The 48685-nt window shown below is 44.2% G+C and carries 45 protein-coding genes and 5 pseudogenes; 16 read left to right on the top strand and 34 right to left on the bottom strand.

The window, feature by feature from the left end; all coding sequences use genetic code 11:
- The coding region (locus tag GCWU000325_RS00250; protein WP_040598690.1) for a DUF4372 domain-containing protein at positions 1–132 on the bottom strand (132 nt) is incomplete at its 3' end.
- Between the two features lie 171 nt (positions 133–303).
- Here GCWU000325_RS00250 and GCWU000325_RS12540 point away from each other — a divergent pair.
- A pseudogene (locus tag GCWU000325_RS12540) lies at positions 304–892 on the top strand (hypothetical protein).
- Positions 893–1060: 168 nt separating this feature from the next.
- Here GCWU000325_RS12540 and GCWU000325_RS00235 read toward each other — a convergent pair.
- From GCWU000325_RS00235 to GCWU000325_RS00225, 3 genes and pseudogenes are all read right to left on the bottom strand, one after another.
- Positions 1061–1579: pseudogene (locus tag GCWU000325_RS00235) on the bottom strand (S-adenosylmethionine synthetase N-terminal domain-containing protein); the annotation flags it as partial.
- Between the two features lie 4 nt (positions 1580–1583).
- Positions 1584–2645 carry a Gfo/Idh/MocA family protein gene (locus GCWU000325_RS00230; RefSeq protein ID WP_006253829.1) on the bottom strand — a complete coding sequence of 354 codons (1062 nt, stop codon included), beginning with the start codon at positions 2643–2645 and terminating at the stop codon, positions 1584–1586.
- A gap of 5 nt (positions 2646–2650) precedes the next feature.
- A complete protein-coding gene (locus GCWU000325_RS00225; protein ID WP_083787942.1) occupies positions 2651–3712 on the bottom strand; it encodes a radical SAM protein in 1062 nt (353 codons plus the stop codon).
- A gap of 350 nt (positions 3713–4062) precedes the next feature.
- Between GCWU000325_RS00225 and GCWU000325_RS12595 the strand changes: the two are divergent.
- Both GCWU000325_RS12595 and GCWU000325_RS00215 read left to right on the top strand, forming a co-directional pair.
- Positions 4063–4392, top strand: a pseudogene (locus tag GCWU000325_RS12595) (IS1380 family transposase); the annotation flags it as partial.
- Between the two features lie 421 nt (positions 4393–4813).
- Complete coding sequence (locus GCWU000325_RS00215; RefSeq protein ID WP_006253826.1) at positions 4814–5266, top strand: HU family DNA-binding protein; 453 nt, start codon at positions 4814–4816, stop codon at positions 5264–5266.
- 109 nt (positions 5267–5375) lie between these two features.
- On the opposite strand, the gene GCWU000325_RS00210 is transcribed toward GCWU000325_RS00215, so the two are convergent.
- A complete protein-coding gene (locus GCWU000325_RS00210; RefSeq protein WP_006253825.1) occupies positions 5376–6389 on the bottom strand; it encodes a hypothetical protein in 1014 nt (337 codons plus the stop codon).
- A gap of 3 nt (positions 6390–6392) precedes the next feature.
- Complete coding sequence (locus GCWU000325_RS00205) at positions 6393–8270, bottom strand: hypothetical protein (protein WP_006253824.1); 1878 nt, start codon at positions 8268–8270, stop codon at positions 6393–6395.
- Positions 8271–8888: 618 nt separating this feature from the next.
- Here GCWU000325_RS00205 and GCWU000325_RS00200 point away from each other — a divergent pair.
- The 3 genes from GCWU000325_RS00200 to GCWU000325_RS00190 all read left to right on the top strand — a co-directional run bounded on the left by GCWU000325_RS00200 (position 8889) and on the right by GCWU000325_RS00190 (position 12634).
- Positions 8889–10979 carry a T9SS type A sorting domain-containing protein gene (locus tag GCWU000325_RS00200; RefSeq protein WP_006253822.1) on the top strand — a complete coding sequence of 697 codons (2091 nt, stop codon included), beginning with the start codon at positions 8889–8891 and terminating at the stop codon, positions 10977–10979.
- 9 nt (positions 10980–10988) lie between these two features.
- Entirely contained in the window at positions 10989–11387 is a 399-nt protein-coding gene (locus GCWU000325_RS00195) for a YbbN family protein (protein WP_006253821.1), read from the top strand.
- Positions 11388–11485: 98 nt separating this feature from the next.
- Entirely contained in the window at positions 11486–12634 is a 1149-nt protein-coding gene (locus tag GCWU000325_RS00190; protein WP_154646541.1) for a T9SS type A sorting domain-containing protein, read from the top strand.
- A 249-nt stretch (positions 12635–12883) separates the two neighbouring features.
- Here GCWU000325_RS00190 and GCWU000325_RS00185 read toward each other — a convergent pair whose 3' ends face one another.
- Positions 12884–13744, bottom strand: a complete 861-nt coding sequence (locus tag GCWU000325_RS00185) for a hypothetical protein (protein ID WP_006253819.1) — start codon at positions 13742–13744, stop codon at positions 12884–12886.
- Between the two features lie 37 nt (positions 13745–13781).
- The gene (locus GCWU000325_RS00180) at positions 13782–14804 is read right to left on the bottom strand and encodes a branched-chain amino acid aminotransferase (RefSeq protein WP_006253818.1); all 1023 of its coding nucleotides are present in this window, start codon (positions 14802–14804) and stop codon (positions 13782–13784) included.
- Between the two features lie 1228 nt (positions 14805–16032).
- Between GCWU000325_RS00180 and GCWU000325_RS00170 the strand changes: the two genes are divergently transcribed.
- From GCWU000325_RS00170 to GCWU000325_RS00150, 5 genes are all read left to right on the top strand, one after another.
- Positions 16033–16902, top strand: a complete 870-nt coding sequence (locus GCWU000325_RS00170; protein WP_006253815.1) for a MotA/TolQ/ExbB proton channel family protein — start codon at positions 16033–16035, stop codon at positions 16900–16902.
- 84 nt (positions 16903–16986) lie between these two features.
- Positions 16987–17604 carry an ExbD/TolR family protein gene (locus tag GCWU000325_RS00165; protein ID WP_006253814.1) on the top strand — a complete coding sequence of 206 codons (618 nt, stop codon included), beginning with the start codon at positions 16987–16989 and terminating at the stop codon, positions 17602–17604.
- Positions 17605–17616: 12 nt separating this feature from the next.
- Complete coding sequence (locus GCWU000325_RS00160; protein ID WP_006253813.1) at positions 17617–18234, top strand: ExbD/TolR family protein; 618 nt, start codon at positions 17617–17619, stop codon at positions 18232–18234.
- A 21-nt stretch (positions 18235–18255) separates the two neighbouring features.
- Positions 18256–19116, top strand: a complete 861-nt coding sequence (locus GCWU000325_RS00155; protein ID WP_006253812.1) for an energy transducer TonB — start codon at positions 18256–18258, stop codon at positions 19114–19116.
- A 108-nt stretch (positions 19117–19224) separates the two neighbouring features.
- Positions 19225–20172, top strand: coding sequence for a PstS family phosphate ABC transporter substrate-binding protein (locus tag GCWU000325_RS00150; RefSeq protein WP_006253811.1), 948 nt, complete (start codon positions 19225–19227; stop codon positions 20170–20172).
- Positions 20173–20711: 539 nt separating this feature from the next.
- Here the strand turns inward: GCWU000325_RS00150 and GCWU000325_RS12105 are convergent.
- A complete protein-coding gene (locus GCWU000325_RS12105) occupies positions 20712–20873 on the bottom strand; it encodes a hypothetical protein (RefSeq protein WP_169303803.1) in 162 nt (53 codons plus the stop codon).
- Positions 20874–21079: 206 nt separating this feature from the next.
- Between GCWU000325_RS12105 and GCWU000325_RS00145 the strand changes: the two genes are divergently transcribed.
- A complete protein-coding gene (locus GCWU000325_RS00145) occupies positions 21080–22564 on the top strand; it encodes a tetratricopeptide repeat protein (protein WP_006253807.1) in 1485 nt (494 codons plus the stop codon).
- A 260-nt stretch (positions 22565–22824) separates the two neighbouring features.
- On the opposite strand, the gene GCWU000325_RS10840 is transcribed toward GCWU000325_RS00145, so the two are convergent.
- The 20 genes from GCWU000325_RS10840 to GCWU000325_RS00055 form a co-directional block, all read right to left on the bottom strand.
- On the bottom strand, positions 22825–23874 hold the full coding sequence (locus tag GCWU000325_RS10840; RefSeq protein WP_006253805.1) for a GNAT family N-acetyltransferase: 1050 nt from the start codon (positions 23872–23874) through the stop codon (positions 22825–22827).
- Positions 23874–24815 (bottom strand): DUF2156 domain-containing protein, encoded by a 942-nt coding sequence (locus GCWU000325_RS00140; protein WP_006253804.1) that lies wholly within the window; start codon positions 24813–24815, stop codon positions 23874–23876. The genes GCWU000325_RS10840 and GCWU000325_RS00140 overlap by 1 nt, the downstream gene beginning before the upstream one ends.
- Positions 24816–24847: 32 nt before the next feature.
- A complete protein-coding gene (locus GCWU000325_RS00135) occupies positions 24848–25480 on the bottom strand; it encodes a NigD1/NigD2 family lipoprotein (protein ID WP_006253803.1) in 633 nt (210 codons plus the stop codon).
- 11 nt (positions 25481–25491) lie between these two features.
- The gene (locus GCWU000325_RS00130) at positions 25492–26640 is read right to left on the bottom strand and encodes a 1-acyl-sn-glycerol-3-phosphate acyltransferase (RefSeq protein ID WP_006253802.1); all 1149 of its coding nucleotides are present in this window, start codon (positions 26638–26640) and stop codon (positions 25492–25494) included.
- A gap of 35 nt (positions 26641–26675) precedes the next feature.
- Positions 26676–27674 (bottom strand): D-alanine--D-alanine ligase, encoded by a 999-nt coding sequence (locus GCWU000325_RS00125; RefSeq protein WP_040599021.1) that lies wholly within the window; start codon positions 27672–27674, stop codon positions 26676–26678.
- A 16-nt stretch (positions 27675–27690) separates the two neighbouring features.
- The gene (locus tag GCWU000325_RS00120) at positions 27691–28773 is read right to left on the bottom strand and encodes an RluA family pseudouridine synthase (RefSeq protein WP_006253800.1); all 1083 of its coding nucleotides are present in this window, start codon (positions 28771–28773) and stop codon (positions 27691–27693) included.
- Between the two features lie 2 nt (positions 28774–28775).
- A complete protein-coding gene (locus tag GCWU000325_RS00115; RefSeq protein ID WP_006253799.1) occupies positions 28776–29426 on the bottom strand; it encodes a PASTA domain-containing protein in 651 nt (216 codons plus the stop codon).
- Positions 29427–29477: 51 nt separating this feature from the next.
- Entirely contained in the window at positions 29478–29639 is a 162-nt protein-coding gene (locus tag GCWU000325_RS11760; protein ID WP_006253798.1) for a hypothetical protein, read from the bottom strand.
- 8 nt (positions 29640–29647) lie between these two features.
- A complete protein-coding gene (gene rpmH / locus GCWU000325_RS00110) occupies positions 29648–29806 on the bottom strand; it encodes a 50S ribosomal protein L34 (RefSeq protein ID WP_040598681.1) in 159 nt (52 codons plus the stop codon).
- Positions 29807–29971: 165 nt separating this feature from the next.
- Positions 29972–31063: a tryptophan--tRNA ligase gene (trpS, locus tag GCWU000325_RS00105; RefSeq protein ID WP_006253796.1), complete on the bottom strand. Its 1092-nt coding sequence runs from the start codon at positions 31061–31063 to the stop codon at positions 29972–29974.
- A 433-nt stretch (positions 31064–31496) separates the two neighbouring features.
- Positions 31497–32972, bottom strand: a complete 1476-nt coding sequence (locus GCWU000325_RS00100) for an NADH-quinone oxidoreductase subunit N (RefSeq protein ID WP_006253794.1) — start codon at positions 32970–32972, stop codon at positions 31497–31499.
- Between the two features lie 18 nt (positions 32973–32990).
- The gene (locus GCWU000325_RS00095; RefSeq protein ID WP_006253793.1) at positions 32991–34487 is read right to left on the bottom strand and encodes a complex I subunit 4 family protein; all 1497 of its coding nucleotides are present in this window, start codon (positions 34485–34487) and stop codon (positions 32991–32993) included.
- A 13-nt stretch (positions 34488–34500) separates the two neighbouring features.
- Complete coding sequence (gene nuoL, locus GCWU000325_RS00090; protein ID WP_006253792.1) at positions 34501–36435, bottom strand: NADH-quinone oxidoreductase subunit L; 1935 nt, start codon at positions 36433–36435, stop codon at positions 34501–34503.
- Positions 36436–36494: 59 nt separating this feature from the next.
- Positions 36495–36803 (bottom strand): NADH-quinone oxidoreductase subunit NuoK, encoded by a 309-nt coding sequence (gene nuoK, locus GCWU000325_RS00085; protein ID WP_006253791.1) that lies wholly within the window; start codon positions 36801–36803, stop codon positions 36495–36497.
- A gap of 13 nt (positions 36804–36816) precedes the next feature.
- Entirely contained in the window at positions 36817–37287 is a 471-nt protein-coding gene (locus GCWU000325_RS00080; RefSeq protein ID WP_377924579.1) for an NADH-quinone oxidoreductase subunit J family protein, read from the bottom strand.
- 49 nt (positions 37288–37336) lie between these two features.
- Complete coding sequence (locus tag GCWU000325_RS00075) at positions 37337–37921, bottom strand: NuoI/complex I 23 kDa subunit family protein (RefSeq protein ID WP_006253789.1); 585 nt, start codon at positions 37919–37921, stop codon at positions 37337–37339.
- 7 nt (positions 37922–37928) lie between these two features.
- Positions 37929–38969, bottom strand: coding sequence for an NADH-quinone oxidoreductase subunit NuoH (nuoH, locus tag GCWU000325_RS00070; protein WP_244832879.1), 1041 nt, complete (start codon positions 38967–38969; stop codon positions 37929–37931).
- Between the two features lie 77 nt (positions 38970–39046).
- Positions 39047–40723: an NADH-quinone oxidoreductase subunit D gene (locus tag GCWU000325_RS00065; RefSeq protein WP_006253787.1), complete on the bottom strand. Its 1677-nt coding sequence runs from the start codon at positions 40721–40723 to the stop codon at positions 39047–39049.
- 38 nt (positions 40724–40761) lie between these two features.
- A complete protein-coding gene (locus GCWU000325_RS00060) occupies positions 40762–41406 on the bottom strand; it encodes an NADH-quinone oxidoreductase subunit B (RefSeq protein WP_006253786.1) in 645 nt (214 codons plus the stop codon).
- Complete coding sequence (locus GCWU000325_RS00055) at positions 41397–41747, bottom strand: NADH-quinone oxidoreductase subunit A (protein WP_006253785.1); 351 nt, start codon at positions 41745–41747, stop codon at positions 41397–41399. Before GCWU000325_RS00055 ends, GCWU000325_RS00060 begins: the two co-directional genes overlap by 10 nt.
- Before the next feature lie 535 nt (positions 41748–42282).
- Between GCWU000325_RS00055 and GCWU000325_RS00050 the strand changes: the two genes are divergently transcribed.
- On the top strand, positions 42283–42867 hold the full coding sequence (locus GCWU000325_RS00050; protein ID WP_040598676.1) for a LuxR C-terminal-related transcriptional regulator: 585 nt from the start codon (positions 42283–42285) through the stop codon (positions 42865–42867).
- A 719-nt stretch (positions 42868–43586) separates the two neighbouring features.
- Here the strand turns inward: GCWU000325_RS00050 and GCWU000325_RS00040 are convergent.
- The 5 genes and pseudogenes from GCWU000325_RS00040 to GCWU000325_RS00020 form a co-directional block, all read right to left on the bottom strand.
- Positions 43587–44357, bottom strand: a complete 771-nt coding sequence (locus tag GCWU000325_RS00040; RefSeq protein ID WP_006253778.1) for a UDP-2,3-diacylglucosamine diphosphatase — start codon at positions 44355–44357, stop codon at positions 43587–43589.
- 106 nt (positions 44358–44463) lie between these two features.
- Positions 44464–44784 carry an iron-sulfur cluster assembly protein gene (locus tag GCWU000325_RS00035; protein ID WP_006253777.1) on the bottom strand — a complete coding sequence of 107 codons (321 nt, stop codon included), beginning with the start codon at positions 44782–44784 and terminating at the stop codon, positions 44464–44466.
- A gap of 13 nt (positions 44785–44797) precedes the next feature.
- Positions 44798–45484, bottom strand: coding sequence for a RadC family protein (gene radC, locus GCWU000325_RS00030; RefSeq protein WP_006253776.1), 687 nt, complete (start codon positions 45482–45484; stop codon positions 44798–44800).
- A gap of 11 nt (positions 45485–45495) precedes the next feature.
- A complete protein-coding gene (locus GCWU000325_RS00025) occupies positions 45496–46488 on the bottom strand; it encodes a glycosyltransferase family 2 protein (RefSeq protein WP_006253775.1) in 993 nt (330 codons plus the stop codon).
- A 117-nt stretch (positions 46489–46605) separates the two neighbouring features.
- Positions 46606–46797: pseudogene (locus GCWU000325_RS00020) on the bottom strand (hypothetical protein); the annotation flags it as partial.
- A gap of 142 nt (positions 46798–46939) precedes the next feature.
- Here GCWU000325_RS00020 and GCWU000325_RS00015 point away from each other — a divergent pair.
- The 3 genes and pseudogenes from GCWU000325_RS00015 to GCWU000325_RS00005 all read left to right on the top strand — a co-directional run.
- Positions 46940–47521, top strand: coding sequence for a hypothetical protein (locus GCWU000325_RS00015; RefSeq protein ID WP_006253773.1), 582 nt, complete (start codon positions 46940–46942; stop codon positions 47519–47521).
- On the top strand, positions 47445–48038 hold the full coding sequence (locus GCWU000325_RS00010) for an RES domain-containing protein (protein WP_083787939.1): 594 nt from the start codon (positions 47445–47447) through the stop codon (positions 48036–48038). The genes GCWU000325_RS00015 and GCWU000325_RS00010 overlap by 77 nt, the downstream gene beginning before the upstream one ends.
- A gap of 287 nt (positions 48039–48325) precedes the next feature.
- Positions 48326–48685: pseudogene (locus GCWU000325_RS00005) on the top strand (IS982 family transposase); the annotation flags it as partial.

The following is a 48685-nucleotide window of genomic DNA, read 5'->3' as shown; positions in this document are numbered from 1 at the left end:
CCAAGCGTCAAAGCTCTTGACATAGCGTTCTGCGCCCTGTTCGCTGCTTATGCGGAGGATTTCGGACTTGTTCAACAATTTTATGATCTGAGAATAGAGCGGCTGTCCGCTAAAATGTGTACTTTTACCCATGGTTAAATGTTTTTTTGTCGAATACAAATTAACCATTAAGGGCTGACTTTACAAAACGAAATCAGCCCTTTACTTTTTGCCCTCTCCAAAAGAACGGCATATCAATCAAAAAACTTTTATCGGACAGCAATAAAAGAGAATATCACTTTCTTCGGAGGAATTTATCACATCATGGACGTTTTTTCAAAGTTGGACTTTGAAAAACTTACCGAATCTGTATTGGGCAAATGCGGATGCAGTGGCAAAGCATTCAGCCATGGAAGTATTTTCGGCTCTCTCTTCTTCAGTTACCTTTGTGGAGGGGATTGCCTTGAGGACATCAATGCGCTTACAGGACAGTTCAGGCAGAGACCTGGTACGCTGTTACCCGATTCCGACACCGTGGGGCGAGGACTGAAGGAGCTTGCCGAAGAGAACATTATCTACCGAGAAGGACATCATTACATTCTACAATGAGCGTGGAGCAAGCGAAAAGAACTTCGACATACAGAACAATGACTTCGGATGGTCGCATCTGCCCTTTTCCTTTATGGCTGAGAACATGGTTTTCATGGTGGTTACTGCTATGCTAAAGAACTTCTATCTCTATCTCGTTCGTCATATCAGCGATAAGGTCAAGCCATTGAAAAAGACAAGCAGGCTGAAAGCCTTTATCCTGCATTTTGTCAGCGTACCGGCAAAATGGGTGCGAACAGGAAGGCGGAACGTTCTGAACCTATATACAAATAAAACCTACTACGCTGAAGTCTTCCTTGAATAAACATCATTTCTTTGTGGCTTTTCATACTTCCCCATTGGTTTGGGTGGGGGATTTCATGACTATGCAAGAACTCTCTCTCCCAAAAAAACTCGTATCAATGTATAAAGCTCCAATAACTCATCTCAATGTATAAAATTATCTTACAAGGAATAATGCTGCGGAATTGAGGTATTCTATTGTTACCTGACTTTTTGCATCGGGGCGTAAATAAGTCATTTCCTTGCCCTCTTTGCGTATGTCGGAGAGTGTTCTCATAATGAGATGTGCCAAATCAAGAGAAACTGGCATATAATTTTCGGTTTCATTGGTAGCATAACCGAACATCATACCTTGGTCTCCTGCACCCTGTTCGTCCGTATCTTTATTGGAAACGCCTCTGTTTATATCATCGCTCTGCTCGTGAATAGCCGTGAGGATACCGCATGAATCACCGTCAAACTGATATTCAGCTTTTGTGTAACCAGCCTTGTTTATTATTTTGCGGGCAACATTCTGAAGGTCGATGTATGTACTGGAACGCACTTCACCCATAATGACCACCTGCCCTGTCGTTACGAATGTTTCTATTGCACAGTGAGCATTGCCGTCATAAGCAAGGAAATAGTCAAGCAACGCATCTGAAATCTGGTCTGAAATCTTATCGGGATGTCCTTCTGAAACGGACTCCGATGTAAATAAATGTCTCATCTTTTTATCTTATATTGTTCAATTCTTCTAATATAGCGTATGTGGAACGCAGCGTCATAAAATCCGTATCTTCTTCTGCTGTACCATTTTTCATTTCCGTCATTTCCACGAACGTCTTTATCTCGTTAAAATATCCCTGTGTATAAATCTGATTATTTGCCAAAATGGGATTGAAGTTGTTTCTTGATAAAAGACACTCGTTGGATGATTTGGTGGGGAGCACTTTTTCGATTGGTATTCCACCTATGGTACGTACTGATGGCACAAATGACAGTCGCTCCATCTGGTCTACTTCATACGTTCCGTCCTGCGTGTTCACTCTGACATTTTCACTAGCATCTTTCCAAGAATAAAGTGTGGATAATTCCAAAGTACCAATAATATTGTCATGTTCCAGCATCAGCAGGTAGGTCACACCACCTTTTTTTGTGCTTTTGACTTTATGCATCGCCAGTATCTTAGCCTCTCCAAAAAGAAAAACGACCAAGTCGATAGGGTGTATAAATAAATCGTATATCTCATTGCCTTCGGGGTACAATCCCGTTTGGTAACGTAGGCTGTAACTATTTAATTCCCTGCCTTTTATTTCCTTTCTTAATCTGGAAACAAGCGGAGAATATCTTTTTTGCATTCCGACAACTGTGGTGTTAAACCCAAATAACCTTTGCTTGTCAATAAGGCTGTTTAGTTCCTTTAAACACATACAGGGAGGTTTTTCTATAAAAAGAGATTTCCCCGATTTTATAACTTCTGATGCAATTTCAAAATGTGACGCAGGTGTGGCTGACACAAACACTCCTGCGACTGTCTCGTCATTGAGAATATCCTTTATAGATGTTGTCCCTATTATGCCCTTGAATTTTTTCCCTATCAGTTCTGCCTTTTTCGTGGAAGAACAGCACACATACTTCACGTTGACTTGTAGAAATTGGATGACGGGGAAAAGGTTGTGGATGGTGTGGTTTCCAAAACCAATTATAGCATAATTCTTCTCATAACAGTCGGAGAGATATTTATTATCCCTTCTGCGCTTGTAAAGTCTGATGATTTTCTGAATGTCTGTCATTTAGGCTATATTAATCCTTTGAAATATTTGCGGTACGTGCATTTTTCATCAGCAGTCCACTGATATTTCCCGTAAAACGCTTCGATAAGTTTTTTAGGGAAAAACCTCTCGGCTGTACGGAGAAGTATTATGTCAAATTTTCGATGGTAGTTAATCCAGCATTTGTTGCAGTCATGGGAATACTCACATTGAATCTTAGCAGTCCTTTGTGAATTGAAGATTTCGTCAAGAGTATTGTTGTGAACATTGCCGAGAATCACATCCAGATTTTGGCACAGGGGAACATTCCCATTGGAATGGATTACCAGTTCATTGTATATACTGTGGCATCTTAGGCGCAGATTTCCTTTTTTCCATTCATCGTACAGAGCCACAAAGTCAAAATTTTCCTGTGTTTTATGGATTGATTGCGGAATCTTTTTTATGTAGTCATTTCTGACCTCCATTAGGTCCTCGGTGGTATCAAAGAAATCCATCGTATTGTAAATGCCTATTCTGACATCAATGTTATAGTGTTTGGCAAGCTGAATAACATAGTCCATGTCCTCAAACGTGTTCCATGGAGTAAGGCAGAACATGAACGATATGGGAACAAAGTCCTTACAGCTTTCCACCACCTGAATGACCTTGTCATATCCGTCACACCCTCTTAGAGTTTTATATGTTTCCTTGTTCCCATCTAAGGAAATATACAGATGTTTGGGCTTGTATTTCTTTACAGCTTCGATAACTTTAGAGGGTGCAAGGCAATTTGATAGCAGGGTGTAGTTTGTATGGTTGTTGTGAAACCAGTCCAGTATTGCATCAGCTTCAGGATGTAAAATAAATTCCCCCCCCTCCAGACCGACGGTTGTCCGTTTTGTTACGCACTTGCTCGACATTATCCGAATGATGTCCGATAATGACAAATGCTCTATTGGCTTTTTCCAAATAGAGCAATGTTTACACCGTGACTGACAAAGTGATGTGGAATAAATCATCAAGGATGATAAAGTCTTATCTGTAGGTACTGTTATGTTTTTTACAAATGCACCTCCAGTTACGAGATAGTCTAAAACGTTATACATTGATTATGTTTATAATACCTTAATTCCGCAGCATAAATTCTTGTGAGAACTCCAAGTGTCTGAGAAACAAAGTTCTCAAAACACTTGAATATGTCAGAATTTTCACCTATCTTGGTGCTGCAAACATAACAAGTAAGCAAAAATCTGACATGACAAAGGTAGCAATTAAAAACGAGAATATCACTTCTTTCGGTGGAATTTATCACATTATGGGCGTTTTCTCAAAGTTGGGCTTTGAAAAACTTACCGAATCTGTATTGGGCAAATGTGGAAGTAGCGGTAAAGCATTCTGTTATGGAAGTATTTTCGGCTCTCTCTTCTTCAGTTACCTTTGTGGTGGAGAATGCCTTGAGGACATCATTACATTCTACAATGAGCGTGGAGCAAGCGAAAAGAACTTCGATATACAGAACAATGACTTCGGATGGTCGCATCTGCCCTTTTCCTTTATGGCTGAGAACATGGTTTTCATGATGGTTACCGCCATGCTGAAGAACTTCTATCTCTATCTCGTCCGTCATATCAGCGATAAGGTCAAGCCATTGAAAAAGACAAGCTGGCTGAAAGCCTTTATTCTGCATTTTGTCAGCATGCCGGCAAAATGGGTAAGAACGGGAAGGCAGAACGTTCTGAACCTATATACAAATAAAACCTACTACGCTGAGGCCTTCATTGAATAAACAGTATTTCTTTGTGGTTATCATACTTCCCCATTGGTTTGGGTGGGGGATTTCATGATTATGCAAGAACTAAGAGCCCCAGAAAATCCCCATATCAATGGATAAATCCCAAAAATGTCACTTCAATATATAAAAGTACCTCACAAGGAATAATGCTGCGGAATTGAGGGTTTATATAAAAAGTACTATCGTTTTACTTAAAGAGTACTATTGTTTTGCTTAAAAAGTACTATCGTTTTCTTCGGAAGCTAATATTGGGCTGAAAGGAAAGTACTATCTATAGAGAGTAAAAATGGTATTATTTGTTTGAGAATATGAAATATTTCTGTTATCTTTGTGACAGAGACTCGGGCGAAAGGTTTTGTGATGTGTGCAGATAACGCCGCCACTGTGTTCTTTTTACAATCAAATTTTTAGTATCATGGATTATTCTTTGAACAAACGAAAAATGAGTGTTGGCCCCTTGAAGGGCAAGGAAGTGTTCGTGGCAAGCCCGGTTTGCCAGAAACAGCGCATTTCGTTCGACAAGCTTTGCGAGCGGATGGCGGAGGACAGTACGGTGGGCGATGCCGACGTGGCTGCCGTGTTCTACAGGTTTCGCAAAGTGCTCAACGAGTATTGCTCGAAGGGTTACATTGTCGATGGCGGTCCGCTCGGGACGTTCCGCCCCACGTTTTCGTCAAAAGCTGTGGAGAAAGAAGCTGATTTCAAGCCTGCGGAGTGCGTCTCGAAAACGCGGATTCTCTTCACGCCTACGGCCGATTTCCGCCGACTGAAGAATGTGGAGTTCTACCGCGTGGCGAAGCGAACAACAAAAAGTAAGAAAAATGGTAGTTCGGCGCAAGGGGCGTCCCCGACAACGCTAAAACCGTAAAAAGAAGTTGAGGGTGTGTCAAGATTGATATGAATCCCGAAAGTTTATTGTCTAACTTTGCGGGGGCACTTCAATCTTGACACACCCTCTTTACTCAATAGGGTAAGGATTATTCTGTGATCATTACCTTACGAGTGCTGCCATCACTTAAGCGAATGATGTTGAGGCCTTGCTGTGGATGAGTGAGACGGCGGCCGTCAACACTATAGTAGGCCGTAACTGTAGGCAAACTATTTTGCGCAGTGGTAATTGAAGCTGTGTGTGGTGGCGGGACATCAACCTCTATGGCGTTGTCGATTTGGTTGGTCTGCTTGTTGAGGAGCAAAATGATCGCGTGAAGATATTCTTTACGAATGTTGGGTAGGATGTCGGTGCGTACTCGCATACTGACACGATGCTCATAGCTGCTACCGGCTGTGATCGTTTCGGGCAGCGAACCTTCCAAACCTTTATTGACCCCCTGACCATCGATAGGAACGTGATTATAGCTCATGTTCTTTATGTATTTCGATTCTTTGGTATAGGGAGCTAAGTTGGGGTCGTTTTTTACATCCGGATCATCATCCAAGTCATAGTAGGAGTTGAGTTGATACCACGAGCTGCTCTTGTCTTTAAGGCTATCGGCTGTTAGCACATAAGCCAAACGATAATCTCCACCCGATTGGTAGAAGTTTACGTTTGTTTTTACCTCAATTTCAGAGCAGTCTGCATCTTTCCACGAAACCGTGGCTGTGAGGTCAGCCGGTGGCGTTTTTGAGAGTTGGGCATCAATCTCTTCCGTGATGTGGTAGCCTGAAGAGGCGCGACCATAATACGGGTCGAGCGTGTCAGTCTGACGATCGAGTTTGCAAGCCGGAAATCCGCGTATCGAGGATAGAATCTCCTCGTAACCGGCTTTTTCGGATAGTTCGCTCATCGGGGTTGCATCATAGACACTGCCGTGTACTGCAATTATGATGAGTCGGTCGCCGTATTTTTGCTTACTCGCTTCGATTCCTGCTATTCCGCGCACACACCAGCCGCAATGTGTGCCGGTAAATTCTTCTTCCACAACCCGCTTAGTCTGGGCATTAAGCGCCAAACTAAGTAGGGTTAAAGGGAGTAGGATAGAGATTCTTCTCATTGATTATTTCACGTTAATTTTACGAGTAATCACATTCTTACCGCGGGTAACTTTTACAATATAGTTGCCACTGCAGAGTGGGAGAGCGGGGTCTACAATCTGTCCGGAAGCCGTGTATATTGAAAGGTGATCGTAGGCGCCGGTTACGCAAACTTTACCATCGGTAACAGTAATGTTAACAGCTGCGGGCGCTTCTGCTTGAGTAATGCCACTCGCTACGGGGTAAGTTGCTACACGTGAGTCGAAAATCATCTTATCAGATGCGGGCGATGTAACGTTGGGGCGGCGTCCAATGGTGGCAAGTACCTTGAAGTTGTTGATATTGCCGGAGCGAATGTTGCCTATCTCTACATCGTAGGTCTCACTAAACTTTCCGTCTACAAATACTAATGGTGTGCCGTTTGTGGAGTTGATGGTTTTTACGAATAGGTTATTGTAGTAGTAGGGGTCTGACGGGGCTTGAGTTTGCTTAACTGCTAAAACTGAGTCTTCGAGTAGCGTGAGCGTCAAGACAACATCGTCGAAGTCGAGCTTTTCGAGTTCGGTTACATCTACCTTTGCTTTAAGTTTTTTCGGATCGTCGGTTGGCGTGAGACTAAGGTTGAAGTTGTAGAATGAGTAGGTACCCTCTTCCAAATCTTCCAATCGTGCCTTTGAGTTGCCTAAGCATGAGTAGGTCACCGTAGCGTCGTCGTAAGGTATTCGATTAAGGGACAAGCGTGGTACGGGAGTCTTGCCTGCAGACATATTATTATAGGAGTTGGCGCGGAGTATTTCGGACTCGGCTGTGCTTATATTGTCGTCTACGTGCAGTTCGCAAATATTAAACTTGAGGTCGGTTCCCTCGAAGAACTCTTTTACGTCGTCTATTTCTTCATTTACACGCGAAGTGAACGGTGCCCATTGTGCCACCCAGCGCTCAAATAAGTGCTGACGCTTGGGCATATTCTGCTTGCCGTAATAAACAAAGCTACAAGTGCTACTGGTCGCTACTTCTTTGTCAATGTCGTTGACTTTAGATAAGGAGACCTCCAATTTTCCGCTCTTTATAATGGGCGCATCTAACTTGAGGGTGTCCATATGTCCTTTCTTGATGTTCAAGGTAAGCTGCTTCGTCACTGCGTTTGCTGTGATTCCATCAATCTTGCAGGTCACTGAAGTAATGTCCTTCGTGCTAAGGTTATGCACGATGGCGTAAGCTTTAGCGTCCTTTTCGCGGGCTACGTATGGAAGCTCAGGCGTTAGGCTTCGCACAATTAGGTTAGTAGACTTGTCTTGCCCATTCGGCAACACGGCTACTTCCATTGCCCAATTGCTCATGCTTGAATAGCCGGCGCAGTTTTGGAGTTTGTTTTGGTAGATGAGCCAGCAGCCTTCCTCGTCACGCAATTTGTGCGTGCCTATTCCGAGGATATATTCTCCGGGCTCCACATTTACTTCATAGCCAATGAGCACATTAGTCGTACCTATCGTGTAAGGCGTTGTGAGTTCAATCGGGTTGTAGCCGAATTGAAGTTCACAGTCTTGCTCATAGAGTGACTGAAGTGTCACAGGGTCTTTAATGAATATTTTCCCGGGACGCTTGGTTGTCTTGTCTGCATAAGTCAGGCAAGGGTTGATAACTGCAATTTGGCAACCGCTTAACCCTTGTTCCGGTTTAAGCATGATGCAGGGAGCAAATTTTCCTCCTACTCGGAAGCCTGTGCCACTGCTTTCCTCTACGTTTTGAATGTGTTGTGAATAGGTGAAGCAAATCGTGTCGGCCGGACTCGCTTGCGCGTGGCAGGTTTGGCTTGTTGTCAAACACGCTCCCCAAAAGAAAGCGCATAGAGCTGAACTGACTAATTGTTTCTTTCGAAACGATAGGGTAAAGTTCTTCATAAGCTTTAATTGTTTAAACAATGAGGTTAATATGAATCTTGGGCGAAGATAAATAAAATCTTTATTATCATCAACAAGCTTATAGGTTGGATATCGTGTTTGTATTGATATGATACGAAGTTTTTGTGAAGTATAACATCTTTTTTAGGTTTTACGCGCGCTATCTTCGGCTTTCTTCCTATATGATGCCAATGGCTTTTGTGAAGTAGTTGGGAATATACGGTAAGTTTGTGGCACGATTGAGAACATCTTTGCTTGGGGGCCTTTGATAATATCTTTTTAAGGAGAATTTGTAGACAATATTACAATTGTTGTGCAACATATTTCTATTACATATAACGTTGAGCATTCAGTTTCACTTGTGACTTTTCAGAAATGCACGATCACTTGTTAAATGTCTTGCTACTGTTCGTGTTCTTATATTTATGAATCTGTAGATATAAGATGAATATCTATGGTGTTATGTTTATGTTTTATTTTTTTTCTGCTTAACAGTTGACATAGAGGACAAAGTGCGTTATTTTTGCGAACACCCTAAATGATAGGGAAGGTTGATTATGAAAATACTTACTTTTAGAAGGGAAATATATAACTAACAAAAGTCTAAATTAATGTATTATGAAAAAGGTTACTTTAATTAGCACATCTTTGGTCGTTGCATTGACGGCTTGTGCACAGTGGAATACAGACAAAAGTCCCATACAAGTGACATCTACCTTAGGGGCGTTCCAACCTAAGGCGGCTTTGACTGCCGATGGAAAAATGTTTATATCTTGGCGAACTGCAAAAACGGTGGAAGGTGAAGCTCTTTGCTATTCTTTCCCTCATCTACAACTTCTGGACAAAGAAGGTAATGCTCTTTTTGGAAAGAGTGGACTTGATGTCTCCAACCACAAGTCTCCTTCCTGGAATAGCGATTATTCGCTTGTCATTACTTCCGATAATTGTGCTGTACTGAGCAATGCAGATTCAAGAACTGAGGATTCCGAAATTCTCGATCGTTATGATACATTCACTCCCGTGTGGTATAAAATAGGTCAGAACAAAGACTTTCTTTGGGGATTTGATGGAGTGGCCTTGAATGATCGTAAGGACTCTCCTTTTACAAAGACTTTTGTCATTGGAGATGATATTTGGATTCAGGATCAATCCAATTCTCAGAATGTTACTGATTATTTCAATCGCATTACTTCGGGAGGAGCTCTTGCCTTTGCAGAGTCGCAGGAAGTTTTTGGACAGATGGTACAAAGTATAGACGACAATTTTATTATGGTGAAAAGTGGTTCTAAAGGTCCTGAGGCACAACGCTATAATCGTGACTGTCAGCCTGTTTGGTCGGAACCAGTGATGTTCGCCTCTGCCAACAGTGCAAGTCGTAACTTGTATCCTTATTCTATATTATCTGACGGAAAAGGTGGAGCATACATCGCTTGGGTAAGAGGAATGGGAGATTTCGGGCATATGGTTTGCACGCAGCATATTGATGCACTTGGTACTCCCACATTCGGACTTGATGCCATGGACGTGTATGCTACAGAGGATTTTGATCATGACTATCAAAGTCTTGCTGTAGATATAAAGAACAATCGTGCACTTGTGATTTGGATCTTCAAAGCTGACGGTGGTACGTATAATCTTCAGGCTCAACTCTTCAGTGAAGACGGTGATCGTCTGTTTGGTGAGACGGGTATGCCGATTGCCACGAAGAACGACGAGGCTGGTTATGCTTTCAAGAACCATGGCGTGTTGTCTGTAGACGATGGGGAATGGCTTATTTGCTATTCTGACGTTAAAGGTTGGGCTAAGTCTGAACTCTATATTGAGCGTCTCAATAAAGATGGGAACTCTGTATGGAAACAACAGATTGGAGATGCAGGAACATTTAATGACGTTAGCTTTATTAAGGGTGATGACTGCTCATTTATTGTATATGAGACTAAGGACGAGGAGGGTAATAAAATATTGAAAGCAGCCCGCATCTACGATGATGGCGCATTCGTTAAAACCAATACTACGTCCCTGCCTTACAGTATAGATTTTAGAACATCAGGTATGCCGACCGACTGGGTTGCATTAGACAAGAGTACTTTTTCAAGCAACTATGGAAAATTAGTATATGGGGAAGCATTGGTGAAGATTAATGGCAGCAAGACGAATACTAAATGTATATTTACTGGGAGCAACATTGATAACACTGCCTGGAACGACTATTATATCTCTCCAGAATTCAAGCTTGATGCCAACAAGGCTTATAAGATTAAAACTCAGACTGTATGTGACGGAGGCAGCTACGATGTGACGCTTAAGTATGGTACTTCCACCGCAGACGACGCTACATTTACAAAGTTTGCCAATTGCACAATGCAGAAGAACAACTTCGACACAAGCAAGAGTGATGAGGTTACATTGAAGGTTCCTGAAAGCGGCGTCTATCGTATTGCATTCCATGTGACAAGTACTGCCGGAGGTCCACAGGACAATGTTTACTTAATGAGTTTTTCCATCAAGGAAGATGCGACATCCGGCATTGATAATTCGGTTGAAGCTCTTTCTGAGATTGCATCTATAACTGTACACAGTATTGACGGTAAGTTGATTCAGACCGTTAAGGGGAGCAAGTTCTGTTCTGCGTCTCTCGTTTCCGGTATCTATATCATAACGATGAAGGATACTCAAGGCAAGACAAAAAGTATAAAGATAACGAAATAATATCGTGAAATGAAGAAGATTTTCATAACAGTAGCTATACTGATCTCTACTTTTTTATTTGGCAGCGCGCAGCAGCTGCCAAATAAAAATATCGTAGTAGTCGAGAACTTCACCAATACCGGTTGTGGTCCTTGCGCAAAGTTTTCCCCTGTGCTGGATAAAGTGGTGAATGACCGTTTGGGAGATGTTATCTGCATAAAATGTCATGGTAGTTACCCTGATCATAAAGACCCGTTCTATTTAGAGGAAAAATCAAACTTGGATGAGCGGATGAAGTTCTATGATATAACGGCTTTTCCTACGCTTCTCATTAACGGGACCGAGAGAGACTACACGCTTAGTCCTACCTTGTTGAATTCAATGCTTGACGCGGCAAGGGAGATAGATATGAAATATAATATAATATAACAATAAGCAGTAAGGTAACAAATCATAAGTTGGTTGTTGAAGGAAACGTTGTTTCACTAGAGGACGTTGCAGATGCTTCCAATCTCAGACTTTTCGTTGTGGCAATAGAAGAATACTATAAATCTCCTACTGCTTTTTCAAATGGAGAGACAGAAATGGAGTTTGTGGCAAAGAGATTTATGCCCGATGGAAGAGGGATGATTATAGGACAAAGTATGGATAAGAATAAAGCCTACAGTTTTGATTTTTCCTGTGATCTGAACTCTTTCCGTGACGAGCGCGAACTTGGAGTTGTGGCATATGTGCAGGATATATCCACAAAGCAGATTGTCGCTTCTGCGTATATACCGAAAGAGGCCAAGGCTGATGATTGTGCTAATCTGATTAGCTTTACAGACACGCCGGACTTTATCTGCACCCCTGACTTTTACGGAAAGGTGGTGTTCAGAAATGATGGAAAAAAAACTCTGACGAGCGCAAAGATCAATGTAGAAGTTAATGGCGTTCCTCATTCATACGTTTGGAGCGGCAACCTTGCAAGACTTGAGAGGACTTCTTTTCAGTTTGAAGATATCACAGACTTTGTACTTTCTACTGATGGGGTAAAAAATACCGCAAAGGTGTGGTTGACTGATATCAACGCGAAAAGCAACGAAAGTAATGCGATTGTCGTGAGCTTTAGCAACTCCATACAGGCAGAACACGGCATTCGGATGAGGGTTTATACAGATAAAAAACCGGAGGAGACAACCTGGAAAGTATTCGACTCCGCCGGAGAAGTCGTTCAAGCAGGCGGCCCTTACACAGAGGCGCGTCACAAATACACGGAGACGTTTAGACTAAAGGTTGACGACTGCTACACGCTCGCAATATATGACAGTGGTGGCGATGGCATAAGCAGCACGGCATATGGCAATGGTTATTACCAAATATATCAGGTGGAAAAGAGTGGAGGCGGAGAGGAAACGACAAAGTTACTCACTCAGGGGACCTTTACCAATGCTGAATGCGCCATCGCGTTCAATTTGAAGAAGGCCGACCCAACTCTTAGCATCAATGATGTAAAGCCAATAAATAAGGCGCATTCAACCATTACGATTTTTGACGAAAGCGGAAAAATGTTGCTGAATACTACAGTCGAGAAGCTTACTCCGGCTGATATGTCGTCGGTTGGTAAAGGCGTAAGGATCGTAAAAATTAATGAGGGAAAAAGGACATATGTACGCAAGTATATCATCAATAAATAATGAAATGTGCTTGGTATTTCAGTTGGATATATAGTTGATTTTGGGTGTAAACTCTTACAGGAAGCGTACAGTTTAGCATAGTTCCTTGCGCGAATTTCCAGTTGGTCATCGTTTGGTGAGAGTAAACGATTATTGCAGTGAAGTGGTGATTCAAATCTAAGAGCGCATAAGGAAGAGTCCTTATACGCTCTTAGATTTGATGTGATAATCTTTTGAGTAAGTTTGCCAAGAAGACAAATTTGACAGTTCTCAGTTAATCGAAACTGAACCGGAACCTATCATTTGCCCATCACAGAAGAGATAGGCCGTATAGGTGCCTCCGTTAATAAATTCACCTATTGGGACGAACATCGTCACGCGAGCCTCTTGTCCATCATATTCGATGGTCTTGGCTGCAGAGTATTCTACACTTCGATTTTCATATGAAAAGCTTCCCGAGTTGTTTACGACGGTTTGATTGGGCTTCATCAATCGCAGATAGATGATTTTATTGCCCGTCTGCGCCGTAACATTGCGTGCGATGGAGAAAGAAACGCTGAAACTCTTCACATCCTTTGATTTGTGTGTAGACTTTCCGTTCTTCTTCATCGGGGTGATAGATATGCCGGATGCATTTAGGCGTGCAGCAATCTGTACTGTTGCATTCAGACTAGCATTGCGCGCACTAAGTCCCGAATTTTCTTCCCGTGTGCGCTGTGCATCGGCTCTTGCTGCATCGCGCTCATTCGTTAGTGTATGATTTGCGCGGGCTAAAGAGTCTACTTGGCGAACGTAATCGCGCAAGACCGCACGCACGGTGGCTAATTCGCGCTTGAGGCGCAAAATCTCTGAAGCATCCTTGGCCTTTGTTTGCCGAAGCTCCTGCAAGAGACCTTCTGCACGCTTTTGCTCTGCGTCTAAGCGAGCGATGAGTGCATCGTCTTTGACGGCTTTCTTCATTTCGCCATATTGTTGCGCAAAGTCGGCATATTGATTTTCCATCTCCCGCCGATCCAATTCTGCTAATTGGCGCAGCTCGGAGAGTTCTTTATCTTTATCCGTCTTGTGTCCGCAAGATGTTATGCCGATCAAAAGAATGAATGAGATAATAAATAAGCGTGTCAGTTTCATATAAAAAATCGATTGGTTTGGAATAACGCGACGATTCTTACTCTATAATGGTAGTCCAGCCGTGCTTATCTTCTTCAATACCGTATTGGATATTGCGCAACGTTGTGTAAAGTCGCGTGGAGATCGGACCGGGTTTGCCGTCTTTAGCAATCTTATATTCGTGATTGTTTTCTATGTCAACGATTCTATTGATCGGGCTGATCACGGCTGCTGTACCGCAAGCACCGGCTTCTTCGAAGGTTGACAATTCTGTTTCTTCTACGGGACGAACTTCTACATTGTAACCCAAATCCTTAGCAATTTGCTGCAAACTCTTGTTGGTAATAGAAGGCAGAATTGAAGGAGACTTCGGCGTAATATAAGTGTTGTTCTTGATACCAAAGAAGTTGGCAGCACCACATTCGTCGATGTATTTCTTCTCTTTTGCATCTAAGTAGAATTCTCCGGCAAATCCTGCTTCGTGAGCAATTTGATTAGCCTTCAAACTTGCGGCATAGTTGCCGGCTACTTTGTAGCAACCCGTGCCGAGAGGAGCTGCGCGGTCGTGACTGCGGATAATAACGTAGTCGCTCGCAGCAAAGCCGCCTTTGAAGTAGGGACCAACCGGAGAGACGAACATCACGCATAAGAAGTCTTTAGCCGGACGAACACCTACCTCCGGCGTAATGCCGATGAAGAGCGGGCGGATGTAAAGTGCAGCGCCACTTTCGTAAGGAGGAATGAAACGTTCGTTGAGTTTAATGACCTTTTCTACCATCTCGCAGAATAGCTCTGTCGGTAGTTCGGGCATTACTAAGCCGCGGCAGGTGAATTGTAGGCGCGCAGCATTTTCATCCATACGGAATACGCGTACCTTGCCGTCAGGACAACGGAAAGCTTTCAATCCTTCAAATGCTTCTTGGCCGTAGTGCAGACATTCTGCAGCCATGTGCAAGTTGATTGTCGTCTCAGAGGTGATTTCCATTTCACCCCACTTGCCGTTGTGGTAATAACGACGCACGTTGTAATCGGTCGGCATATAACCGAACCCGAGTTTTGACCATTCAATGTTGTTTTCCATAATAATTTATGTGTGGAGTATAAGTATTTGTCTGCGAAAATACAGTTATTTGCGCAAAACACGAAATAAAATTGCAAGTATTTTTTGTGAAAACTCTTGAATATACACTCTTTAATCTTACTTCGTGCGTTATCAGCTGCTGCCGGTCGCTATCCTTATTGCCCCAATTCGGTTTAAGCAAGGCTTAGCATCTAGTTGTCAGTAGTGCACACTGTCTCTTTCGATCTTTGCTTTATGCCGAAAGAGAATTGATTTACGAAATGTGTTTTAGAACTAAGTCATTTTATAAGGATTGTCTTTTCGTTATTTAATTGATAGTCGACAATAACTATACGAAAGAGAGTACTGTTTTCGGGTTTTATTGAAACTTTCTTAAGTTGAAAACAAACAAAGTTTATCTCAAAGAGGAATATATAAGATAAAGTACACATTGAAAGGCTGAAAGCTTAGTATGAACATAGCTTTCCAATCACAGGTAGGCGGATATTTAGTGTCTCAACGTGTAAAGACGATCGTATCAACGGGTAGAGACACTGATCTCAACAAGTAGAGGCAATAATCTCTACACGTAGAGACACCATTTTGTGGCTTCAAAGATAAATTCGCATTACTGAGAATTCTTATTCTAAAAGGCATAAAATCAAAGGTTAGGCTTTTATGCTTGCGGTGCTTAATTGTTGGCGATACTATAAAATTTGGTGATTTTGCTAACAATCCTCTTTTTAGCTTTTATTGAAACAGCCTCAAGCCAAAAACAGGCACTGCTTATCCCCAATGGAGGCTTATTATATATAATGTGTAGTTCAACAATCGCTGTTCTGAATATGTTGCTTATCGTTTCTTGTCCTTTCTTTGTTTGTGGATAGAAAGGAATTGATTGAATTTAGTCTTTTTGCTTAAAAAGATAAATACCCTGCATTTATGCTCAAATGGAAATATGCAGCGGTAACTATTGTGATATATAGCTGCATTCTTCTTTCATAAAGATATAAATTGAAGCTTATTTGGCTTGGCTAAGATGGGCCTGCTTGCTTTTTCTTTAGTTTGATTTGTTGTCTCAATATCGTTTATCTGCTTTTTTGTGGGATAATTTTTTCTCTGTTTGGTTTTAATTTCTACCTTTGCCCTTGATACTTCCCGCTTTTCGCGGTGAACTTTGGCTCTATATCTGAACAAATAATTGATAATCAAATAAATTAAAACCACAATTTAACTAAAAAACAAAACAATGGCAACTACAAATGCTAATGCACCCAAGAGTGCACCTAAAGCTCAGGCTCAGTCCAAAGGCTTCACCGGCATCAAGTCCGGCTTTGCAGTAATCATTTGCTGCGCAGTTATAGCAGTTTGCATCTACCTCTTTGGCTTTGGTGCAATTTCTAACTTCAAAGGAACTGAAGGCGAAACAGCTTCTTTCTCTTTCTTGGCGTCAGCTTCTTACGAGCCCGCTAACCTGATGGGTACAGTCTACAAAGGTGGTTTCGTTGTGCCTATTATCTGGACTTTGTTCTTTACGGTATTGGCTTTAGCTATTGAGCGTTTCTTTGCGCTTCGCTCTGCTTATGGTCGCTCAAGCTTGACAAAGTTCGTTGCTGAGATCAAAAAGGCATTGCGCGACAAAGACCTCGTTAAGGCACAACAACTTTGTGATGCACAACGCGGTTCTGTAGCTAACGTAGTAGGTGCTGCGCTTCATTCTTACAAAGAAATGGACGCCAATACTGAATATACGAAAGAACAGAAAGTGCTCAACATTCAGAAGTCTCTTGAAGAAGCTACTGCGCTTGAAATGCCGATGCTTCAAGAGAACTTGCCGATTATCGGTACTATCGTAACGCTCGGTACGTTGATGGGTCTTTTGGGTACGGTGCTTGGTATGATCCGTTCATTCTCTGCAATGGGTGCTGAAGGCGGTGCAGACTCTTCTGCTCTTTCTACCGGTATTTCCGAGGCACTTGTTAATACAGCTTCCGGTATCGCAACTGGTGCTCTTGCAGTTATTACGTACAACTATTTCACGAATAAGATCGACCGTCTTACTTTCGCTCTCGACGAAGTAGGCTTCTCTATTGTTCAAACTTTCAACGCTACGCACTAAAACATAAAGAGAACGATTAGATTTTAGGCTCAAGGATCTATTTATCCTTTGCTACAAGAATCTTTCGCTCAAAAAGGATTAAACATGGGACGATTTAAAATCAAAAAACAAGATACGTTCATAGACATGACGCCTATGAGCGATGTCATGGTCCTGCTGCTTACCTTCTTTATGCTTACTGCAACGTTTGTAAAGGAAGAACCCATTAAGGTTCAAACGCCAGGTTCAGTTTCGCAAATTAAGATTCCGGATAAGAACCTATTGACCATCTTTGTCAACACCAAAGGTAAAGTCTATATGACTATGGACAATAAAAATACATTGGGCGCATTGGCAGACCAGATGGTTGCTGACGGAAAGCTTCCCAAGCTCTCCGACGCAGAAAAGAAAGCGTTTGAGCAGGCTCCAACTTTCGGTACTCCGCTAAACATGACAAAGAGTTGGCTGGATGCTCCGGAAGAAAAGCGCAATGACTTATTGAGAGACGCGCAAGCCGGTATTCCCTGCGATAGCGTGAACGATGAGTTAAAAGTTTGGGTTAAAGCGGCACGAACAGTTGCCGGAGAAGAAATGTTGATCGCCGTTAAGGCTGATCAATCTACCTCCTACGCTGTAATTAAAAGAGTTATGGACTCCTTGCGGAGCATTGAAGAGAACCGTTACAACTTGATTACGGCGCTCAAAAATGCCAGCAAAGATTAAACGAAGTATGTTATGGCAAGTTTAGGTGGTAGTAAACAAAAGAAAATGAATTCACGCGTCGACTTTACGCCGATGGTGGATATGATCATGTTGCTCGTAACGTTCTTTATGTTGTGTACAACGCTTCAGAAGCCGCAGACGATGCAAATCACGATGCCCTCCAACAAGGAGAATATCAACGATGCCAATCGTAGTCAGGTAGCAGCTTCCAAAGCAATCACCATAATGATTACCGAGAATCGCACGCTTTACTATTTTAAGGGTAAACCGACAGATGATAACCTTGTGAAGACTACCTTTGGTAAAGATGGTATTCGTGCGGTCTTGATGGAGGCTAACGCTGCTGCTCAAAAAGAGAAAGCGAAGTTGGATGCTAAATACGCTACGATGCAATCTTCTAATGTACAGCAGGCAGAAAAGAACAAAGCTTGGTACATGGATCAATTGAAAGAGATCAGAAATGGCGCAAATACGCCTGACGTGATCATTAAGCCTTCCGATAAGGCCACTTATAAAGACCTTATCGACGTTCTCGACGAGATGAACATTTGTAGCATCGGTAGATATGTGATTGATAAGTATGTACCTGCCGATCAAGCAAAGGTCGACAAGTTAAACGCTAAGAAATAACAACGATAAGTAAAAGAAGCTATGTCTAAAATCAATTTAGCATCCGAGCAATGGTGCGACTTGGTCTTTGAAGGACGCAACAAAGCCTATGGCGCTTATCGTCTGCGTGCCGGCCAAGGCCGTCGTCAATTACGTTCTGTCATCTTGGTACTCATCGCTATCGCTGTTGTGTTGATTGGCCTCGCGTTGAAGACAACCATTGCTAATGCATTTGGTGGCAGCGATGATGGCAGCCAGACTGAAACTGAGTTCTCTCAGTTGCAGAAGGACAACAAACCAAAGGAAGAACCGAAAAAGCCGAAGGAAGAGCCAAAGCCTGAGGAAAAGATTGAGCAAGTCAAAGTAAAGAACTCTATCGCATTCACCGTGCCGAAGATCGTCGACGACGATAAAATCGACCACACGAAAGAGTTGAAGACGCAGGAGACGCTGACGAAGAGTCAATTTGCCGTTTCTTCTCAAGATTTCTCTCAAGGTTCAAGCAGCGGTATCAATATCGATGATATCAAGACGAATCAAACTGCAAGTAATCAAAACGTTCCTGCACAACATCAGGAAGAGGAAGTAAAAGATAACGCCGAAGTACAGCAGCCCGCCAGCTTCCCTGGTGGCGATGCAGCTTTGCAAAGCTATATCTCTAAGAACCTCAAATATCCTGATGTTGCACTTGAGCAAGAACTTCAAGGTGTTGTTAAGGTACGCTTTAAGATTAACAAGGACGGTTCAGTAGGTGAAGTGCAAGTCATCAAGAGTCTTTCTCGCGAGTGTGATGCAGCCGCTGTAGCCGCAGTTAAGAAGCTACCTCGCTTCATCCCTGCTAAGTCGCAAGGCCATCCGATTCCTGTGTGGTTCAAGTGGCCGATCCGCTTCCAGTTGCAGTAATCCCGATGAATGCGTTATGACCAGCGTGTCGTAATGTACAATCGAAATACTTATAATGAGAGTTTCAGGCCAACTTGAGACTCTCATTCTTTTTAATTCTTAAGCCCTATGAAGCGTACAACTTTGATTTTTATGAGTACCTGTCTTTTTGCGGTGTTCCTCTTCGCGGCTTGTCGCGGCAATAAAAAAGGAGATGATCTCTTAAAGCAGCATGAAGTGAAGATTGCTGTTGATGCTACTTTCCGTCCTATTATGGAAATGGAGTTGGATCTCTTTGCCAAGACCCATTTAGATGCGATTTTAAAGCCCGTCTATTGTTCCGAAGATTCTGCCATTCAGCTTTTGCTGAACGATAGTGTGCGCACGATTGTCGTGACCCGAAAACTGACGGCGAACGAGCAAGAACGCTTACGCAAGCATCGCCTTTCCGGTGCGCAGTCGCTGATTGCTACTGACGCATTCGCCCTTATCGTCAACAAGAACAATCCAGATACACTGATCCGTGTAGATGAGATTCGTAAGATCGTTTCCGGGCAAATCACCCATTGGAATCAGTTGGAAAAAGGCTCAAAGAAGAGTAAGATCCATCTCGTTTTCGACGATTCCCGCTCCAGCACGGTACGCTATATGCGCGATTCCCTATGCGGTGGAAAGCCGCTCAAGGGAAATCTCTTCGCCCAAGGTAGTAATATGGCCGTCATTCAAGCCGTTAAAGACAATCCCGATGCTATCGGTGTCGTAGGAACCGACTGGTTACGCGGTGACAATGCTACCGTACTGCCCAATTTTGACCATCTTGATATAAAAGTAATGCTTGTCACGGCGAGCAAGGAGCAATATCCGCAGTATTATCGCCCCTATCAGTACAATATTGCGATGGATTATTACCCATTGACGCGCTCCGTGTATGTGATCTCTACAGATCCGCATACCAATTCGCAAGCCAAATATCTTTACTTCTTCTTGAAGGGACAAAAAGGACAGCTCATTTTTTGCAACAACTCCCAACTCTTGCCCAGTATGCAAGTGCAAGTGCGCGATGTTTCCATCCATTGATGCGAACAGAGAAGCGTCTCTTGTGTAATGCCACTACACAGTGGCAGGCTGCGTGTGACCGAAGCTTTGCTTGAGTTGACGTAATGCCAACGCAGGATAGATTCCCTCCTGCCATTTCTGACCTAAGGCGGATAAGTAAGGCCAAAATATGCCTTTCTTGTCCGCCTTAGTTTGTTTTCCTTTGCCTCCTTTCGCCATCTGTTAGCCTTTGTCAAGCCTGAAGTGAATCAGAACCAATTATTTATTAACTAAGCTTACGGTCTGCCTTTTAGTCTGCACATTTTTGCGCACTTAGCTTGTGTTTTAGTTTCTCATTTTATTCGTTGCTATTGTTTGCCGGCAGCAAACTATCGTTTGTTCAGGCCATACTATCGTTTGCCGGCACCAAACTATGGTTTGCTCGGGCCAAACCATAGAGAGATAGGTGCAGCAAGTCTGCCAAACTTTTAGGGTGCTAATATTCAAAGAGACAAAATGGCGCAGATTTGAACGTGAACAAGATTTTCTGTTGACTACTAAATATAGACAGACTCTCACTGTCACTTACTAGTATCCTCCTTGAAGGCAATAATCCCTTCGAAGAATAATGCCGCTACAAAATAGCCAAAAGCGCAAAGCGTGTGTGCTCCAAAATAAAATGTTTCCTGCTCAAAAAGAAGCCCCATGTGCACACCGTGGCGAAAAAGAGCAACGAAGTCCAATCCTATGCCCTCAAATAACAATAAAAGGCCATATTTTTAGTTTACTTGTTAGTTGGGATTAAAAGATTTCGCTAATTTTGCCCTTAATCAGCTTGCTGTAGTCTGATGTTCCTTATAAAAGATGAAGCAATTGGCCGTCGCAGAACCTGCACTTTTGGCTTAGTTGATGAACATTGAAGAAAAAGAATAAAGAAAAATAATAGATTATGAAACAAAAACTGCTTTACAGTCTCGCTTTAGCTGCTATGCTTCTTTTTGGCGCAGGAGCTGCAAAGGCGCAAAACGACAAGGGCTATGAGGCTAAGCCTCTGACCGGAGAGAACGCTGCTATGGCGCAGCAGGTCATGGAACAACAGTTGGAACAGCCGGACAAGGCTTACGCTGTGTTCCTCAAGATGTTTAAGAAAATCAAGAACGACAAGGACGAACTCATCAACGTCGGCGATTTCTTCTTGAACAAACGCGTATTCCCTTTGGCAAAAAAGTGTGCAGACCAGTTGTATACCATAGCTCCGACTTACATTCCGGGCTTGATGTTTGAAGGCCGTGTAGCTTTGTTGCGTCATGATTATGGTAACGCAGGTATGCGCTTTGATGAAGTGCTACGCATTGACTCTACAAATATCTCCGCATTGAAGCAAAATGCACACGTTTACAAAAACGTGAACCCCGCTGTGGCAGTTGAAGCGCTCGAGCGTATACAAAAGATTGAGCCGGGCAACTATAGTGTGCAAAAAGAGTTGGGCGACATCAATTATAATTTGGACAAGTACAAGGCAGCTGTGAAGAACTACAAAGCATTCTTTGCTGCAGTGCCTCAAGATACAGACCATATTTATCAAGCAACGGTAGAAAACTACGTGAATAGCTTGTATTCGACGGCAGATTTCTTTAAGTTGGCTGATGTAAGTCGCCAGTATCAAACGATGTTCCCGAAGTCGATTGCATTGAAGCGTATGACATTCTTCGCAGACGTGAACAACGAAGATACAGAAAAGGCTAAAGAGTCTATCAAGTACTTGACGGAAAAAATGTTTCCGGATTCTTTCTACATCTACTTGGATTATGAGTATGCCGGCACATTCACTGCTGATCAGTTGAACGACATTCCTACGGCTATTTCTTACTACGAGCAGGCATTGTCTTTGGATCCGACAAAGGCTACCGGCTACAAAGACGTGGCAAACCTATATAGCAGAAATAAACAAGCAGAAAAAGCTATCGAACGCTTTTCTAAATATCTTTCTTTGGCAGGCGACAAGGTTGACTCTCGCGACAATCTTCGCTTGGGCGAGATTTATGCACGCGCCAGCCAAGATGAAACCATTGCTGCTGACAAACGCAATGAGTATTTTGATAAAGCCGTTTCGCTCTTCGAGCAATTTAATAGTGCAGAGACTGAACAGTATCAATCTTCTTTGATGCTTGCACGTATGTTTGCCGGCAAGGGAGATATCAAATCTGCGGAAGCAGGTAAGGCACGCACTTACTTCGAGGAAGTATTGAAGCGTTGCGGTACGGACGATGACGTGAAGTCAGTTCGCATTCAGGCTTTGAGCTACTTGGTATCTTACTTTATCCAAAACGATATGAATGCGGAAGCCCGTAAGGTGACAACTGAGCTGCTTTCTGTAGATCCTACGAACGACTTAGGTAAGAAAGCTTCCAGCTTCTTGAATAGCGTGAAGTAAAATACAATAATACGCCAATAAAAAGACCTCTCGAACCCTTTAGGTTTGAGAGGTCTTTCGCTTTAGGGTGCAACCTGCTGCGCTCCGTTTTGTCCTGTTTGTTCTCAGCGCGAGCTTTGGCGTGTCGCTTCTTGCTTGACGTCTTTGCCAAACGCAATGTAAGCATCGCTTTTCGATTGCTGTTTATAGCGGTTCCCGCCTTGTGCGCCAATCAGATAAACGAAATCCTGAAAAATATATGCTTTTTCGGGAATTCATCTTTATTCGTCAAGGAGGTTGCGGACTGAGATCTTGAGGTTAGGCCAGTAATTGGTTAAAAAATTGGCCGGAGATAGTGCGTTGGCAGTCATCGTCGGACTATGGAGAACTTGGTTGTTTGTGTATATCCACGTGCCGTTGTTTTCAGGGATGCTTAGATCGTCTTTGATCTGTGCTTCAAAAGAAGAAAACAACGTGGGCTGGTAGAAAAGTTGGACAAACTTCTGCATGTTTACGATGCGCATCATCAAATAGGGCTGAGCCTCTGGTTGTGTTGGCTGACAAGGGGCACGATCATAAATGATCGGCACATCGTAGTGCTCTGAAAGAAACTGAATCAATGCCCCTTTTGCACCAGGACGTTTAGCCAAGAAGTCGCGTAAGACGACTCGTCCGTCCGATTCTTTAACGGCGAGTGTGATGCCTGTAGGCTTGCCCTTACGCCGCGCCACTAAAGCCTGTCCACCCTCAAGTTGACAAGTGGCAATGGCGACTTGCCAATCAGAAAACGAAGATAGCAGCGCGTTATCTGTGCGCAGATCCAATTGTTGGTGCAAGACGAAGACGTCGGCATCGTAGGGGGCGATTGGGGAAATGGAGTAGGCGGGATAAGCATTGCCCGTAGGCAACCAAGACTCTTCTTTGCGATAAGAAATCGTAGCGTAAGCGCCGTGAGAAGGCTTCGTGTAGAAGCGGCGCAGGTCATCGCTGTCCGGAATTAGCAAACTAAAGACGGCTCCCTGCTCGTATAGACGTCGGTGGGCTTTATCTAAGAGTAGTTTTGCCAAACCTCTTCCACGAAAATCGGGATGGGTGCATAAGCCGGAGACATATCCTACGTTTACTGTTTGACCAAAGCAACGCAAACGATAGGGGAGTAGTTGCATTACGGCAGCCGGACGCTCATTTACATAATGGATCAGGTTGACCGAGGGGTTGTATTTCTCTCGAAAATAAAGGTCCAGAAATTCAGTGCTATCGTTAGGAAAGCAAGTTTGCCACAAGGCCCTCGAATCTTCTAATTCGCGCTGACGCATTTCTTCTGTTGTCATCACTCAGTCGGTTCGGTGGTCGGCGTATTATTTTGTTCACCCAACGGATGCTTCAGCATAATGGTAAATTTATGCAAGAGCAGTTCGGGCTTATAGGATTCCTTCGCGCGGCGCAAGCCCGGAATGCCTAAATCTTCCTCTCGATTGATGTGTATATATTGTTCCGGCAGACTACGAACGAAGTCGCGATTGATGACGGCATAAATTCCTTCGTAATTATAGTTGGCTTTTTCCACGCAAACGTCGAAGGTATCATAATTTACCGGACCGCCGTAAGTGAAGGCCGCGATCTTTCCGTTTATACGAATGACACCGCCTTGGCAGCCCAGTTCCTCCCAATGTGAGAACGCATATTCAATGCTTTGTTTTTCAACATCAGGGCTTAGGCGACCATCTTCGTCTTCTTTATGCGCTTGCCAAAGTTCGCGCAGACGTAGACATTCGGGAATAAGTTCCTGCGTGAGTGGCAGGAATTCGTAATCGGGGTAAAGCTTTTGAAACTTATTGGCGTGATTGCGCTTTTGTTGGAGTTTTTTTCCAGCCAATGTCGCTAATGCTTCCCGATTGTAGATGTAGTCAGTATAGCTGCGATCGGCTGTAGCAAAGAAATAGTTGGGTAGGGCATCGTTCATATAATTGAGTGAATACTCTGTTACGCCCAGCATCAAGAATGGATGTCCTAATTCTGTGGCATCGGCAATCATATCGCGGATTACTTTTGCCCAATCTCCCTTGCCTGTCGGTGCTAAATATGCATTATGACCTTCGGTTTTAAAACGGAAGAGCAGCCAACCTTCGTGGATAGCTACTTCTGTATCGTAATAGAAACGCCAACTCATAAGGTTGACAAAATTGAGGTCGCAATTACGACATTCGGAGTGGTATACTATTTCGCGTATGGCTTCACGATCAGCCATTGTAATAGGATGAAAAGCGATCATAATGTCTCTCTGAATGGTTCTGTGTCTTGTGTTTAGTAAACAAACTTCTTTATTATTAAGCCTTGTCTAGTCTGAATTTTAATGGCGATGGAATCTCCCTTTTGGATATTGCACTGACGCAAGGGGCAAGAGAGATAAACTTCACGCGTATAATATTCCGGATCTCCATTCTGGGAATGATAGAGGGTTATGTATCGCGTTCGTTCGCGAAGGCCTTGGTCTACAAAGCCCCAATAATGTGCGGCCTGTGGCTCGCCGGAAAGAATATTTAATCGTAGGTTGATATAGTCTCCCCCTCTCCAAATAGATTGGAGTGTGATTGGGTCCATCTTGATTTTTTCAGCCTGCAACTTGATGGGGTGTGGGGCCAAAATTGGCGCTATTTGCTTTAGCATGGCTTTTTCTTCCGCTAATGTGATGAAAAAAACACGTGCTCGCAACAGGGTGTCTCGGTAGTTGACTTTGTATGTATGAGGTAGTCGGAACGTTGTACGATCATCGGTCGTAAAACTTTCTATTTTGCCAGTAGGATCTACTTCGACTTCGGCTAAATCAATACGATAATTGGGCGCGTAGCCTTCTTCTTTTGTACAACTTGCACAAAAATACAAACAAGAGAGGGTAGCAATCGCACTTATATATAATGTATGACGAGCCTGCAGCATTTGTTGTTAATTTAGGAGACAGCTAACTGATTCTTGGCCGGATTAGCATACATTTCCAGAAGACGTTCGCGCAAGAAAGCTTCATCTTTATTAGGCAAATCTATCTTGTCGATTTGTTGTCGTAGGTATTGCTCAAATTGAGCTTTATCCTCTCCTGAATAATGAGAAATGTAATCTTTCCCATTATTAAGTAAGTCAAGTGCCACGAAATTGTTCGGATAAAGGCGATAGTTACGATAGATTTCTTCATCCAAGCGTCGAGCCGTTGCAGCAAAGAATTCTGCATTCGAAAGGCCTTCCCGTGTCGCAATCCAATCATCTATGCATGGCGCACAAGCGTAGTGCACACGACCTTTGTAACCAAAGAGACCCGTCTGCATATTGATAAGATCATCAGCACGCGTCTTTTTATATGCTGGATTGTCCCGCTTCATTTGAAACTCCTTCGCTTTTAAGAAGTCGCAAGGATCAAATTCGTAGCTTATGGACAAAGGAACGATGTGCATAGCCATTAAACGTTCGGTTGCCGTACCTTCTCCTCCCATTGCAATCATCTTTAATACGGCTTCTTGCGTGCGGTCATTACCATCCTTAGCCCGTCCTTCGCGTTGAGCGATCCAGATAGGATTTTTCTTCTGCGTAATCACGAAATGCATATATCGACTCATAAGTTTGCTGGCCGCGAGCATTTCGCGCAAGCTCAAAGAGCGCTGCACAATAAAAGCCTTATTCAAGCGGACGAGATGTTTAATCCAAGGGTAAACAAGCAGATTATCTCCAATCGCAATTTCTACAGTCTGTGGAAACTCTGCGTCAATCAGCAGAATGTCCAACAGAGCAGAATCTAAGATAATATCCCGATGATTGGAGATATAAGTATAAGGTAACCCCTTGTTTGTTAGCGCAGAGATGTCTAAAGTTAACCCATTGCCGGTCTTTTGTATCAGTTGCGTGACTAAGCCGTGGATAAATTTCTTTTGGAATTCCAAGATGCTTGTATAGCTACTTAATTGTTTTTCCAAGAGTGGTAAAGACTGATTGGGGAAAAGGCTTTGCAACACACCTCTAAAGGCCTCATCAGCAAATAAGGACTTAATTGTCGCACCTAAATCGCGATCTTCATAAGCACGTATCGCGTCAAATTCGGCAGGAGTAAACATAGGATAGGAATAGTTTATAAAGGAAACAATCTGGTTTAAGCGTCAAAGCGTCCCTCAATGATATCTGAAAGAACTTCGGCGATCTCCAAACCAGCGGCACGCACCTGTTGAGGTATGAAGCTTGTTGTGGTCATACCGGGGGTTGTGTTGATTTCTAAAAGATTGATCTCCTCTTGCCCTTTCTTTCCGGAGAGGATATAGTCTATTCGTATGATGCCATAACAATTGAGTAAGCCGTAGATAGATTTTGTCATCGCGCTTACGCGTTCTGCCGTTGCCTCAGCCAAGCGAGCGGGTGTTATCTCATCTACTTTCCCATTGTATTTAGCATCGTAATCAAAGAATTCTTCTTCTGTTACAACTTCCGTAATGGGGAATGTAATAATCTCGTTGCCCTTTTTGTAAGCACCACAAGTAATTTCCGTCCCGACGATCATTTTTTCGATCATTACTTCATCGCTTTCCAGCAATGCCTTCTCAATTGCCGGTCTAACAGCATCAATCGTTTTCACTTTCGTTACGCCGAAGCTACTTCCGCCAGCGTTTGGTTTAACGAAGCAAGGCAAGCCTAAACGTTCTACGATGTATGCATCATTCGGCTCTGTTTCTCCTTTGCGTACTAAGATAGCATCTGCAATATTCAAGGCCTTATCCGCCGCAGAGCGCAAGAACGTATTAAGTGCGTATTTATTAAATGTAAGTGCCTCAACCAAGACGTCACTCGTTGAGTAGGGAATTCCGATCAAATCGAAGTAGCCCTGCAAGATGCCGTTCTCACCCGGCGTTCCGTGGATCGTAATATAAGCAAAGTCAAATGCGTGTTTACCATCCGTTGCCGTAAAGGTGAAGTCGTTGCGGTCTATCGGGCAATCCTCTTGTCCATAATGAGCCGTCCAGTTATTGCCTTTGATTTCTACAATATAGACATCATACTTTTGGGAATCCATAAAGGATAAAATCCCTGCCGCACTGCGCAGCGAAACATCGTGTTCAGAAGAATCACCTCCTGCAACGATTGCTATCATCTTTTTCATTGTGTCTTCTATCATTTTATAATTTCACGTTTAGTCCGGAAACGTACGTTTCCCATTTCTCAATCAAGCCATTGAAGTCTTGCGGAGGGAGTACAGAGAAGTCCATCTCCTCGCCCGTTGTCGGGTGTTTAAATCCTAAAGTGCGGGCGTGCAAGGCTTGACGTGGGCATATTTCGAAGCAGTTTCGGATAAAACTATTGTAGGCGCCACTTGTAGTGCCTCTCAACACTTTATCTCCGCCATAGCGCGCGTCATTAAACAACGGATGTCCGATGTGGCGCATATGTGTACGTATTTGGTGCGTTCTTCCCGTTTCCAATTGACACTCGATGAGCGTGACATACCCAAAGCGTTTCAATACTTTATAGTGTGTAACCGCAGGTTTGCCAATGCCGCTGTCGGGCGCAAAGACCGCCATCTGCAATCGGTCGTGCGGATCGCGCGCTATGTTGCCTTCTATGCGGCCTTCATCTGTTTTTACATTGCCCCACACCAGCGCCTCATAGCGTCGGCGCGTTGTTTTATTGAAGAATTGTACGCCCAATTTGCTTTTCGCGTCCGGCGTCTTCGCGATCACCAGTAAGCCGCTCGTATCTTTGTCGATTCGATGTACCAGCCCCACTCCGGGATCATTTGGATCATAATCCGCCACATCCTTCAAATGATAAGCCAAGGCATTGACCAGCGTACCCGTATAGTTTCCGAAGCCCGGATGAACAACCAAGCCGGCCGACTTATTTACAACAATCAGCGCCTCGTCTTCATAAACAATATCAAGAGGAATGTTTTCCGGCTCTATCAGATTCTCATAGCGCGGACGATCGAGTAGAAGCGTTACGACATCGTGAGGTTTAACGCGATAATTGCTCTTTTCCGGCCGCCCATTGATGTGGATGAAGCCGGCCTTAGCCGCCTGCTGTATTCTATTGCGCGACGTATCGGGCAGATGAGCCATCAGAAACTTATCTACACGAAGCAATTGTTGGCCCTTGTCGGCTACGACGCGAAAATGTTCATACAATCCGCCGCCATCTTCCTCATCTACGTCGTCGACTACAATGTTTTTTTCGATTAAATCGTCTTTATCGTCCTTCTTCATGCTTATTCTATCCCCTCGTCAATCACAGACTCGTCAGTTTCCTCTTGCGGTCCGTTGAGGAAATAGTCTAAACTATCATTGCCATTGTATTCTTCCGTTCCGCTACCGTTACCTACAACGAGTGTGATCGGAATATCGACACTGATGCGTTGACCGGTAATCGCATTCTTTCCGTTTACCTCGATGCCATAAACCCAATCTCTATCGCCAACGATCAGTTTTGGCGGTGTGAGTTTGAATCCCAGCGCCTTTAAGCGCGCTTCCGCTTCTCGGCGTGAGCAGTTGTCGACCACGTCCGGCAAGGCTATGGCGATGGCGTGCGCAGCGTTAATGGTCAACATTACAACGCGCCCCGACTTAATGCTTGCGCCCGGCAAGATGGACTGACTTAATATGACGTTGGGTGGAAGTGTGCGCACGAAGCCCGTGTCGACGACTTCTGCCGTTAAGCCCATCTCCTTTAAAGTCTGCTTTGCCACTTCAAAAGATTTGCCGTGCAAATTCGGCATCTTAATTTCTTCCCCGTGATGGGTATAAAGTCTTAACCCATAAAATGCGCCTCCCACGAGTAAAAACGTCAGTAGGAGCATCCCTAAGCAATTGCCTAATAGCAATCCGTACTTATTTTTCTGTGGTGCCTTAAACGGTTCCATACTTGTGGCAAAAATACAAAAACAAGCCCTATAAGCCAAGTTTGCAAAGGCTTATTTGGTGTCATCCATCGCTGCTTCATCATCATTCTTTTCTGACCTGTGCAGCAGGCCTGTTGCAGAAAGCGCCTCACGAGTTGATTTCGCATTCACTTTACGCGTAGAAATAAAAAAAACGAGAAAGAAATTACTCTCCTCCTCGTTATTCTTCTTCACGTAGTATCTTAGCGCTTGCCGTGAACTTCATCAGAAACGGACAATTTCTTGCGACCGCGAGCACGACGTGCAGCTAAGACGCGACGACCGTTCTTTGTTTCCATTCTATGGCGGAAACCGTGCTTATTATTCCGCTTTCTGTTGTGCGGTTGAAATGTTCTTTTCATTGCTATTGTTTGTTTTTATTATTTTCCGTTTGCCGTTTCAAAGCGCAAAATTAGAGATTATCTGCGGCATAGCAAAGCATTAGCGCCGGAATTTAGGCGTGTAGCTAAAATTTTCTGCACTTAGTGCCCTTTTTGTCCCTTTGCGAGGTAGCTGTGTCGCTCAGTTTATTGCGCAGCAAAGCGTTTTGACTGCTCTTCTATCAATGCGGCGTCATCAAAATAATTTATTTTCATCGCGCGGCGCACTTCGTCCAGCGTCTCTGCGGCTACGGCGCGCGCTGCTTCGCAGCCGGCTTTGAGCATATCGTAAACGCCGGCGATGTCTTGCTCGTATTCTTTGCGACGGGCGCGGATTGGAGCCAGTTCGGCATTCAATATGTTAAGCAAGAACTTTTTTACTTTCATATCACCCAAGCCTCCGCGTTGGTAGTGGTCTTTTACGTCTTGTAAACAACCATAGTCGGGCCAAAATTCTGCGAAATGCTCCTGACGACAAAAGGCATCGAGATAGGTAAACACTGTATTTCCTTCCAAATGGCCCGGATCTTCGACGTGGACGTGCAAAGGATCTGTGTACATACTCATTACTTTTTGCTTGAGTTCCTTTTCTGTCTCAGAGAGGTAGATGCAATTGTTTAAGCTTTTGCTCATTTTCGCCTTCCCATCAGTGCCGGGTAGGCGCAAGCAAGCTGCGTTGTCGGGTAGCAAGATCTTAGGCTCGACCAGCGTATCGCCATAAATGTGATTAAAACGGCGCACGATTTCTACAGCCTGCTCGATCATCGGCGATTGATCTTCGCCTACGGGTATTGTTGTAGCCTTAAAAGCCGTAATATCGGCTGCTTGGCTGATCGGGTACGTAAAGAATCCGACGGGGATGCTTGAGCCGAAGCCGCGCATAGCCAGTTCGGTCTTCACCGTGGGGTTACGCTGCAAGCGTGCCACGCTGACAAGGTCGAGGAAATAAAAAGTCAGTTCGGTCAACTCCGGAATCTGACTTTGAATGAACATCGTCACTTTAGACGGATCAAGTCCTATGGAGAGATAGTCGAGCGCTACTTCGACTACGTTCTGTCTCACTTTCTCCGGATTGTCAACATTGTCGGTAAGCGCTTGAGCATCGGCAATGAAAACAAACATCTGTTTGTAGTCGCCCGATTCTTGTATTTCGACACGCCGACGGAGCGAGCCTACATAATGGCCAATGTGCAATCGGCCCGTAGGACGGTCGCCGGTGAGGATGATTTTTGATGACATAGTCGTAGTTGCTATTAAACAGTCGTGCAAAGTTAGCAATAACGTAATTAGTAACAAAAGAAAGCCCCTCGCGTTTCGTCATCAAGGATTTATTCGCACTGCTCAACAGCTTAAAAACGCCAACTGAAAACGGCATATTTGTAGACAATTCTTCGCAGCGGGGTAGTTTATCATCACGATAAAAAAGGTTTACGCTCGTGAGGGGAGACCTTTGCGCTCGTGAGAACAAACCTTTATCATCGTGAGCGCAAACTCAGCCGTTGACTTTTTCTGCTGCTGATGCCAGATGCTCGCTTGTTATTTATCGGGCTGTGTGATAGCTGAACCTAACTTTTGTTGTAACAAAGGGCTATATACGAAGATAGCGGCCATAGCTGATGGACTTGCTTCAGACTATGGCCGCTATCGTTATAGATAGGCTTGTCGGAGAGTATTACATACCGTAGCCGAGTGTAGCGATATAATCGTAAATCATGCTAACTAAGCCCAAGAGGACGACACCCAGCGTACAGATAGTGAGTGCTGCGCGTGAGTAGTTGTCGCTCCGGAAAGAAGCAATGGGATGTTCATTCTTACGAATGTACATGGCCTTAACAATCAACAGATAGTAGTAGAGTGAAAGTACGGTGTTGACCAATGCGATCAAAACTAACCATTGATAGCCCGCCTTGAAGGCCGCCATAAATATGAAGAACTTAGAGAAGAATCCGGCAAAGGGCGGGATTCCCGCTAAGGAGAAGAGGCAAAGCGTCATGATGAAACTCAAATGCGGGTTGGTCTCATACAAACCATCGTAGTCGTCGATGCGAATCTTGCCGCTCTTCTGCTCAATCACGTTGATAACGGTAAATGCGCCTAAGTTGGCCGCCATATAAACAAGGAGATAGAAGACCAAAGAGGTCATTCCTTCTTCCGTTCCACCCATTACGCCCAACACAAGATAACCTGCTTGCGAAATAGCGCTGAAGGCCATAAAACGTTTGAGGTTTTGCTGCTGGATGGCAAAGAGATTGGCTATCGTAATGGAGGCAATGATGATCCAAAAGAGGGCGGTGTTCCATTCTTCTGAGAAGCCTTCGCCTGCAAATGCCTTAATCAAGACAGTGAACAAAACGAAAGCGGCTGAGCCTTTGGAGATAACGCTCAAGTAACCCGTAACTACCGTGGGCGCGCCTTGATAGGTGTCGGCCGTCCACAGATGGAAGGGTACTAAAGAGATTTTGAAACCCATACCGGATAGGAACAGCAGCAGGCCAATCGTACTCAAAAGGGTATGATCGGCGGCAAAGCGGTCGTGAATCTCCGAGAAATAGAGTGAGCCGGTAGCACCGTAGATGAAAGAAACGCCATATAATAAGAGGGCACTGGAGAAAAGGGCTAAGAGAATAAACTTAGCGCCCGCTTCTGCACTTTCGTAGCGATATTTATCATAGGCGATCAAAGCTGCCATGGGGACAGAGGCCATTTCAAGTCCGATGAAGAACATAATAAAGTGGCCGGCAGAGATCATAAAGTACATACCCAGCAGGGTGAAAAGCGTTACGATATAGAACTCTCCTTGCTTTACGATGTTGGCAGTTTGACGCATATAGCCGTTGGCCATAAGGAAGGTAATCAATGTACCAATGCTCAAGATGGATTTCATAATGGTCATCATCGGCGTATGAACATACATTCCGCCAAAAGCCTCGGTAGCGGGCGTACATCCCATACAAGTGGGCAGGAAGTTTGATGCCACTTGGAAGATCATCAACACAATGGCGATATTGCCTATCTTATTGCCGTGGAGAATACCTTCTTCGGTCGGCGTTTTATCTTTGCAAATAAAGAGATCGGCCACAAAGAGCAGCAGAATTACAGCCATAAGGCTGAGTTCTTCAGGCATATTCAAAAATTGAGAATAATCCATTTCTTTTTATTTTGAAGTTTAGGCTACTGCGGCCAAAATGTGATTTACAATCGGGGAAACTCCGCCATTGATCATATCGCTTACCCAACCCGGAGCCATACCTAACGCTGCAATAGCTGCAATAAGGCAGATGACGGCAAAGCGCTCGATGGGATTTGCGTCACTCAGTTTGAGATGTTCCGGATTCTTGCAAACACCATAAAGGATCTTGCCGACAAGTCGTAAGATGTAGACTGCCGTGATCACAATACTGGTGCAGGCTGCAATGGTCAAAACGCGGTGGAAGATGTCGGCATTATTGAAAGATCCAACGAAGATGGTCATTTCTGCCACGAATCCGCTAAAACCGGGTAGACCTAAGTTGGCCAAACCGGCAACAACGTAGCAAACAGCCAAGAATGGCATAATGCGCATCAACCCATTCATTTCTCGAATATCACGCGTATGCGTTCTACCATAGATCATACCAATCAAAGCAAAGAAGAGAGCCGTGGTAAGTCCGTGGGAGAGCATTTGCAAGACAGCACCGGTCACCGCAACTTGGTCCATCATTAGCAGGCCAAAGAGTACGAGGCCGCAGTGGGAAACTGAAGAATAGGCATTGATGTATTTCAAATCTGTCTGTACGCAAGCTGAGAATGCGCCATAGACAACGGAGATGCCGGTTAAGACTAAGAAAATCCAGCCTAACTCGTGTGAGGCTTCGGGCATCAGATACATTGCGATGCGGAAGCAACCATAGCCTCCCAGCTTCATTAACACGCCGGCGTGAAGCATAGAAACAGCCGTCGGGGCTGAGGCATGACCATCAGGAGACCAAGTGTGGAAGGGGAAAAGTGCGCCTAAGACACCGAAACCAACGAAGGTGAGCGGGAACCATACGTATTGCTGCGCCAAAGGAATGGCATGGGCGCCGCCGGTGTGGTTCGCGATTTCCGTAATGTTCATCGTCTCTCCGCCTGCTCCGAAGAAAATGCCGAAGATACCGCACATCAGGAAGGCAGAACCGCCCATCAACATTAGCGTTAGCTTCATTGCTGCATATTCTTTCGGACCTGTTCCCCAAACTCCAATAAGGAGATACATCGGAATCAATGCAATCTCATAGAACATAAACATGGCGAACATGTCGACCGTAATGAAGAATCCAAATACGCCAATGCTTAAGAGGGTAAACCAGAGGAAATATTCTTTGTTCATATCCCAGGAAACAAAAGCTCCGGTGAAAACAATCACAGCTGAGAGCAGAAGCATCGCAACTGAAATGCCGTCAACGCCAACGGAGTATTTAATATGGAGGGATGTGAACCAATCTACAGAAGCTGTGAAGAGCATTTGCGCATCAGCTCCTGCTGCACGTTCTTTTAAAAACAAGATGGTTGTCAAAGCGGCTAAAGCGAGCAGTAAACTGCTGCCGACTACCATCACTGTACGAATGGCCTTTTGCCCCTTTGATAACCATAACGCTGGTAACATCAAAAGCGGAATCAGTACAAATAACGATAAAAAGTTCATATTCGTTTCGTGCTTAAAAGATCAAAATTAACAAAAGAGCAAGAAGGCCCAAGAAGAATACAAAAGCATAACGTTGGATGGAACCATTTTGCAGGCCACGGATGTTGAAACCGAGCTCATGCGTACCCCAAGCTAAGAAGTTGAAGAAGCCATCGATGATCGTACGGTCGAACCACGCCAAGGGGCGAGAAATCTTCGCGAAGATAATACGATGGGTGATGAACTGGTAAACTTCATCTAAATAGAAGCGGTGGTAAGCCCATTTGTGCAGACCTGCAAATTGGGTCGCCAATTTGTTGGCCACAGGTTGCTTTTCTCCCTTGTACATGTAAGTTGCAAGTCCAATGGAAACCAAGGCAATGATTACGCTCTTCAAACCTAACATCCAATTGAAGTGAGATAAGAAGTCGTAAGATTGTCCATCGGCTGAAATGAATTTTCCGAAAGGAATAAATCCGGCAATGCAGGTCACACCAGCCAAGAAGATCAATGGGAATGTCATCGTCCACGGAGCTTCGTGAGGGTGAATTTCTGCGTGATGCTCTTTGTTTTCAGTTCCCCAGAAGATGCCATAGTAAAGACGGAACATATAGAACGCTGTCATAGCGGCAATAATGGTCATAATCCATCCCATTGCCGGACTATATACAAATGCGGCATCTAAGATTTCATCTTTAGAGAAGAAGCCTGAGAATGGAGGTATGCCGGAGATGGCCAAGCAAGAAATGAGGAACGTAATATGGGTGATTGGCATATACTTGCGCATACCGCCCATAGCGCTCATTTCATTGCTATGAACCGCGTGGATAAGGCATCCTGCGCATAAGAATAGGCAGGCCTTAAACATTGCGTGTGTAAATAGGTGGAACATAGCAGCCATATAGCCAATACTCAACTCTCCATTTACCTCTGCAGATTCTGCTCCGTTCCAAGGTAAGCATACGCCCAAAGCAACCATCATAAAGGCGATCTGGGAGATAGTCGAGAAGGCAAGTACACGCTTAATGTCGCTTTGCACACAAGCTACTGCCGCCGCATAAAAGGCTGTCAGTGCTCCAATCCAACCTACGATATGCAAAGTTTCCGGAGCATATGTGATCCACAGTGGGAACATACGAGCCACTTGGTAAACTCCGGCTACGACCATAGTCGCCGCGTGAATTAAGGCGCTGACTGGCGTCGGGCCTTCCATTGCATCCGGCAACCAAATGTGGAGCGGGAACATAGCACTCTTACCGGCACCACCGATGAACATCAAGATCAATGCTGTTGGTAACATAAATGCTGCTCCTGCGAACTCTCGCACATTATTTTCGATTGTAAAATCGAAATTGAATGTCTTTGCATAGTACCCGAAAATCAAGATGCCGATTAAGAAGAAGAGATCGGCGAAACGCGTTACGATAAACGCCTTCTTTGATGCTGCAATAGCTGCTTTCTGTGTGTAGTAAAAGCCGATTAGGAGGTAGGAAGAAACTCCCACAAGCTCCCAAAATAAATACATTTGGAAGATGTTGGTTGCTATGACTAAGCCAAGCATAGACATCGTGAAAAGACTTAGAAAAGCATAATAGCGCTGGAAACCCCGCTCACCATGCATATATCCAAACGAGTAGATATGGACCATAAAAGATACCGTTGTAATGACAATGAGCATCATTACTGAAATCGGATCTAATAGTATTCCCATATCAAAGTGCAGTGTGCCTAATGGAAGCCAAGTAACATTGAAAGGCACTAATGCTTGATAAATACCTTCAGCCGTGCGAGGCAGAGTAAAATATTGGTAGGCCGTATAATACGCCAAAGCCATCACTACGCCGAGTGAAGACGTACCTATAATACCTGCGGCACGATGGCTCATCTTTTTACCAGCTAAAGCAAGTAAGAGGAAAGATAAGAACGGCAAAGCCGGTATTAACAAGGTATATAAGAATTGATTTTCCATTGTTAGAATCTTATTATCTTATGGACTTAAGGAGCAGGGTAGCCTGTCCTAAGATCGTCCTACCATTTCATTTTTTCTAATTTACCTACCGAAATATCCTTTAGAAGGCGATAGATATTAATCATTATAGCGATCGCAATAGCACTTTCAGCTGCTGAAATTGCAATAGAGAATAAGGCAAAGAAATAGCCTTCGTGCCCATTGGGATAAAGCATTCTGTTGAAAGCTGCAAAGTTCAAATCAGTAGCATTGAGCATCAATTCTACTGAGAGAAGAATGGCAAGTGTACTACGGCGCGTCAAGAACCCAAAGATTCCGGCAAACATCATTACCGCCGAAATAATCAGTATATAGTCTAATTGAATCATAACAGAATCGATATTAACGTTTGCGTGCAATTAACAGTGCGGCTACGATGCAGGCTAATAGGAGTAAAGAAACAACCTCAAAGGGAAGGAGGTAACCATTCGCCTCTGTTGAAAGTAGGTTCATTCCGATTTCCTTCATCGAAATAACAGACTCATCGGGAGCTGCAAGCTTGTCCTTTATAAATCCAGCCTTTATAAATGCGTAGATAAACGCACCAAAGCCAACGAGAGAAAGTAGAGCAGAGGCAAAGATTTTTTGCTTCGTGTTGTCACTCAGTTTATCCTTTGCTCCTTTTGTCAATAGGATGGCAAATACATAAAGAACAACGATACCACCGGCATAGACCATAACCTGAACAGCTCCCAAGAATGTATAGCCCATTAAGAAATACATTCCGGCTGTTCCCAATAAGACAAAGAATAAGTACGTAGCTGCACGAATAATACTCTTCGTCAAAACTGTGGCAAATGCTGAAAAGACCATCAACACAGCCAAAACAACAAACATTATATTGTGTGAATCCATTGTCGTCTTATTTTGAGGGTGTGTTATCGGTTTTTGTTTCAGCTTCCGCTTCCGCCATCGGCTTGTCTTTAGGCTTCGTTGTGGCGTCATCGGCTGGCGTAGCAGCTTTAGGCGCTGCTGAACGTGCTGGCTTTTCTAGCAATCGACTTCCAGGCTGGTTCAATTGTAAGATCAGTTTTGAGCGGTCAAACACTGCATTTTCGAAAGATTGATCAAATGTGATAGCATCATGAGGGCACGCCCTGACGCAAAGCATACAAAACATGCAAGAGCCCAAATTGTACTCGTGACGAAGCAGCTGTTTCTTCTTTTTGCCATCAGGCGTGGCTACCATTTCCGTAACCACATTGATCGAATTGTTCGGGCAAGCCATCATGCAAAGACCGCAGCCGACACACTTATGTTCATTATTTTCATTATGGGGCATAACGAGGCTCCCACGAAAACGGTCGAACATCACGAGTTCTTTTCTGTTTTCGGGATATTGCTGCGTTATCTTCTTTGTAAAAAGCTCGCGCATAGTCGTTCGTAGTCCGACAGCCAGCGTTTTTACTCCGCAAAGAAGCCCTTGAATATAGTTCTTATCTTGCATTTCCTTATCAGTTAATGTTGATTCCTAATCCGAAGACTACAAGTAAAGCCATCAAAAGTAAGTTGACCAAACTAAGTGGCATCAAATACTTCCATTCTAAAGATAGGATGTGGTCAATACGCAGACGGGGGAAAGTCCAACGCTCCCACATTAATAAGAAGACCACAAAGAAGGTCTTTCCGACAAACCAAATGGCACCGGGAACATAATCCATCGCGATATTAAAACCTTCCAAGCCTGGAATGTGCAGCGGTGCCCAACCTCCGAGGAAGAGGGTTGCTGCAATACCGGCAGTGATGAAAAGGTTGAGATATTCAGCCAAATAGTAGAAGCCAAAGTGCATACCGGAATATTCTGTGTGATAACCTGCAGTCAACTCACTTTCGCCTTCAGGAAGGTCAAAAGGTCCGCGGTTACATTCAGCATTACCGGCAATCATATAGATAATGAAAGCAAACAAAGCAGGAATATGTCCACGTACGATGTTCCACCCATTGTCATATTGCTGTTGTACGATCTCACTGATTTGCATCGTGCCCGTCATTGCTACCATAGTCAGCATAGTAAGGCCTATAGAAACTTCGTAGCTGATCAATTGTGCTCCACTACGCATTGCGCCGATAAGAGAGTATTTATTATTACTACTCAAACCAGCCAACAGAATGCCAACCACGCCGATGGAAGATACAGCAATAAAGAAGAATATGCCGATGTTGAAGTCGATGATATGTCCACCTTTATTCCAAGGTAAACAAGCAAAAGTAAGCATAGAGGCTACAACGACGAGGAAAGGTGCAAAATCATGCAATAGTCGATCAGAGTTGCGCATTCGTATGATTTCCTTTGTCAACATCTTGAAGACGTCACCAAAAACCTGGAGCAAGCCCCATTTACCAACGCGGTTCGGTCCCAAACGACATTGGAAGAAACCACAAACCTTGCGCTCCATATAAATCAGCGCAATAGCAAAGACGGCATATAATGTAATGATGATCAAAGCTACAATAACTGATTCAATCAATGTTGCAGCCCAGTCCGGCAAGATCATATTCAGCTGCTCATCTATTGCCGCTGTCCAAGTATTCAAATCAAATAAATAGGATTTCATATAGCAGTCTTTACTTTTTAGCGGTCAATATCTGGGACAACATAATCTACAGTTCCACCAATGGCCATCAAGTCGGCAATAAAGTTGTCGCGACAAATAGTGTCCATTGCTGCGACCAAAGGCAAACCAGTTGAGCGATAATGCAGGCGCGAAGGGAATTTATCTCCCTTGCTTTCAAGCAGTACGCCGAACTCGCCGCGGCTTCCTTCTACGGCAGAATAATATGTGCCTGCAGGAATCTTGATGATAGGCTTCGTCTTGGTTTGGAAAGGTCCTTCAGGAATGCCATCAATCAATTGTTCGATGATCTTCAAGCTTTCCTCAATTTCCTTCATACGTACCATTAAGCGTGCAAAACTATCACCTTCTGTATAAGTGATCTCTTGGAAATCAACTTTGTCGTAAGCAGCATAAGGTTGGTGCTTGCGTAAGTCATTGCTCCAGCCTGCAGCGCGACCTGTACCACCGGTACAGCCAAAACTAATCACCTGCTCCTTATTTAATACGCCAACGCCTTCAAGACGATTGTGTGCAATGACATTGTTCACAAAGATATCGTAATACTCTTGGAGGTTGTGGCGCATATACGGGATAAACTCCTTGACGCGGCGCACAAAGTTCGGGTGGATGTCGGCCATCACTCCGCCAATCGTATTATAGTTTAAGATCAAGCGGCCGCCACAAGTTTCTTCAAAAATATCGAGAATTTGCTCGCGATCACGGAATCCATACAAGAAAGCCGACGTTGCGCCCATATCTTGGCACAAGCAAGAGAAGAACAGAATGTGCGAATCGATACGCTGAAATTCATCCATAATCGTGCGGATGTATTGTACGCGTTCGCTCACTTCAATGCCGGCAGCCTTTTCGATACACATACACAATGCGTGGCGGTTTTGCATTGCGCCAAGATAATCTAAGCGTTCAGTCAGTGCTAAAGTTTGCGGATAAGTCAAACTTTCGTTCAACTTTTCTATACCGCGATGGATGTAGCCCAAGATTGGGTCAATTTTGCGTATGCGTTCGCCCTCCAAAGCTACACGGAAGTGTAATACGCCGTGGGTAGAAGGGTGTTGAGGACCAATATTCACGACATAGTCATCTTCCGTGAAGATCGTGTTCTCTTTTGTCGTGATGCTACCATCGGGGCGATCATATTGAGTAGTCACGTCGGCCAACGGTTCGTTATCCATGCGCAGCGGGTTCTCCTCCTCGGGCTTATCATCTTTACGCATCGGGTAGCCGTTCCAATCTTCTCTCAAGAAGATACGGCGCATATCAGGATGCCCTAAGAATTTAATGCCGAAGAAGTCGAAAACCTCCCGCTCATATATGTTTGCAATGTTCCAAAGGTCGCTTACTGTCGGCAAGAAAGGATTTTCCCTGTCCGTTGTCGCTGTTTTCAAGCTGATGCGCTTGTTTTGCGTTGTCGACCAAAGATTGTATACGACGCCGAGCCCATCCTCGCCCCAGTCCATACCGGTCAGCGTTTCGAGGAAGTCAAAATGCTCTTCATCTTTTAGTCGTTGCATTTCTGCGTGCAAATCTTCCGGAGCCAAGTAGTGCAGTTGCAATTCGTTCTCCGCCGGTTTCGTTTCCGTCGGCGTTGCTGCCGGTCGGGCGGGTTGCGGAGCTGCTGCTGCTTGCGGTGCTGTGTTTGCGCGCTCTTGCTTTATCGTTTGCTCGTTTTCCATTTTCTATCTAAAAAACAGTTTTAGAGGTAGCCGAAGGCTTACGCTTCTTCCTCCTCATTCACGATTTTACGCATTTGTTCTCTCGTTTCGGCCGATGTTTGCGGATCTTTTTCTTTCCGGTTGGTCGTGCCGAAGAAGTTTTCAGCTTTAACGATACGTTGCAATTGCATCATGCCGTAAAGGAAAGCCTCTGGGCGCGGCGGACATCCGGGAACGTAAACATTAACCGGGATAATCTCGTCTACGCCTTTCACTACGTGATAAGATTTTACGAAAGGACCGCCCGTCGTGGCGCATCCGCCGATGGCTACCACGTATTTAGGATCGGCCATTTGGTCGTACAAGCGCTTTAAGACGGGAGCCATCTTATTTGTGATTGTACCGCTGACTAAAATGACGTCAGCTTGGCGCGGACTGTTACGTGTTACTTCAAAGCCAAATCGTGCAATGTCGTAGCGAGCTGCACAGACAGCCATAAACTCGATACCGCAGCAACTCGTGGCAAAAGTCAGAGGCCAAAGCGAATTGCTACGGCCCCAGTTGATCAAATCATCCAAAGGCTTAACGATAACATTGGCGCCGTTAGCATTGAGTTCGGCTACCAACTTCTCATATGTCTCGTTATCCTTAAAGTCTTCGTAAGGGATGTTCTTGATTTTCGGTCGTTTTAGTTTCATTGCCATTTAAGAGCCCCCTTCCTCCAAGCATAAGCTAAGCCTAAAATTAACACAAAGAGGAAGAACGCAACGCTCAATAAACCCGCAGCCCCCAGCGAACGCATCACTACGGCCCAAGGAAACAAGAACATGGTCTCCACATCAAACATCAAGAAAAGGATGGCAAACAGGTAATAGCCTACGTGAAACTGCATCCACGCCTTTCCGCGTGTGGGAACGCCACATTCATAAGCTTGTTCTTTCTGCGCATTAAAGCTTCTGGGCGAGATCAAGTTGGCCAGGACCACGACCACGGCTACAAATGCGAACCCTGTCAACGCTGTGGTGACAAACAAGGTAAAGTTCATAGCTTCGTATCTAAATTGTTAATGTATAAATGCTATCGATGTCGCGCAGGCTTTGGTCGGAGATGAGAGGATGTTAATTATTGAGTGACTTAAACAAGCATCTCTTTCAATCTTTCCCGGTCTTTGCGACAAAAAAACTTTTCGAGCAGGCCGCAAGTCGAACAATAAGCCGAGAACGCCTGACTATTCAGGCTGCAAAATTAAAAAAAACTCTCTACATACCTTGAAATATGAGCAGAAAGTTAGTTGCACGCGGCTTTTTTGCGGGGCGTCTTGCCGACTACTTCTTGCGCACAATGTCTTCTCGTTGGCTCAGTATCAATCGAAATGCGTATTTTTCTCATCACTTAACGTCGCAAAAAAGACAATATAGGCTTATAAACTGATTTTATGAAGAAAAATGAGGCAATAAGTGGCGCTTGGGCAAAGTGTAAGTAGCAATCGTGGATTGGTAGAAGCCGGTCCTCCATTCCTAAAGGTGAAATTTATGCTCATTTGTTCGTTGATTTACAGGCAAATCTCTAACTTTGCAATTATGAAACCGCAGATTGCGATAATTACCGGCAATACTTTAGAGGCAATAGGATTGGAAAGTATTGTGCGAAAGATGATGCCTAAAGCCGACGTCCTGCTTTTGCCCTCCTTTTCGGCTTTGGATCAATCTGCCGGCTTCTTTCATTTCTTTATTTCGTCGGAAACTTTATTGAGCCACGCACAATTTTTCTTGCAGCGCAAGCAGCAGACAATCGTATTGATGCACGGCGAAGAGACCCTGCCTTTGCAGGGCTTCCGTACGTTTAATGTGCGGCAGCCGGAGGATGTACTTTTGCGCAGCATACTCCAAATGGCGCAGGCGGGGCATCGACATCGGCCGCGACCCGTGCTGGAAGCGCAAGGCGAAGTGCAGCGAATCTCGCCGCTGACGCCGCGCGAAACGGAGGTGTTGCGCCTTGTTGTATCCGGCTTACTCAATAAGGAGATTGCCAATCGTTTAGGCGTCAGTCTGACAACCGTCATTTCGCACCGTAAGAACTTGACGGCTAAGCTCGGTTTCCGATCCGTTTCTGCGCTCACCATTTATGCCGTCACTCACGGCATAGCTGCTGTGGAAGAAATCTGACGCTTGTTTTCGTCGACCGCTTTCTTGCTTCATCATTGCTTTTGACGCTTCTCTTAAGATCTGTTCGCGGAGAGCGGACATCTCATTTTTCTGCACCTGACGTTGAGGTTGCCCGTATTTTTCCTTTTTCTGTTGATGCAGAGACGCATTTTTGAATGTAAAATGGGTCATAATAGATGGATGATGATGCGCCTCGCCATTGTTTGGCGGCACCAAACCATCGTTTGGCTCCGGCAAACCATTATTTGCTGCCGGCAAACTATAGTTTGTTACCACCAAACAATAAAAAACTGAAAGGTGATGCGCGGACGAAGCGGACTTTAGCGTCGAATATAGCCTGCTGCAAACGGACTATGGCGCTTGTCGTGTCGCTCTGTTCCGATTTGATGACGGTAGCTTGAGTGGGGGAGTTACCGGTGTTTGCTGTCCGGGAGAGTCTTGGGGGATAAGGTCTGCGCTGTGTGAGTCTTCTGCATATATTCGCCACTCATTCTTTGATAATTATACGAACTGCATGGCCGAACTTAAGAGGGATGCTGATAAAAGTGAGAATACGCGGAAAGGAATAAGGGAACGGTCGGGAAATAATTTGCCGGTTAGGAGCTTTTTTGCTCGGTCGTTATTGGTAATTGTGCTTGGCTTTTTAGAGGATGGGCCGATATGGAAAAGCAGCCATATCTCGTCAGATATAGCCGCTCTGTTAGCGTTCGAAAGTGCGCTTAAGGCTGCGTTTCGCCTTCTATAAAGTGCTCCAATTTCAGCGTTTCGCCATCAAAGACGGCATAGCTAAACCTGCTGATCCAATCGCCGATGATCAAAGTGCGGGTTGTGGGGGAGAGTGATAAATCAAGTTCGATATGGCGATGACCGAAGATGAAATAATTGATGTCGGCGTGTGTCGATAGATAACCCTTTGAAAAGCGAATCAAGTCTTCGCGCTCCTCGCCCATATACGGCGGATCGCCGCCTGCACGCTCGTGTTTCAGACGGCTGTGCTTGGCCCAGTTGAGCCCAAACTGCACGCCCCATCTCGGGTGCAGGGCCGAGAAAAGCCGCTTGCACGTGGCGTTGTGAAAGATGCGGCGCAATATTTTATATTTCTTGTCCTCCGCTCCGAGGCCATCGCCGTGCGCCAGATAGAAGAGCTTGCCGTAGATTTCAGTGGTAAAGCTTATTTCTCGATGGACAATCATGCCGCATTCTTGCTCAAAGTAGTCGTTTATCCATAAATCGTGGTTGCCCGTAAAGAAGTGCACTTCCACACCCTTGTCCGTCAGTTCGCTAATCTTGCCCAGCAGGCGCGTGTATCCCTTCGGGACGACTGTACGATATTCATACCAGAAATCAAATATGTCTCCCAAAAGATAAACCGCTTCCGCCTTCTCCTTTATATTGTCCAAGAAGTTGACCAAGCGGCGCTCATGCGTCCGTCTGTGGGCTATCGCCAGGCTGCCTAAGTGGGCGTCCGACAAAAAATAAACTGGTTTCATTCGATTTCGTGTATTTATATCATTCTGTGCAATTCTTTGCGGCTGCACTCCAATTGTTTACTTCAAACTATCGGTTTTGAGGCCTTGTTGGAACTTGATAGGCAGACTAAAGCAGGCCCAAATCGAGCTTAGCCTCGTCGCTCATCATCTCTTTGTCCCACGCCGGCTCAAAAACAACGTTCAGTTTCAAGCTCTTTACGCCCTCTACGGCCTCAACTCTTTGTCGCACGTCTTCCATAATAAAATCTGCTGCCGGACAGTTGGGCGCCGTCAGCGTCATATCCATTTCTAAATGAGCTTCATCATCGAGGTCGATGCGGTAAATAAGTCCCAAATCGTAGACATTTACGGGGATTTCCGGGTCATAAACTGTTTTAAGTACGTCAATAATGCGTTGTTCTATCTGCAGTTTTTCTTCTTGTGTCATATTGATCAATCAATTAAGCGAGTTTTCCTTCTTCTTGATAACTATAATAGCACTTGTCAGCCACAATAATGTGATCTACAAGCCTGATATCCAATAGTCGGGCGGCTTGCGCCACCTTCTGCGTCAAGCGATCATCGGCCTGGCTCGGTCGGGGATTGCCTGAGGGGTGATTATGACAGATGGCAAGCGCCGTAGCCTTGGCTTCCAAAGCCTTTCCAAAGAGCAGACGCACGTCAACTGTAGTTTCGGTCAGTCCGCCGCGACCGATGAGTGCTTCAGAAACCAACTGGAGGCGGCGATTGAGAAACATAGCGTGAAATTCTTCGTGAGGCGTATCCTCCAATCTTTGCCGAAAGAAGCTGTAAATCTTTTGCGGGCCGTCCATAAGTGGGCGCTGTTCCGCCGGCTCTTCGGCCCTGCGCCGGCCCAATTCGCACGCCGCTAAAATCGTGATGGCTTTCGCCGGACCTATACCGGCATATCGGCAGAGGCTTTGAATATCTACGCGACCTAAACGCCGCAGACTATTGTCGTGATCATTGAGGATCTCCTTCATCAATACGACTGCATCTTTGCCGGGACAACCTGAGCCGATCAAAATGGCCAATAGTTCGGCCGAACTCAATTGCCTGGGCCCTAATTCTTCAAACTTCTCGCGCGGACGATCTTCTTTAGACCACTGATTGATCTTAAGCGGCATAGGAAAAACGGTTACTTGTAGAAATTTCTCTTGAAGGCCTCAAATTCACTCTTGCCCAAAACGCGTTGGCGCCACCATGCGCGCAAGAAACCCGTACCATAACCGATGAGCTGTACGAATGCGGCGGGCACAGCCAAGAGTCCGACGAGCAAACTGCGGTTGCGGATGCCGGCATCTATGAAGACCAGCAGTGCATATAAAGCCAACAGTGCCCAAGCCCACGGACAGAAAAAACCGATTAGCAGCAAGAGGCAGCAGCCGATGGTAAACACTGCGGGGAGAAGGTGTACTATTTTTAATGTGCCGGGGTGTCGCTGCGTAAGGTTAATGCGCGCGATGCCGAAATTGTGTACTTGCTTGAAAAACTTCTTTAGGTCTGTGCGGCGTTTGTGCCATACCCAAGCCTCAGGGAAAAGTCGGCAAGCGTAGCCGCCTTCAAAGATGCGGGTAGAGAAATCGATGTCTTCGCCAAAGCGCATTTTGCTGAAACCTTGCAAGTCGTTATAGACGCTACGACGAACACCCATATTAAACGATCTGGGATAAAACTTGTCAAGCTTCTGCTTCCGGCCGCCACGTATGCCGCCGGTGGTGAAAAATGAAGTCATCGCGTAGTTAATCGCTTTCTGAATAGGGGTGAACGAGCTATGCGCGCGATCCGGACCGCCGAAAGCATCGCAGGGTGCGGCCTCAAGTTCCGCTTCTACGGCATTCAAATAATCGGGCGGGATGACGACGTCTGAATCTAAGACGATAATATATGTTCCTTGGGCGCGCTCAACGCCATAGTTGCGCGTCTGCCCCGGGCCTGAGTTGTCCTTATAATAATAATGTATGTCCAGTTGCGTCCGGAAAGTTTCGACCTCCGCTTTGCACTTTACTTGAGAGCCATCTTCAACTATGATTACTTCGAAATCTTTATATTTCTGCTCACAAAGACTTGCTAGCAACTCGCGTACCTCATCAGGGCGATTAAATACAGGGACAACAAAGGAATACTTCATAGCTGCGAAATTACGCAAAAAAGATACAAACCCAAATATTTCCGGGTAAAATCGGGTAATGTCCTTTCATAAGATAATTTCTGCCGGTATGGTTTATTGATAATTTAGTCCTGATTATCCACCACAAAGGTAACTGAAGAAGAGAGAGCCAAAAATACTTCCATAACAGAATGCTTTGCCGCTACTTCCACGTTTGCCCAATACAGATTCGGTAAGTTTTTCAAAGCCCAACTTTGAGAAAACGTCCATAATGTGATAAATTCCACCGAAAGAAGTGATATTTTCGTTTCTAATTGCTACCTTTGTCATGTCAGATTTTTGCTTACTTGTTATGTTTGCAGCACCAAGATAGGTGAAATTTCTGACATATCCAAGTGTCTTGAGAACTTTGTTTCTCAGGCACTTGGAGTTCTTACAAGAATTTATGCTGCGGAATTAAGGTTTTAAAGATATGACACATCAAGAACTCTACCAAGAATTGCTAAATCCTGACTCTGATTTGGTATACCCTTTTTATTATTATGATGAAGATAAAGACTATTTTGATTATTGGAGTGATTTAGCCGAGAAGTATAAAAAGAAGATCTATAGTCTTAGTGATGAAAGTGTAAAGACTCTGAACATGGCATTTAAAAAAGCATTAGTAGGGTATGAGGAATATATGCCAACGAAAAGGCATAATTTTAAAGAAGATTTTGATAAGATTTACAGTACAATACAAGAAGCATTAAGCTCATGCTATATGAATTACTATGAGGCTGCGTATGAATTATTGCATAATTTCTTTGTAAGTGATGATTTTTTTTATTTGAAGATGCTTCCAAGAACAATTATTGAGAAGAATAATGTCTTTTATAGAATACGACTAGATTTTAAGCCAAGCAAGGGTAAAGGACAAGATGGTGACTTATTCCATATCCCATTTCATTTACGTCACAAAGTAGCTTCCACTAGGTATGGGCTTCTTAGGCTATCCTGTCTTCTATCTTGCTGGAAGTTTAGAAACTGCTTGTTACGAAATGAACTGCCCTGATACCAAGTCCTTTTCTTATGCAAAATTTAAAACTACAATGGCATTAAGCTTTTTAGATTTAGGTTACCCTATCGATAAGAATCTAGCAGACTGGGAGTATTATAGCTTTTTAGTTTTCTACCCTTTAATAATGGGATGTCTAATATCTGTAAAACATCCACAAGACCCTTTTAAACCTGAATATGTGCTACCGCAGCTTATGACGAAAATTATCAGAGAAATGCCTCAAGAGGGTAGTCCAGAAAACGGTGAACCTTCAACGAATAAGGGGTTTGCGGGCATTGTGTATATGTCTACAAAAAGCCCACACAAAGATAACTTACATGATCTGTCATTACGCAATTTTGCACTATTTCCTCGAAATACAATATGTCGAGAAGGCTATGATAGCGAATACTTATCTCCTATGTTTGAAATGTCAGGTATAAAGACTTTTTCTCATTCGAGTGAAAGTCTTTCAGAAGAAGATTCGTCGAAAGACGAATTTCACTCTATTAATGTTACATTGATACAATAAAGGTTTGCTTTTCTTTGGATATATATAAAGTATTGATAGTAAAAGAAAATAAAGAAATAAGCCTTACCCTCTAACCCCTCTCCGAGTGAAGAGGGGCGTAATCGCCGAGGTATCCCAATGGTTCTAAAATCGTTAATTTAATTAAGATAGAAAGAGATAGGTGAAAGTTTTTTATATAAATGTAACGTGAGTTCGACGAATTATAAGTGTCTATAGATTTGGTGATTAGCGAAATTTGTTGTAATTTTAAGGTGTTGATATACATAGAATTACAAACAAAAATCGCTATGATCACCGAAGCCAAAGTTACTGAAATATTTTGTATGGCAGACGACTTCTGCAAGTTTTTTGATGCAATGACAGCAAAATATACGCTAAAACCTGCCAGAAAAAGAAAATATCATCGAAGTTCCACGATGTCAAAGGCCGAAGTCATGCTGATAATGATTCTTTTCCACGACTCCGGTTATCGCTGCTTTAAACATTTCTATCTTGAAAAAGTATGCAGGCATCTTCGCCATCTGTTTCCCAAGGTTGTTTCTTATAACCGTTTAGTAGAATTGGAAAAGGAGGTAGCCGTACCCTTAACCTTATTTATCAAGAAGGTCCTCTTGGGCAAATGCACGGGCATAAGCTTTGTTGACAGC

This window comes from Alloprevotella tannerae ATCC 51259, from assembly GCF_000159995.1.
GTDB classification, from domain to species: Bacteria; Bacteroidota; Bacteroidia; order Bacteroidales; family Bacteroidaceae; genus Alloprevotella; species Alloprevotella tannerae.
This window is presented reverse-complemented; position numbering and strand designations above follow the sequence as displayed.

Coding starts and splice junctions, on each gene's coding strand:
- GCWU000325_RS00230 (WP_006253829.1), bottom strand. CDS start 2,645: ATGACAGACATTCAGAAAATCATCAGACTTTACAAGCGCAGAAGGGAT.
- GCWU000325_RS00225 (WP_083787942.1), bottom strand. CDS start 3,712: ATGTATAACGTTTTAGACTATCTCGTAACTGGAGGTGCATTTGTAAAA.
- GCWU000325_RS00215 (WP_006253826.1), top strand. CDS start 4,814: ATGGATTATTCTTTGAACAAACGAAAAATGAGTGTTGGCCCCTTGAAG.
- GCWU000325_RS00210 (WP_006253825.1), bottom strand. CDS start 6,389: ATGAGAAGAATCTCTATCCTACTCCCTTTAACCCTACTTAGTTTGGCG.
- GCWU000325_RS00205 (WP_006253824.1), bottom strand. CDS start 8,270: ATGAAGAACTTTACCCTATCGTTTCGAAAGAAACAATTAGTCAGTTCA.
- GCWU000325_RS00200 (WP_006253822.1), top strand. CDS start 8,889: ATGAAAAAGGTTACTTTAATTAGCACATCTTTGGTCGTTGCATTGACG.
- GCWU000325_RS00195 (WP_006253821.1), top strand. CDS start 10,989: ATGAAGAAGATTTTCATAACAGTAGCTATACTGATCTCTACTTTTTTA.
- GCWU000325_RS00185 (WP_006253819.1), bottom strand. CDS start 13,744: ATGAAACTGACACGCTTATTTATTATCTCATTCATTCTTTTGATCGGC.
- GCWU000325_RS00180 (WP_006253818.1), bottom strand. CDS start 14,804: ATGGAAAACAACATTGAATGGTCAAAACTCGGGTTCGGTTATATGCCG.
- GCWU000325_RS00170 (WP_006253815.1), top strand. CDS start 16,033: ATGGCAACTACAAATGCTAATGCACCCAAGAGTGCACCTAAAGCTCAG.
- GCWU000325_RS00165 (WP_006253814.1), top strand. CDS start 16,987: ATGGGACGATTTAAAATCAAAAAACAAGATACGTTCATAGACATGACG.
- GCWU000325_RS00160 (WP_006253813.1), top strand. CDS start 17,617: ATGGCAAGTTTAGGTGGTAGTAAACAAAAGAAAATGAATTCACGCGTC.
- GCWU000325_RS00155 (WP_006253812.1), top strand. CDS start 18,256: ATGTCTAAAATCAATTTAGCATCCGAGCAATGGTGCGACTTGGTCTTT.
- GCWU000325_RS00150 (WP_006253811.1), top strand. CDS start 19,225: ATGAAGCGTACAACTTTGATTTTTATGAGTACCTGTCTTTTTGCGGTG.
- GCWU000325_RS00145 (WP_006253807.1), top strand. CDS start 21,080: ATGAAACAAAAACTGCTTTACAGTCTCGCTTTAGCTGCTATGCTTCTT.
- GCWU000325_RS10840 (WP_006253805.1), bottom strand. CDS start 23,874: ATGACAACAGAAGAAATGCGTCAGCGCGAATTAGAAGATTCGAGGGCC.
- GCWU000325_RS00140 (WP_006253804.1), bottom strand. CDS start 24,815: ATGATCGCTTTTCATCCTATTACAATGGCTGATCGTGAAGCCATACGC.
- GCWU000325_RS00135 (WP_006253803.1), bottom strand. CDS start 25,480: ATGCTGCAGGCTCGTCATACATTATATATAAGTGCGATTGCTACCCTC.
- GCWU000325_RS00130 (WP_006253802.1), bottom strand. CDS start 26,640: ATGTTTACTCCTGCCGAATTTGACGCGATACGTGCTTATGAAGATCGC.
- GCWU000325_RS00125 (WP_040599021.1), bottom strand. CDS start 27,674: ATGAAAAAGATGATAGCAATCGTTGCAGGAGGTGATTCTTCTGAACAC.
- GCWU000325_RS00120 (WP_006253800.1), bottom strand. CDS start 28,773: ATGAAGAAGGACGATAAAGACGATTTAATCGAAAAAAACATTGTAGTC.
- GCWU000325_RS00115 (WP_006253799.1), bottom strand. CDS start 29,426: ATGGAACCGTTTAAGGCACCACAGAAAAATAAGTACGGATTGCTATTA.
- rpmH (WP_040598681.1), bottom strand. CDS start 29,806: ATGAAAAGAACATTTCAACCGCACAACAGAAAGCGGAATAATAAGCAC.
- trpS (WP_006253796.1), bottom strand. CDS start 31,063: ATGTCATCAAAAATCATCCTCACCGGCGACCGTCCTACGGGCCGATTG.
- GCWU000325_RS00100 (WP_006253794.1), bottom strand. CDS start 32,972: ATGGATTATTCTCAATTTTTGAATATGCCTGAAGAACTCAGCCTTATG.
- GCWU000325_RS00095 (WP_006253793.1), bottom strand. CDS start 34,487: ATGAACTTTTTATCGTTATTTGTACTGATTCCGCTTTTGATGTTACCA.
- nuoL (WP_006253792.1), bottom strand. CDS start 36,435: ATGGAAAATCAATTCTTATATACCTTGTTAATACCGGCTTTGCCGTTC.
- nuoK (WP_006253791.1), bottom strand. CDS start 36,803: ATGATTCAATTAGACTATATACTGATTATTTCGGCGGTAATGATGTTT.
- GCWU000325_RS00080 (WP_377924579.1), bottom strand. CDS start 37,287: ATGGTCTTTTCAGCATTTGCCACAGTTTTGACGAAGAGTATTATTCGT.
- GCWU000325_RS00075 (WP_006253789.1), bottom strand. CDS start 37,921: ATGCAAGATAAGAACTATATTCAAGGGCTTCTTTGCGGAGTAAAAACG.
- nuoH (WP_244832879.1), bottom strand. CDS start 38,969: ATGATCTTGCCGGACTGGGCTGCAACATTGATTGAATCAGTTATTGTA.
- GCWU000325_RS00065 (WP_006253787.1), bottom strand. CDS start 40,723: ATGGAAAACGAGCAAACGATAAAGCAAGAGCGCGCAAACACAGCACCG.
- GCWU000325_RS00060 (WP_006253786.1), bottom strand. CDS start 41,406: ATGGCAATGAAACTAAAACGACCGAAAATCAAGAACATCCCTTACGAA.
- GCWU000325_RS00055 (WP_006253785.1), bottom strand. CDS start 41,747: ATGAACTTTACCTTGTTTGTCACCACAGCGTTGACAGGGTTCGCATTT.
- GCWU000325_RS00050 (WP_040598676.1), top strand. CDS start 42,283: ATGAAACCGCAGATTGCGATAATTACCGGCAATACTTTAGAGGCAATA.
- GCWU000325_RS00040 (WP_006253778.1), bottom strand. CDS start 44,357: ATGAAACCAGTTTATTTTTTGTCGGACGCCCACTTAGGCAGCCTGGCG.
- GCWU000325_RS00035 (WP_006253777.1), bottom strand. CDS start 44,784: ATGACACAAGAAGAAAAACTGCAGATAGAACAACGCATTATTGACGTA.
- radC (WP_006253776.1), bottom strand. CDS start 45,484: ATGCCGCTTAAGATCAATCAGTGGTCTAAAGAAGATCGTCCGCGCGAG.
- GCWU000325_RS00025 (WP_006253775.1), bottom strand. CDS start 46,488: ATGAAGTATTCCTTTGTTGTCCCTGTATTTAATCGCCCTGATGAGGTA.
- GCWU000325_RS00015 (WP_006253773.1), top strand. CDS start 46,940: ATGACACATCAAGAACTCTACCAAGAATTGCTAAATCCTGACTCTGAT.
- GCWU000325_RS00010 (WP_083787939.1), top strand. CDS start 47,445: ATGGGCTTCTTAGGCTATCCTGTCTTCTATCTTGCTGGAAGTTTAGAA.